Raw genomic sequence first — 57,671 nt, 5'->3', positions numbered from 1 at the left:
CCGTGGATAAGCGCCCAGTTAATGGGAGCCGCGCCGCGGTAATGCGGCAGCAAGGAGGCGTGGATGTTCAAAGAGCCAAGGGCTGGCATGTTCCAAACGGCCTTGGGCAACATCCTGAACGCCACAATCACCTGCAGGGTGGCATTGTAGCTTCTGAGTTCCTCCTGAAACGCCGGATCTTTGAGGTTGGTAGGTTGCAGAACGGGCAAATTGTGCTGCAAGGCCACCTCTTTTACTGGGGAGTGTACCAGTTTGAGGCCCCGGCCCGCGGGCTTGTCAGGAGCCGTAATCACGGCCACCACGTTCCAGTTGTTTTCTACTAAGGCTTGCAAGGCGGGCACCGCAAAGTCTGGGGTGCCCATAAAGATAATCCGGAGGTCTTCTTTCCGCATGGTTTATTCAAAGTCTGGGTAAAGCAGGTACTGCTTGCGCATTTTCTTGTAAGCCTCCAGGTCTGCTTTCCAGGAGGCGCGTATTTCTTTCTCGCTCAAGCCGGCCATGATCTGTTTCTGCAGTTCATCAGTGCCAGCCAGGCTCTTGAAGAAGTTGTTGAAGAACTTCTCTTTTTGACCTGATTTCTGGTAAAAGTCCAGTAAATAGCTCAGGGTAAAGTTCTCTTTCAGGTTCAGCTTGGTCAAGTCTTTCCCGTAGCACACCTGATTCTTGTACGGTGGATCCATGGACATGCCCGGAATAGGCACCGGCGTAAACGAAAACGTTTTGTCTGGATAATACGGAGCACCAATTACTTGGAACGGAGTATGGGTGCCGCGCCCCTGGCTTACCGTGGTTCCTTCAAATAGGCAAAGAAACGGATACAGTTTGATGGATTGGTCATTGGGCAGGTTGGGCGACGGTTTGATAGGCAAAGAGTAGAACATCTTGTGGTCATATCCTTTCACCGGTATGGTTTTCACTTGGGCCTGTACGCCATTATTTAACCATTTTTCGCCATTGATCATTAAAGCGTACTCCCCTAAAGTTAAGCCGTGCGAAATAGGAATGGTATTCATTCCCACAAATGATTTGAAGGGCGCCTTCAGCACTGGGCCATCAACCAGGTAACCAATGGGGTTGGGGCGGTCCAACAGCAGCATGGGTTTGTTTTGCTCAGCGCAGGCTTCCATCACGTAATGCATGGTGCTGCTGTAGGTGTAGAAACGAACCCCCACATCCTGAATGTCAAACAGCACCACATCTACGTTTTTCAACTGCTCCGGCGATGGTTTTTTGTTTTTGCCATACAATGAAAGTATGGGTAAACCGGTTCTGGAATCGGTGGAGTTGCTGATGTGGGCCCCGGCATCGGCATCACCCCTGAAGCCGTGTTCCGGAGCGAAAATCATGGTGATTTTTACTCCTCGGCTTAAAAGGGTGTCTACCAGGTGCGTTTTCCCGATGGTTGAGGTTTGGTTCACCACCATGCCCACGCGCTTGCCCTGCAGGTACGGTAAATATAACTCTGTCTGCTGTGCGCCCGTTAGGAGAGGGGCCTGCTGCTGCGTCTGCTGAGGAACCTTGGTGGGGGCGCTGGCACTGCTTACCGTGGGGCTTGCAGTTGGTACAGATCCTGTTTGTTTGCAACTGGCCAGCGAAGCGCAGAGCACCGCCGTACGGAGGAGGGTGAGGAGCATAGGTTTAGTTTAAGAACAGATAGCTATCTTTAAGCACAAAATAGACGAAGTGAATCTTTCCCGATACATTGCCAGTAGGTTGACTGGTGCCCGTTCAGACTCTTTTACCGCCTCGGTCACAAAAATAGCAAAGTTCAGCGTAGGGCTGGGCATTGCCATCATGATTGTGTCCTTTGCCATTCTGGAAGGTTTCCGGTACGAAATACAGGAAAAAATCTTCAGCTTTGGCGGGCACCTGCAAATTAGCAAATTTGACACCAACAATTCGTTTGAAGGCTACCCAATGGGTACCTCTACCGGCCTAGGAGATTACAAAAACATCCCCGGGGTAGCGCACCTGCAGCCTTTCGCCCGCAAGACCGCCATCATCAAAACCGAAGATGAAGTACTGGGCGTGGTTCTGAAAGGCGTGGACACCACCTATGATTTCAGGGGGATAAAAGCCAATCTGGTCTCCGGCTCCGTGATGGAGTTCACTGATACGGCCGCCTCCAACCAGATCATGATGAGCCAGCTCATGGCGGACAAGCTGCGCTTAAAGGTGGGGGAAAAGGTACTCTTTTATTTCATCCAGAACCCGCCCCGTATGCGCCGCTTTGAGGTGAAAGGCATTTTCAAAACCGGGCTGGAGGAGTTTGACAACGTGTATGTGCTGGGCGACCTGCAACAGATTCGGGACCTGAACCAGTGGCCTGATACCTTGGTGGGCGGCTACGAGATCCTGCTCAGCGATTTTACCCAGATAGACACCGTCACGAGCCAGGTCTTCGACAAGATGAATTATGACCTGCAACTGGAAAAGATCACCGATACCTACGCCCAGCTTTTCGATTGGCTGGAGTTGCTCAAGCGGAACGTCATCATCTTCTTGGTGCTGATTGTATTTGTGGCCACCTTTAACATGGTTTCCACGCTGTTTATCATGATTCTGGAGCGTACCAACATGATTGGCGCCCTTAAAGCCATGGGGGCCACCAACGCACAGATCCGGGGTATCTTCCTGCACCGAGGGCTCCGGCTTACCGTTGCCGGCTTGATTGGCGGAAACCTGCTGGCCTTGTTCTTTTGCGTTGTGCAGGATTACTTCCACCTTATTCCGCTGGACCCCGAGAACTACTACATGGATACCGTGCCCATCCATTGGGATTGGCGCATCTGGGTAGGGATCAATGGGATTACCTTTATTTTAACCATGCTGTCCATTCTCCTGCCAACCCTGCTCATTGCTAGAATCCACCCAGTGAAAGCCATCAAGTTTGATTAAAAACACAGAACCATGTTTCGTGCCTCTTTTTGTAAAAGACCACTAAAACAGGGTCCTCTGTTTTGCTTTATAATATAAGGAAGTCCTCAAAAAGAAAAAGGCCTCACTATTTCATCGCAATCTCTTCCCTTTCAAAGGCTTCTTTTATTTTTTCGTTTAAAGTTTCTGAGACTTGCTGGAAGCGATAATTTCCCCGTTGCATCCAAACTTTGAGGGAGAGGGTCATGGTTTGTCCGGCAAGCTTTTCAACCCCAACGCTAGGTTCTGGTTTCTGCAGAATCCTTTCATCCGTGGAGATTACCCGGAGGATCACGTCCCGCACCTTGGAAAGAGGAACCGCCGAGTCAATAGTATAGGAAATATCCAGCCGCCGGGTGTCCTCTACATCATAGTTCACCACCACCGCTGATGCCAAGGGACCGTTGGGTAGATAAATGGTCTTATGATCCTCGGTAGTAATAACGGTGTTGAAGATGTTGATAAGGGATACCGTTCCCTTTTGACCCTGCGCCTCAATGTAATCTCCTACCCTGAAGGGTTTGATGGCCAGAATCAGAACCCCACCCGCAAAGTTGGACAAACTTCCCTGCAGAGCCAAGCCCACTGCTAAGCCCGCTGATCCCAAAACAGCTATAAACGAGGTCACCTCTAAGCCCACTTGGGCGATCACCACCATGATGAGCATCACCAGCAGCACAATATTGAGGATATTCTTCAAAAACGGCCGTAAAGACGGATCCACGTTTTTGCGGGTCATCAGCCCGTAGGTGAAATTGGTGATGCGCTTGATAAGCCAAAGACCAATCAGTAAAATGAAGAGGGCAACCAAAAACTTAATGCCATAAAGCAGCGCGAAATCTTGAATCTTGACTAAGAGGCGTTCGGTGTCAAACATAAAGGAATGATTGGTGATTGAACTGAATTACTACCAGAGTTAACTTATGAAGAGCAACAACAGCTGTTTCTTGTAAAGGCCATGGGCCAAAGCAAGAAAGTAGAGAAATGCGATTGGTTTCTGTATTCTTTCTAAAATTTGAGCCCTTTTCGGCGACGCCAAATATGCGTGGATGGCTACCAGAAAAAGGAAGGTTGCAGGTGAAATCAACCTAAAATCAAACAGGTCAAAGTGCATAAAGAAACGCATAGTGACAATGCCAACCCAATAGCAGATACCAGTGAATGCAAATGCCAGTGGCAGACTGTCTTCCTTGGTGGGAGACATTAATTTTTTCAAGGCAACTACTTTCCTTATTTTGAATAAGACAAAGAGGGTAATTGCTGATTGAATCATTAAGAAAAGAAACGAGGCTTTATCGAGCTCATGAAAGTTGAATTTTCGAATTATCAGCAGTTCATTGAATTGGGTCTGCAGCAGGTTCTTTAAAAGGTATGAAAAAGTCTCCTCCGCAAAAGGTCTGTATTGCCCTGCATAGTAGCCTGAGTTCTGTTTTATGTACAGAAAATAGCTGCCTATAAAACTAATTACTCCAACCGCTATCAAAATCAGCATAGAAACTATTTTCCAGTTCCTCTTCCAAAGAAAGTATAGACCAAAAAAGGATAATACCCCCAATAAGAAGCCTCCAAAGTATCTGTACAAGAATGTGGTTACAATGGAAAAAAATAGATGAAATGCCCACTCAGGCCTTTCTTGGGGCTTTGTGAGAAAATGATGCAAAGCGATGCTATACCAGAGCATTAGCACCATAAAACCTCCTTCAGACCAAGTGTAAGAAAAGATGTTTAGTAGAGAGTTTGCGCAGAAAACCAGACCAATCCAAAATGCATTTTTAGGAAAGAGTTTATAGATCAGAACCAGGGCCAACCCTAGCCAAAACAGATTCACTAGCTTAGAACTTATCAGGAGAGAGAAGGGGCCTAGGTAAGTGAGAGTAGCAATTGCTAAAGAATGTCCCATGGGCCAAGACGTATAAAAGAAATCCCGACCTTTAAAAAGATATTCTAGTTTGCCACTTTCCAGCAAGGCTTGAGAAGCCTTAAGATAATGAATAGAATCTGGGGTAGTGAAGCCATCAGGTTCTAAGGCAACTCGAATTAAAATTACAGCTGAAATAGCCAAAAAGAGGAGCAACAGCTTTAGACTCTCACGCATACTGCCTTTTATTACTCTTAATATATATCAATTTGGAAACCCTTTTAAACTTGATCAGGGACTCCGTTTAAATGCTTTGACCTTAAAATCAGGTTTGGATCAAGGCAGATCTGCCGATAAAAATCCTCTTCAGTAGGAGCGCATACCCCTGGGAAATCCCCGCTTTTGCCTAGGAGGTCGGTCATGAGTTGGAAGTGCAGGTGCGGAGGCCAGTCGCCGTTTTCGGGGTAGGGACCCATGGTGGCTACCTGATCTCCCGCCGCAAGAGGCTTTCCTACGAACAGTCTGTCCAATGAGGTGCGGCTCAAGTGACCATACAAGGTGTAAAACGGAATACCTTCCAATTCATGCTGCAGAATGATAGTGGGTCCATAATCCCCAAAGTTGGCGTTGTCCTGAAAGCTGTGCACGGTGCCTGCTAGTGGCGTATACAAAGGAATACCTGCCGGAGCCCAGATGTCTACTCCTAAATGAACAGATCTAGGCTCAACGGCTCCCTCAAAATGCTCGCTGCGGCGATAAATAACCCGGTCTTCAAAATAACCACCTACACCTACAGTGGCGTTTTTCTGGCGCAGCATCTCCAGCACAAATTGCTCAAACGAGGCAGTGTCTCGCAAATCAGCCTGGAGCAAAGCCGCATTTGCTGAGGTGAAATCCAGCTTCACCACGTCATCTGCGTTTAAGCTATGGTCTAGTATGGGGGCAAAGGAAGAATAGGTAGAAAGGAGCGAAATCAGTTTGGAAGAGTTTTCCATAAAAAGCCTCTGAAACGTAAACTGGTGTAGAATTAATTGGGAAAGATAGGGGAAAAACAAACGTCCGACCGCTTTTTTTACCCTAAGTTCGGGAGGGTTACTGAAATGTTGTAACTTTCCTCCCTTATAAAAAGTTAGTCAACCCGAAACACCTACGTCTTTCGTATATAAACTATGAGCAACGCTTATTTCAACATGAAAGTGGTGGACATCACCCAAGAAACCTCAGATGCCATCACGCTTCATTTAGACCATCCAGATAAAAAAAGCATTCCCTACGTTCCGGGCCAGTTCCTGACCTTGATTCTGCCGGTAAACGGTCAGAAAGTGCGCAGGTCCTACTCGCTGTGCAGCATTCCGGAAGAGCCGTATTTCTCAGTGACCGTGAAGCGCGTAGAAGGTGGGCTGGTATCTAACTTTTTGGCAGAAAACGCGCAAGTAGGACAAACCATTGAAGTGATGGCCCCGCTAGGCAACTTCGTCCTGAAGCCTGAGCCTTCCCAGAAACGCCACATCTTCTTATTTGGCGGCGGTAGCGGTATCACTCCTCTCATGTCTATGCTCAAAAGCACGTTGAAATATGAACCACAGAGCCGGATCACTCTTATCTACGGTAACCGCAACGTGGATTCTGTTATCTTCAAAGACCAACTGGCCCAGTTAGAGCAGCAGCACCCAGATAAACTGAAAGTAGTTCACGTTTTCAACGAGGCCTTAGTAGATGCGACTGAAAAGCAGGAGCACATTGGCTTGCTGGACCGCTCCATGGTGCTGCGTCTGTTGCAAGACCTGAAAGTACCGGGTTACCAGCAGGAAAGCTACTACATGTGCGGACCAGAAGGCATGATGCACGAGGTGCGCGAAGCCCTCAATTTCATGGATGTGCCCGCCAACCAGATCTATAAGGAAAGTTTCACGGCACCCACTGGTCCAGAGGCCCATTCCGTGGATGTGATCGCCGCACCAGAGTCTGACGAGATCATCACTCGCACTGTAACCCTGATTTATGAAGGTCAGGAGTACCAGGTAGAAGTAAAACCTACCGATACCATTCTGGAAGCTGGCCTGAGAGCCGATATTGACTTACCTTACTCTTGTCAGGCCGGACTTTGCACGGCCTGCATGGGGAAATGTGTAAGCGGCCGAGTGCATTTAGATGAGCGTGAAGGCTTGTCTGATGCCGAAATCGCCCAAGGATACGTTTTGAATTGCGTTGGCCATCCGCTCACCGCCGATGTGGTGATTGAGATTGGTTAATTGTTTTTGACCTGTTTTATGGAAAATACCTCCCAAACGCTCGCGTTGCCAGAACGCAAAACCCGCCAGTACCTTCCCGCCGATTTTGAGGTAGGAGATTGGGAATCGCTGGAGTCATACTTTGAGGAACTGAAAACCCGTGAGATCAACTCGCAGGCAGACCTGGAGAAATGGATCGCTGACCGCAGCGAACTGGAGAGCGTGCTCTCTGAGAACCTTGCTTGGCGTTACATTAGAATGACCTGCAACACCCAAGACGAGGCCCTCACCCAGGCGTTTCAGTTCTTCGTGACCGAGATCGAGCCCAAAGCCTCTCCGTATGACGATGCCTTCAACCGTAAACTGGTGGAATCGCCGTACATAGACGGGCTTGATGAGCAGAAATTTCGCATTTATCTGCGGGGCGTGCGCCGGGCTATAGAGTTGTTCCGGGAGGAGAATATTCCGCTGCAAACAGAGATCAGCACCAAGCAGCAGCAATACGGCGCCATTGCCGGAGCCATGATGGTCACGCTGGATGGCGAAGAGATGACCCTGCAGCGCGCCGCAGACCGCCTCAAGCAAACGGACCGGGCCGTTCGCGAAGAAGCCTATCTGGCTATCCAGAACCGACGGTTGGAGGACAAAGAAAAGCTGGACGAGCTCTACACCGAGCTGATTCAATTGCGCCACCAGGTAGCCGTGAACGCCGGTTTTGAGAACTTCAGAGATTACATGTTCGCTGCCCTTGGCCGGTTTGACTATGGTCCTGAAGACACGTTCTCTTTCCACCAAGCCATTAAAGAAAAAGTAGTACCGGTTACTCGTCAGATTGACTTGGAGCACAAGGAGCTATTGGGGGTAGACGCTTTGAGACCTTGGGACATGGACGTAGACCCCAGTGGATTGCCTCCGTTGGAGCCTTTCCAGACTGGTGAGGAACTCCTCACCAAAACCATTGACTGCTTCTACCGCCTTGATTCTTTCTTAGGCGATTGCCTGGTGACCATGCGTGAAATGGGCCACTTGGACCTGGAATCCCGCAAGGGAAAAGCCCCGGGCGGGTATAATTACCCCTTGGATGAAATTGGCGTACCGTTCATCTTTATGAATGCGACCTCCTCGCTCCGCGATGTGGTGACCTTGCTGCACGAAGGAGGCCACGCCGTTCATTCTTTCTTGACCCGGGACTTACCCTTGAACGCGGCCAAACATCCGCCTTCCGAAGTGGCAGAGCTCGCTTCCATGTCTATGGAACTGCTGACCCTTGACCACTGGGATATTTTCTTCCCTAACCAAGAAGATCTGGTCCGTGCCAAACGCCAGCATCTGGAAGGCGTATTGGAAACATTCCCATGGGTAGCAACCATTGACAAATTCCAGCATTGGGTGTATGAGAACCCTACCCATACGGTAGAAGAGCGCCACCAAAACTGGGTGCGCATTTTTGAGGAGTTCAACCTGCAGGAAGTGGATTGGAACGGATTAGAGCACGTGAAGCCTTATATCTGGCAAAAGCAACTGCACCTCTACGAAGTACCCTTCTATTATGTAGAGTATGCCATGGCGCAGTTAGGGGCCGTTGCGGTTTGGAAACGGTATAAATCTGACCCCGAGGGTGCGCTTGATGGATACAAGAAAGCGCTTAGCCTGGGCTATACCGCTACCATCGGGGAGATTTACGAGGCCGCCGGTATACGGTTTGATTTCTCCAGTGACTACATCCAGACCCTGGTTGATTTTGTCAAAGACGAGCTTGCTCAGCTAGGATAAGGAAAGTTGGGGCGTTTTGCCTCTGAATTCTAAAAACCCGCCAAAAACAGAAAAGCCTCAGATGAACTCTGAGGCTTTTCTGTTTTTGCTATTCAGCTTGAATGCTGCTCTGATATTTGAAGGGAGCTTTGCTATTGCACTTCTTCCTCGTCTTCATTGGTGGGTTTGGCATCCTTGTCTACCCACTGGAAGAGCGGGGCAGGTTGCAAGGTGTCAAAGGGTTTGCCCAGTTTAGGCACTTGTTTTTTATAGCGCCTGAGAAGCGTGTTCAGTTCTTTGGCGGTTTGGTCATAACGGCCCCGGTAGAAAACAGTCTCCGTCTGGTGGGCCGTGATGGATTCGTTTAAGGAGTCAACTCGCGCTACGCCGGTAGGGCCATCAGCCGGAAGGAAAGCGCGCAAGGCATTCCACACCGAATCTTGGGCGGCATCATAGGCGTCAATCCGGTCAGAGTCGCGTACGCTGTTACGGTCATAGCGCAGGGTTTGCAGGCGTCGGATAGCCTGCTGCAACTCGGCGCGTTTCTGCGCCTCAATGGCTCCGGGGGGTATGGCGGCCAACATTTCTTCCATCTGCTGGGTTTTCACGCTGTCGCTCCACATCATCACGTTCCATTTTCCGGTAAGCGTGTCTGAAAGGACCGTTAATTCCTGCTTTAATTGCTCGTCTGAAATAGGGCGGGCAAGCGGCCCAGACCTTCCTGAATCTTTGGAGCAGCCGGCTAAACTCATGATCACCGCCACGGTTAGTCCAAAGAAGATATTTTTTCTCATGTTTCTACTGTAAATGAAGCCGCCCGATACCTGTTTCTTTTTTTGGCCGGGGCTTTGTCTTAAACCAGACACCCTGCAAACGTATCTGTTCCTCTTCCCGTTACAACGCAAACCCTTCAATAAGTTGCATCCTTCTAAAAGAAAAAGGAAACAGGAGCTTGAAAGGGCGCTTGCACAGAGGAACGCTGGAAAGCGGCTGAGATTTTGAGCAGCAGAAACCGTCAGAGTTAGAAGTTCTTAAGCCCGTTCAACAGCAGGTTGGAAAGGAACTCGGCGATCTCGTCGGGGCTCATCTTGCCTTCTGGTTTGTACCACATGTGCAGCCAGTTCAAGCTGGAAAGGAGCGTTAAAACCACAAATTTCTCGTCGTTCACTTTAAACTCGCCGCTGGCAATACCTTCGCGCACAATCTCCCGTAAACTTTCCTCATACCGGAAACGCATGTCATGGAATTTACTTAGTGAGGGTTCGCTCAAGTGGCGCCATTCGTTCAGGAATACTCCGGCGGCGGGTGGGTTTTTGGTCAGGACCCGCACGTGCGCCGCTACGGCTAAGCGTAGTTTCTCGCCTGCCGGTACATCCTGGTTTTTCACCTCGTCAAAGGCAGCATTGAACTCATCGGCCATCTTGAAACAGACGCGTTGCAGAATGTCTTCCTTTGATTTGATATGGGAGTAAAGGCTGCCCGCTTCAATTCCTAACTCTAAGGCAAGGTCACGCATGGTGGTGGCGGCAAAGCCTCTGGACTTGAAAAGGGAAGTGGCGACTTGGTCTATTTGTTCTTTACGCGACAATTGGGTGCTGGACATAGAGGTACTGTTTACAGTCAAAGCTACTAATGCGAACGCCCGTTAGCAAATTTAGTTTGTCACCTGGGCCGGAACATCCGGGCGATGAAAGGTGCGGGGGAAAAGCTATCTTTGCGTTTTAGGCAAGTTTTTCTAAAAATAAGACGAAAACGTATATCTCCTATAGATTTAGGAGAAAAACTACGATAAGTAGATAGATTATGTCAGAATATACCTCTTTAGATACCTTGGGCGAGTTTGGTTTGATTCGCCGTTTGCAGGAAAATATAGAAATCAACCAGGCCTCCACGGTGGTGGGCATTGGCGATGATGCCGCCGTGCTGGAACCTGGGCAGAAGCAGATTGTGATCACCTCAGACATGCTGGTGGAGAACGTGCACTTTGACCTTACGTTCTGCCCTTTAAAGCACTTAGGCTACAAGGCCGTGGCGGTGAACGTGTCAGACATCGCGGCCATGAACGCCATCCCTACCCAGATTGTGGTGAGCCTGGCCATTGGGGCCCGCTATACGGTGGAAGCCATTGAGGAACTGTACGCCGGAATGCGGTTAGCCTGCGAGAACTACAAGGTAGATCTGGTGGGCGGCGATACCACTGCCTCACGAGGTGGTTTGGTCATCAGCATCACCGCTCTGGGTGAGGTGGAGAAAGGAAAAGCCGTATTACGAAGCACCGCCCAGATCAATGACCTGGTTTGTGTGACCGGAGACCTGGGAGGTGCCTATTTAGGGTTACAGCTGTTGGAGCGCGAAAAGCAAGCGTTCCTGGCCGACCCGGAGACCCAACCTGAATTGGAAGGGAAAGATTACGTGATTGGCCGCCAGTTGCGCCCCGAGGCTCGCATGGATGTGATTCATGAACTGAAAGAGCTGGGCGTGCACCCTACGTCCATGATTGATATCTCAGACGGATTGGGTTCTGAGTTGCTGCACATCTGCTCGCAAAGCAGGGTAGGGGCCGCCATCTACCAGGATAAACTACCCGCCGACCACCAAACCTTGGAAACGGCCGAGGAATTCAAGCTGGACCCAGTGACCTGTATTTTGAACGGGGGCGAGGACTATGAATTGCTCTTTACCGTGAAGATGGGCGACTATGACAAAATCAGAAACCACCCAGATATCACCATCATCGGGAACATCACCGATGCCGGCGAAGGCGTGCGGTTGGTTACTCCAAGCGGTAACACCTTCCCGATAAAGGCGCAGGGCTGGAACCACTTTGGGTAAGCAGTGCCTTCTTAACCTAAAACAGAATCGCCCGGCAGACTTATCTGCCGGGCGATTCTGTTTTAGGGGTCTTTTTGTAAAAGATGGTTAGAAACGAAAAACGGAGTTTACAATTCTTCTTCCAGAAATGGCGCTACGGAGGTCTCCAGCATCTCTACCAGTTCAGCATCCATGTACGCGTAGTCATCTGGGATGTTCAACACCTAGATGTTCTTGCCTCTGGCCATGGCCCCGTATTTTGCGAGTAGTATTTGCTTGTGATTCTTCTCCATCACCAAAATCAGGTCGGCCCAATCCATCAGCTTTTCCGAGACCTTGATGCGGGAGCTCTCAGAAGTACCAGCTGACCTAAACGAATGTCCGGCAACGTGCTGGAAGACCTTCTCGGCGGTGGGGCTCCGCCATTGGTTTCGGCTGCAAATGAAAAGAACGTTCATGCGTTATTTCTGGTAGAAGCGCCTAGTCCTCAGGATAGGGCACGAACACGAAGCTCATGAACTCACGGTCTACCACAAAAAGGCAGCAATACTCATCGGCATCGCGGTAAGCTTGCTGGAAATCCTCAATTTTGTCTTCCAATACCAGTTTGCGGCCCACAAAGTCCTCTAAGTAAGACGCATTGATGTTCCATTCCAGGTTCCGTTCCTCGGCGGCAATGATCAGGCCTCCAATTTTGGTGACTTCCCTGGAGAATACAAAGATGGGGTACTTAGAGATCTCCCGCTTTCTAATCAGGTAAGAAGCCTCTTTTAACGTATCAGACACCTGCACAAAGTCTTTGGTGATGGTGCCCAAATATTTACCGTTCAGTTCTGGGTCGTTTTGCATGGTGTTACTACTGTGAAATGCTACTTGCGGGTTACTTTGTTTTGCTGTTTGCGGGCTTATTTACCAAAATCAGCCCGCAAACAGAACGTTTATCCTCTTAAAGTGAGGAGGGCTACGCTTTCTACATGGTAGGTCTGCGGGAACATGTCTACCGGCTGAATCTTAACTATATCGTATAGTTCAGAGAGCATCTCCAAGTCGCGGGCTTGGGTAGAAGGGTTACAGCTTACGTACACAATACGGCTGGCTTTCACCTCCAACAGTTTCTTGACCACGTCTGGGTGCATACCCGCGCGCGGTGGATCGGTAATGATCACCTCGGGGCGGCCATGACGGGCGAAAAGCTCATCGGTGAGCACGTCTTTCATGTCGCCAGCGTAGAAGTGCGTGTTGGTGATGTCGTTGATCTGTGAGTTGATCTTGGCGTCTTCAATGGCGCTGGCCACGTACTCAATACCCACCACCTGCGCGGCAGACCGGGCCACGAAGTTAGCAATGGTACCTGCCCCGGTGTACAGGTCATACACGGTCTCGGTTCCGTTCAGAAGGGCAAACTCCCGCGCTAATTTGTACAGGTTGTAGGCCTGCTCTGAGTTGGTCTGGTAAAAAGACTTGGGCCCTACCCTGAAACGAAGGCCCTCCATCTGCTCATGGATGTACGGCTCGCCGTGGTAGCACACTACCTCCAGGTCATGGAAGGTCTCGTTGCCTTTGCTGTTAACTACGTACTGCAGCGACGTAATCTGCGGAAATTCCCGCAACAGGAAATCCAACAGAGGCTGAAGCCACTCAGGACGGTCTTGGAAAACCTGCACAATCACCATCAGATCTCCGGTATTGGCGGTTCTGATGATGAGGTTGCGCAGAAATCCTTCCTGTTTTACTAGGTCAAAAAACGGTAGGTTCTGTTCCAGCGCGTACTGCTTCACCGCCAACCTGATCTCATTAGAGGGGGCAGGCTGCAGGTAACAGTGCCGCAGGTCCACAATCTTGTCGAAGCGCAACGGGATGTGGAAACCGAGGGCCCGTCTTTCCAGTTCCTCGCCGCTATCTATTTGCTCTTTGGTAAGCCAGGCGTTATCTGAGAACGTAAACTCCAGTTTATTTCGGTAGAAACTCACCCGGTCAGAGGGGAGGATAGGGAGCATTTCATGGCCTTTGATTTTGCCAATGCGCTCTATGTTGTCATTCACCTGCTTCTGCTTAAAGAACAGCTGGGTGTCATACGGGATATGCTGCCACTTGCAGCCACCGCAAACCCCAAAATGCTCACAGAACGGCTGGGTCCGGAGTTCTGAATAGGCATGGAAATGAACCGGTACGGCTTCCAGGAAATTCTTTTTCTCTTTGGTTACCCGCACATCCACTATGTCGCCGGGAGCCACGTCTGAGATAAAAACCACCAGGTTCTCATATCTGGCCAGGCACTTCCCCTCAGCGGCCATCTCTTCCACTTTCAGTTGCGGAAGGATGTTGTATTTGCTTTTTCTTTTCTTGTGTCTTCTCACGATGCCGCAAAATTACAAAGAAAACTCTGCATGCGTGCGCAATTAAAGGAAATGACGCTTTAAGGCTATTTTAGTGAACTTGGGCAGAAACCAACAAAAATGAGTTTCCAGAGACGATTGTAGTTTTAGGGCATTTTAAAAACCTGTCAGAATCCTCAAGCTTGAAAAAACGCCAATAGCTCGTTTAAGGCTTCTTACTGAAAAAAGAGCTCCAAAAGACGATGGCTTAAAGCCGGATTCCAACGTTTACGCCCGGCCACACGACTACCCTGGATTGCCGGGAGATGTTTTCGAAGATAGGCCACGGCTCTGGTTTCATGCCCGGGTCTTCCCCGGTTGCCAAAGGTTTTCTGTTGGAAACAAAGACGTTTAAAGTAGCCCCATAAAACAAAGATGCTTTCCCGAAGGAACTCTCCCTGGTGAGGCGAACCTGTTCTAACAGGTTGCTGGAGCCCGTAGTCCAGATTTTGTCTTCGCTAACCTGGTAAATGAGGACATCCAGGTGCATATTTTGACTGACCGGGAAGCCTAGTCCCAAGCCGTACCCCAGATGGTGGAAACCTTGGTGCTCTCCCCATCCTAAGGCGAAAATGGAGTACAGTTTCTGGGTTCCCATCTTCAGGGCGGCATTGGCGAAAAAAGTTTCCCCCGCCCAAATTTCGGCCCGGTAGTACCCTCCATGCCGTATGATGTTCACTACACCAAGGGTGGCCCCACTACTGGTATCGGCGATGTTGATGACCCCAATCTGTAGCCCTTTTGAATGCCTCGCCCGGTTAATGGTCCCAATCTGTAAACCTTGCAGTTCACCCTTGGCAGAGTTTACCACGCCCCCAATCTGCACCCCTTTGACATCACCCGCCACAGAGTTAATGATGCCTCCAATCTGCAGGCCTCTTAAACTGGCGTCGGCCGTAAGGATGGAATCTGGGTTTAACCGTTGTGGCATGGTCAGGTGCAGCGTTGGGGTTCCAACCCGGTTCACTAAACCTGCAATCTGCACCCCTTTGGAGAAATAGCGGTTTTGGTTCACCAAACCACTAATCTGGGCTCCGCTAACGCCTCCGTTTCTGTCGCCTAGCATCCCGAAGGAAAATGAGGTGTAGAATTTCTCGCTTTGCCGGCCGTTTGAACCTAACCCGGGAACTACCGAAAACTGAACGGGTCTATACTCCAGGGAAACGCCTGTAGTGTCCTGCGAAAAACAGTTTGCCGTAAAGGTGAAAACTGCCAGAATAAAAAGAAAAATTGTCTTCATGGTTAAGTACTTCTAACTAAGCCCAAATGGGTTATTAGGGATAAGGACGGTTTTCAGCGCTTCTACCCCTATCAGGTATGCGCATTTAGTTGAACCGGCTGTTCTGGTAAAACCAGAGAAGAAACCCCAAGAGGCAAAGTTGAACTCAGAAACTTAGTAGCTTTGCATAGGCAGCGGTGCTGTTAAAAGAAGAAGTAAATCATGAAAAATAAAGTGATCATTATCACCGGCGGATCTTCTGGCATTGGAAGAGCCTGTGCCCTGGCGTTTGGGAAAGCGGGCGGTAAGGTGGTGATTTCGGGCCGGAATAGCCAAAAGCTGGAGGAAGTAGGGCGTGAGTTGGCTGGTGCCGGCGTGGAGTATTTAGCCGTGCCGGGTGATGTAAGCGTGGAAGCAGATTGCCGCCGTCTTATTGATGAAACGGTAGCTCGGTTTGGGAAGATTGATGTGATGTTGAACAACGCTGGCATCAGTATGCGGGCGCTTTTTCAGGAAGTGGAGCTAGACGTGATCCGGCAACTGATGGACATCAACTTTTGGGGAACGGTGTACTGCACCAAATTTGCCTTGCCTTACCTGCTGCAAACCAAAGGATCAGTGATTGGGGTGTCTTCCATTGCCGGGTATCAAGGGCTGCCGGGCAGAACGGGGTACTCCGCCTCTAAGTTTGCGATGCAAGGTTTTTTGGGCGCTTTACGGACCGAGACGCTTCACCAAGGGCTGCATGTAATGGTCGCTTGCCCCGGGTTTACGGCCTCCAATATCCGCAATACGGCCTTGGCTGCGGATGGCAGTCAGCAAGGGGAGTCGCCGCGCGATGAGGGCAAGATGATGACGGCAGAGGAGGTGGCAGACCTTATTCTGGAGGGTACCCGTAAACGCCGCCGGGAGCTAGTCATGACAGGACAGGGAAAATTAACGGTGTTCCTGAGCAAATGGCTGCCGGGCCTAACAGATAAACTGGTCTTCAACCATATGAAGAAAGAGCCAGATTCTCCCTTTAAGTAGTCTCTGTTTCAGGGCAGTTTTAGGTAAAGCTGCCCTGAAACAGAGATATGGATTTTAGAACAACTTTTTGCCTCCCAAGGGTTGGGGCAAGAGCAATAAATTGTTTTTCCGGATGTAGGCGGTTTGGTCTTCCCATTCAATCCGGTACCAGATGTCCTGCTCTCCCAGAATATTCACTTTATGGCCTGTACTTACCGTGGCTACTAACCCAGACCCGGCCGAAGGGGCGGTCATGATGGGCACGTTACTGTTCCGGATGATGCCTTGCTGGTCTAGGCTCAAGAAGTTGGCAAAATAGAAGACAAACCCCAGGTACACCAGAAAAGCAGCTTTTGCCTCAGAACTGATTTGTTTCTTTTTAACCCAACTCACCACCATAAGGGTAATGGCGATTACCGCCCCTACCAACAGGATTTCTAATATTTGGGTATAGTATTTATAGAACTGGGTTTTGAAGAAGTTCCAGTCGGTGTACTCATACCCAGAGAGGTGTTGCTGTAAACCCACTTCTTCCATTTTCCTCAGCACTGATCTGCTGGGGTGCTTGCTGTAATACAACTGCAGATAATGCATCGATTGGGTGTATTGCTGCAAGCCTTCATGAATGTAGGCCATTTTCAGAAGCATCTGGGGCGAGTAAAGCCGCTGTTTGGAGAGCAATTGCTCGTAAATTTTTAATGCTTGGGTATACTTGTGCTGGGCAAACAAAGAATCTGCTTGTTGTAAGCCCGTGGTAGGCGATTGAGCCAGAATGGGTTGCGTCCAGAAGAAGCTTGCCACACAAAAAAGCAGATAGAATTTGTGGAAAATGTTTGGCATTTACAGAAAGTGATTATACTTTTGCATCGCAAATGAGGGTAACGCCCTCCGAAGCAAAGGTAGTAAAAAGATTCTGTAGCTCAGCTGGTAGAGCAATACACTTTTAATGTATGGGTCCTGGGTTCGAATCCCAGCGGGATCACTGGTTTATCCAAAGCCTTTCCGGCTAACATCCGGAAAGGCTTTTTTTACCACCTTCTTTTATTTGCCTGATTCTGTAGCTCAGCTGGTAGAGCAATACACTTTTAATGTATGGGTCCTGGGTTCGAATCCCAGCGGGATCACTGAAAGCCCCTCATCTTTTGATGAGGGGCTTTTTTGTTTCTGTTGGTTAAGGTCGTTAAAGGCTTTGAACAGCACCGGCCTAGACAAGAGGTTAGGGTTTTTTAGCCGGGTTTTACAGCATCTTTTCAGAAAAGCGCCCTTTTACAAATTCCCTCGGAAAACACATGCAATGTGAAAGTGGGCAGTAAATGCTTTGCTCTGTTCTCCCGTCTCACTTGGTTCCAGAGCTATCTATACTGTAGTAGATCCGCCTCTTATTAGTAAACCTGAAGCTTTGTTGCCATCCTTCAGTAATTGTAGAAAGGGTTGGTAAAGACGAAAAGTCTTGGGTTTAAGCTAAAGGAGAGGTGATTCAAAACTTTAGTAAATGATAGGTGAAACTTTTTATATACGTTTCGTTTATAATGGTCTGCTAAGGCAAGTTCCTCCCCCCGGGCTATGCTCCATGGAACATCCTTTTTGAGTTAGCAAGGCTGGTTGATGAAGGTGTTTAAGAGCTTAAGTGAGTATATAAGCCCTTGAATATCAGATTTAAATAATGAAGTAGGGTTTTGTTTAATTAAGCATCAATTAAAGGTGTTTTGCCGCTTATTCAATGATTAGTGATTTGATAATTTGAAAGCGGCATTGTATTAGTCAGGCACAATAATCTAAAGTAAATCTGCCGTATTTAGAAAATATAGTAATTTATAAGCTTTGGAGAGAGGTTTTCTTGAAAGTGGCTTTATATAACTTTTTTAAGTAAATATTAGCGTAATAGAGTAAAACTCATAACTTTTCAGTAATTTATTTCAAAAAAATGGGCCAAAAATTAACATAACTAATATTTTATTGTATATTTGACCAAGGGAATAAGTAAATAAATTATTTATGAAGTCTGCTCCAATCTCCGTTAATGAATCTCAGGGCATGAATGAGTGGCAGTCCTTGCAATTCCCAAGTTCTGCTGGTGATTCATATTATTCTAAACATTTGGAGGGAATTGATACTCTTTTGAGAATGCCTTCTTCCTCCTTGAAAATAGGCGGTGTAAGAAATTCTATTAAAACATTTTTTGCTGCGGCAAAGGAACAGATGATGGTATTGCTGTCCATTTCAACGGATAAGGTTTGGAAAAGAAAGATGTTAGGAGTGAATGAGTCTCTCAACCTAGGCACAACCTTTTACGATACATCAAATTCACACTCTGGTTTTTATATCTTCCGGGATAATTCTTTAAGAGGTAAAGCAAAGGAGAACGGATTTGGTGCGTATGGCGAAATAAACCTGTCTCCACAATATTGTTTTCAAGGAATGGAGTCAAACACAATTTTACCTGTTAAGTCTTTTTCTGAAAATCTTGCCAGGATTCCGGCATTTTCGAAGGAAAGCAAAGGGGCCCCGAAATTGCATCAGGCAGGAGTCTTGAGTGTAGAGGTTGGCTCCTTGTTAGAAGCCGGTTTTTGGGAGTATTCAGTGGAGACAGACACATTCTTCTGCACAGAGTACGTAAACGAGTTGTTGCATATTCCTTCATCCCTAACCCTGTCTGGTTTTGATTACTTCGGGTCCTTCCTTACAGAAGAAAGTAGAGACAGCCTGCTCCTGGCCTGGGAAGATTTGGTTCATAACGGGGTAGAGCTAAATTGCCTGGTTGAGGTGCCAAACGGAGATGAGTCCTCGTGGCTACGTGTCAAGGGTAAGACTGTGATCAAGAACCTGAAGATCGCTAAGATTGTCGGCACTATTCAGAATGTGACCGAGTATGTAGTGAAAGAAAGGACCTTGATTTCTGAGAAGATAGCTGCTGAGCATGCCGCCCAGTTAAAAGCAGAATTTGTCTCTTATATGAGCCATGAGATCAGGACCCCCTTGAACGCGATCATGGGACTCACTTATCTCCTGTTACAGGAGGACGGATTGAAAGATGAGTACAAAGAGAATTTAAACTCTATTCACTTTTCTTCTCAAAGCCTTCTTGCTTTAATCAACAACACGCTTGACTACTCCAAGATTGAAGCTGGGAAGGTTGAACTGGAAAAAGTAAACTTCCACCTAAAGGATTTGTTGAAAAACACCCATCAGGCGCTTTGCTTACGGTCAATGGAAAAGAAGATTAACTTTGATCTTTCTATTGACCCGCTGACGCCCTCAGAAGTAGCTGGTGACCCTGTCAGGTTAATGCAGATCTTGAATAATCTCTTAAGCAACGCCATCAAGTTCACGGAGCATGGTTCTGTGAAGCTAGGGGTGGAAGTGGTGTACCAAAACAACCAGGAATGGGTGCTTGATTTTTCAGTCTCTGATACCGGTATTGGAATTCCAGCAGAAAAGCAAAGCTCTATCTTTGAAAGCTTTACGCAGGTAAACGCTTCTACCCACAGACAATATGGGGGAACAGGACTTGGTTTGTCCATTACCAAAAACCTGGTGGAGCTTCATAAAGGAAGCATTCAGGTGAAAAGTAAGTTAGGAGAAGGGTCTGTTTTCAATGTGCGGTTAAGATTTGTGAAGCCTCAGGCCTCTTTGGTAACGCTTCCAAAGACAGGTGGCAGTAAGATCCCTTTCACCAAATTAAGAGGCGTGCGGATTTTGGTGGTAGATGACAACGTCATGAACAAGACCGTTGCCACAAAGCTGCTCACCAACTGGCATGCGGAAGTAGATTCTGCTGAAGATGGCTTAGCAGCCTTGGCAAAGATCAGTTCTACTTCGTATGATCTTGTTTTGATGGACCTTTACATGCCTAACCTTGATGGTTTCCAAACGGTTTCCAGATTGCGGCAGGCAGGATGTCAGGTGCCGGTTATTGCTTTAACGGCTAATGCAAGCGAAGAAGAACGCAAAAGAATTGTAGAGGCTGGCGTGAATGACTACCTGACAAAACCTTTTGTCCCTCATGACCTATTCAACAAATTGGTGCAACACATAGACTCCCATAGTATTCAGTACTGCTAAGGAACATTTAGGGCCGGTGGGGTATTGCCTTCCCGGTACCTTAAACTAAAGGTTACTTAGAAAGTTTCTGTCACACATCCTTCTGTTTATTTGAAACAGCCAAAGGTTGCTTCTTGACCTCCAATCCACGTTTCCCAAGCCTTAAACCAACCAAAATCCATCAGTTAAGCTTTTGTGAGCTAATGATCTTACCGATCGATCCACGGAAAGAGTACGCGCTTCTTTCGTATGGATTAGTCATGATAGGTTAAAGCTTGGGAAAGGACTATCCGTACCATTCTAGATACAAAGAAATAGGGTGATAAGATGCAGGAATAATTAAGTATTGTCCAAATTCTTTATTAAATTGGCCATAGAAGATAATTAATTGTTCTTATCAAATATTTTACTCTGGTCCGCATGTCTAGCCTGCAAAATGACGCGTCTGCTAAAATCTTTGTACTGGAAGATGATCTTTGGTACTCTCAGTTCCTGAGCTATCATCTTTCCACTAACCCAGATCATCAGGTTGAAGTATTTAACTCTGTTAGTGAATTCTTGAGCCGTTTAACAGAGGCTCCTACCATTATTACCCTAGATTATCACCTGCCTTCTATCACCGGAGAAGAGGTTTTGCAGAAGGTTCTGGAAAAGAGCCCCAATTCGTACATTATCATTATTTCGGGCCAGGAAGACATCAGAAAGGCAGTGAGCCTGATGAAAATGGGGGCTTACGATTACATTGTCAAAAATGAGGAGACAAAGGACAGGCTTTGGAGTATTGTTGAAAAGATCAAACATAACAGAACTCTTAAACAGGAGTTGGAGGTGCTTCGCAAAGAAGTAAAACAGAAGTACTCCTTAGGTAGTGATCTGGTGGGGTCCTCTGAGCCCATCAAAAAAGTGTACCAATTGGTAGAGAAAGCTGCCGCCAACAATATCAATGTAACAGTAACGGGCGAAACCGGAACTGGAAAAGAGTTGATTGCCAAAGCTATTCATCAAAACTCCAGAAGGGCTAAAATGCCGTTTGTAGCGGTAAATATTGCGGCCTTGCCATCTGAGTTGTTAGAAAGTGAATTGTTCGGCCATGAGAAAGGGGCTTTCACCGGTGCTACTTCCCGCAGGGTGGGGAAGTTTGAAGAGGCCAATGGAGGCACGCTCTTCTTGGATGAGATAGGGGAGATGAGTTTCAACCTGCAAGCCAAGCTTCTACGTGTTTTGCAGGAGCGGGAAGTCACCCCTGTAGGATCAAACAAGAGCATCCCGGTAGAGGTGCGCATCATCACTGCAACTCACCGTAACCTGATTGATGAAGTAAAGAAGGGCAATTTTAGAGAAGACTTATTTTATAGATTACTCGGAATACAGATTCATCTTCCACCCTTAAGAGAGAGGGGACATGATATATTACTGATCGCACACAAGGTATTGAAGGATTTCTGTAAGCAAAACGACTTGGAAGAGAAGGCGTTTACCTCTGAGGCTCAGAAGAAGCTGTTGAGTCACCTTTATCCTGGTAACGTGCGGGAATTGAAGGCGGTAGTGGAATTGGCTGCGGTGCTCTCCGACTCTAAGATGGTTTCCGATAGTGATATCCAGTTACAAAAGGCAGTATCTACCAGTTCAGTAGAGGAAAAAACTTTGGATGAGTACATTCATGAAACGGTTCAGAAGTTTCTGGATAAGTACAACTACAATGTGGTGTATGTGGCAGATAAACTGAAGGTTGGGAAATCTACCATTTACAGGATGATTCAAAAAGGAGATGTCCTTATCCCAGAACAGAAAAAGTATTAGCCTTGTAAATTGTGGATCAACGTTTTGAGTCTAAAAGGTAAAGGTTTGCAGGATTCCTTTGGTAGCTATGAAAGGCTTGTTCCTTCAAGCCTAATGCTTTAAGATCAGGTACAGCAGAATAGTGAAGATTAATAAAATTAAAAATAAAGGAAGGAGGCTTTTGTAAGTAAAAGCCGCAAGGCGGGATGGAGCAATTTGTAGTTGAAAAGTTATGCAGTTTATTAGTCAGATTTTCAAAGAAAGCCCCAATCCCACATATATAAAAGATTCTAAAGGGAAAATCATCTGGGCAAATGCGGCGTATGCTTCATTGCATAGACTGAGTTTATCTCAGATTCTTGAGAAAGGAGCCCCAGACTTCGACTTTTCCTTTGAACGAGACATGGAGGTGCTTGATTCAGACGAAGAAGGTAAAATTGAGGAGTTCTACAAACTGGAAGATGGGAGAGGGGTTTGGTTTCTCACGTCTAAAAAGGCTGTTTTAGGAGAGAATGGAGAACGGGTTCTGTTTTCTACTTCGGCAGAAATCACTTATTTAAAAGAAACCATCCAACTGGCTGAAGATTCGTTTTCGGCCAAAGAGAAGTTTCTTGCGGATGTTAGCCGAGAGCTTGAAGCCCCCATCAGTGCCATTATTAGCCTTATCAGGTTGCTTAAACAAACCTTTATAAGCAAAGACCAAAAGAGATACCTCAACTCCGTATTATCTATTTCTGATTACATTCTGGAAATACCTAAGGATTTGCTGGAATATGCCAGGGTTGAGGCTGGCGCCCTAGATCTTGCTACCGAAGTAGTAGATGTCGTAGCTTTTATCAAAGATGTGGTACAAACGCTTCATCCAAAAGCCGCTGCCCACGATGTAACCCTCTTATTGAACGAACCCTCCACAAGCCTTCCCTTAATAGAGATCAATCCTGTTTATCTGAACCTGGTTCTAACCAAAGTAATTAGATGTGCCATTAGGTTCACAAAGAGCAGAGAGGTAAGGCTGTCCTATTCTCAGCAAGAACGATTAGAGGATATGCTGTTCCTGCAATTCTCTCTCAGCAATCTTGGGCTAGATCAAAACTCAGAATTCTTAACCAAATTCTTCAGCTCTGAAAAGGACCTTAAGTCAAATGAGAGGTACAAAAGAAATGGCGTTGATTTAGGGGTTTATACTTGTAAAAAACTCATAGAGCTCCAGGGTGGGAAAGTTTGGTTAAACGAAAACGCCGAGCAAGGAGCTAGCATTGAGTTTATTCTTCCTTTCCCAATCAGTCAAAACCAGCGGGTAGAAACTAAGCAGGTTTTTGAACCAAGCAAAAGCCCACACGATGCAACCTCCATTCAGTTGAGGTTACTTTTAGTGGATGACAACGAGAGTAGCCAGGCGTTGGTTAAACACCAGGTGCAAAACTGGGATACCATGATTGATATAGCCAGTAATGGAAAAGAGGGAATAGAGTTAGCCTCAAAATCAAGCTATGACCTTATCTTAATGGACTTGGAAATGCCAGACGTGGATGGGTTTGAAGCTGCCTCTGTGATCAGAAGCTCAGGAGGACCTAATCAACTTACGCCCATCGTTGCATTCACAACTGATGCAGAATTACTTGAAAGTGTTCAATACAAAAATTCTGGCTTCACTGATTACCTGAGAAAACCTTACCACGCCTTTGACCTATACTTGTGTATTTCAAGAAACACAGGGCTCAACAGTAGGGAACAAGCAAGGCATAGCAGAACTTCAAATGACCAAGAACTACCATTATATGACTTCTCAGGGCTAGGAAGCATGGCAGAGGATGCAGTCTTTATCAAGAAGATGCAGAAGCTATTCATTGACATTGTTCCAGGTCAACTATCTAAATTATCAACCGCAATCCAGCAGGAAGATTGGGATACCGTAGCATTGATTGCGCATAGCCTTAAATCAACCTATGGAAACATTAAAGTTCACCGGGCGGCTGAAGCAATGAAAAAAATTGAGGAAGTATCTAACTCTAAGACAAACCTGTCTGAGCTAAGCAAACTAATGAATGTTGTGCGGGATACAACCCAAAAAGTAATTGATGTTTTTAATACAGAGCTTAATGTTACTTGACGCTGATTTCGATGGTGCTAAATGATATAAGATTTATTTTTTAATTAGATATTTTAGAATGTCATAAAGTTTATAGGTAATAAACAATTATATAGCAAGTCTTTAGATTAAGTAGAAAACAATTCAGGAGTAAGGTCGTCGCAGAGGTACAGTTTTGAACTACAAAGCGTTCATTGGTTTATTCTCGCGTTTTATGCCTGATTTACTTAAAGTCGTATTGATCTGGAGCGTAGATCAAAATTATTAGTTCACATCTATAGGATATCTCATCCTCTTATTACGCCCAAATTCAATCTGTTTTCTAGAATTACTTCGCTATAAAAGTTCAAAATGTTGTACACCAAAATTTAAATAGTTCACTATCATATAATTAAAATCGTTTTAAATCACGCACAAGGCTTGAGATAACTTACCTCAAATAGATTAAATCAATAGGTTATTACACTTCTAAATGCAACAGCTCTGGGGTTGTAGTCTCAAGTAAGTATCCCCCTCATCTTAATAAACATAATATAATAAAAGCCATAAATAATAATAAATATCCCATAATGGAAACTGGTTTCCCATTTTGGGACAATGAAAGGTCCTGAACAGCATCAATTATACTCTACTACTAAAATTTAAGACAAAAATTATATTGGCACGGTAATTTCATAGATGTTATAAAAAAAATAAAAGATGAAACAGTGTATATTAATTGTGGACGATGAGCCTACCATAGGATTGATACTGGAGCATTACTTCTCCAAAGACTATCATGTGGTAGTAAAATCGAATGGAAAGGAAGCCATGGCTTGGTTAGAGGATGGCAATCATATTGATGCAATTGTAGCTGATTTTGAAATGCCTTTTATGAATGGTTTGGAGTTTATTATGCAACTAAGAGCCAGTACTTTATTTAAGGATATACCTCTGATAATGCTTTCTGGCAAAGAAGAGTCCAGAAATAAAATTCTTTGTTTGAAAAGTGGCGCCGATGATTATATGATTAAGCCATTTAATCCTGAAGAACTGGAGATTAGAATAAAGAATGTGCTTAAAAGAGTAAAAATTTCATAATACATACGAGTATGAGGGTTGTATTTCTATCACCAGACATTCAGGAGGCTTTAGGATTTAAATCTGAGTTTGGCCAAAGCATAGAGATCGAGCATTTTGACAACCCAAAATTCTTTTTGAATTCTTTAGAAGCAGGTGTTCGGTATGATGTAATTATAAATGCATCGGCCCCAGGTTCTCCATTAGGCATCAATCTGCTAAGAACAATAAAAGAGAAATTTGAAGGGACAATCCCAGTGATTTGGTTGGCAAGTAGCCCGGTTCCTTCAACGCTACAAAAGATGTTAATGGCTGCGGGTGTTTCTGATATCTTCTATAAGCAGCCAGACAAAGAAAAGCTAAGCACGCGGTTAGATTACTTGGCAAAAGCAAAAAAGATGGAGGTGCATTCAAAAATTGAAAATGCCTACGCATACAGATACCCTTTAGGGAAAAGAGTATTTGATATAGTGGTTGCATCCACCGCCCTTCTTTGCCTTTCTCCAATCCTGTTGATTATAACACTTTTGATAAAACTAGAATCTAAAGGACCTGCTTTCTATTACTCTTACAGGGTAGGTACAGGGTATAAGATCTTCAAGTTCTGGAAGTTCAGGTCAATGCGGCAAGATGCAGATCAACTGTTAGATTCTATAAAAGCCTTCAACCAATACAAACCTAAAGCAAAGGAACAAAAAGAAGAGGAGTACTCCTTATGTGCCTCCTGCTTAGAAATAAGCGCTGAGTGTTCAAATAAACTGATTAACGAACACGGAAAGATAATATGTGAACACCAATACATAGAATCAAAGAAAAACAAGACGGGTCCGGCCTTCATCAAAATCGTGAATGATCCCAGGGTAACCCGTCTGGGGATGTTTCTCCGCAATACTAGCATTGATGAGCTTCCTCAATTATACAATGTCTTAAAAGGAGATATGTCCATTGTGGGGAATAGGCCCCTCCCCATCTACGAAGCCGAAAAGATCACCACAGATGAATACGCGGCACGGTTTATTGCCCCGGCTGGTATCACAGGGCTCTGGCAGGTAAGTAAACGAGGCAAAGGAAATATGTCTGAGGCTGAACGGAAGGCACTGGACATTGAATACGCCAAAAAGTTCTCCCTCAAAAAGGACCTATACATCCTTCTCAAAACGGTTCCCGCCATGTTTCAAAAAGAAAATGTTTAATAAATACACTATATGAAAAAACTTTCGCTTGCACTCTTGATGGCCCTTTATGGTTTGGTGGCCTCTGCCCAAACTGCCGCCCCTGCCAAGGGAGCAGACTGGGAGAAGAAACTCTTCTTATCTGATTACGCTCTTCCCATTCTGATTGAAGCAGCCATCGCCAATTCAGGGGAGTTAGAGAATGCAGAAGCCACCAAATTGTCATCTATTGAACAAAGAAAAATTGTCAAGAAAAACTTCTACAGTGGCTTTTCCATCAACTCTTCATATACCTACGGTAGCATGGGTAACTACAGCACCAATGGTGAACCAATTAATTCCTTCAATGCATTTGACGCTCCTTTAAGGGCACGTTACAATGTAGGCGTTTCAATGTCTTTGCCATTAGGCCAGTTGCTTAGCCGGCATAATCTAGTAAAGAACCAAGATCTGGCCATTGCTCAGGCTGAAAGCAGTAGAAAATTAACGGAGAAAGCAGTACGGATTCGGGTAATCACTTTGTACCAAAGCCTTGTCCTGGCAAAGTCTCAGTTAGAGCTTCAGCAGCAAGCTTATCAATCAGCAGTGGTAAGCCATGAGTTAGCTAAAAAGCAGTTCAAAAGCGGTGAGATTCAGATTGATGCCATGTCAAATGTGCAACAAGCTTACAGCAACACTGCTACTGCTTTACAAACAGCTAAGGTTAACTATGAGACCCAGCTCTTAATGATGGAAGAAACAATTGGAACTAGAATAATCGACTTAATACAAAGCAAATGAAACTAATAGAAATCTTTAGATTAATAAACCGGAACTGGTTCCTGCTGGTGGCAATCACCACCGTAACGGCAGCCTCTATTTTCTTCTTCACGAAAGACCAAGTAGATGAATATAAGTCAGGAACTACCATATACACCGGTATTGCCTCAGGGTATAACATCAGTGATGTAACGAAGACCAGTACCCAGTACAAAGTAGCAAAAGATGGTTTCGCTAACCTTATCTCCATCCTGGACTCTAGAGATCTAAGAGATGAATTAGGTTTCCGTTTGCTTGCCTCGCATTTGATGATGAAGAAACATGATCCAAATGTGATTGGGGAAGAAGCTTACAACCAACTGCAGGAAATGGTACCTGCTTCTTTGAAAAGAAGATTGGTTGGTGCCACTGTGGAGGAAACCTCAAGAAACCTCTCAGCCTACTTCAACGCCACGCCTAGCAACCCAATCCGAGATGTAATCTACACAAGTGAATTGGGCTATTCTGGGGACGCGTTTACCTCATTGGAGTCTAAGCGGATGGGGGACAGTGATCTTTTGCAAGTCACTTACAGCTTCAGAGATCCTGCTCAGTGTAAAAACACTTTGGAGATTCTAACGCAGCTTCTCTTTGAAAAGCATAGAACCTTGTTTACCGCGCAAGCAGAGTCTGTTGTGAATCACTTTGCCCAAACTTCCCAAAAAGCTCAGGACAGGCTGAAAAATGCAGAAGAAAACTTACTGCGTTTCCAAGAGGCTAACGGTATTATTGACTACAACACCCAGGTTGGAAGCACAACTACCGAAAAGAACTCTCTATTGACCAAAGCGAATGACTTGGAGATAGAGTACGCAGGTGCCTTGTCTACTTTGAGATCACTGGAGCAAAGCCTGAAAAACAGAGGTATTCCAAACCTGTACAGCCAGGAAGTACTCCAGTTGAAAAACAAGCTCTCTAAAGTAACTACCGAAATTGTAGAACTTGAATTGTTGAACAAAGGAGCTGCAGGCAATGCCCAGGCAGGCAGATTAAATAGTCTGCAGAAAGAGGCTGATGATTTGACTAAGAAAATGATGGGCTCAGTAGACAAGCACTACAACAACACCCACACTGTTCAGGGGCTGCCAACTACGCCTTTGTTGAATGACTGGGTAAGAGCCACCTTCTTAATTGAGGAGCTGAAAAGCAAGCGTAATTTGGTTGACAAGCAGAGATCAAATTACAACCAGGAGTACACTAAGCTGATGCCACTTGGGGACGAAAATAGAAAACTGACCCGTGAAGTGACCATGGCTGAGCAGGAGTACCTGGCGCAGTTGGATGGACTGAACCAAAGCAAGCTTAACCTGCAGAATATCGAGATGGCTTCTCAGTTGAAGGTGATTGACCCGCCTTACATGCCAAGCAGCCCAACAAAGCTAACTCGTGTCCTGCTGATCCTCTTCGGTTCTATTGGTGTGTTCTTGATCACTTTAGGAGTTCTGTTAGCCCGCGAGTTACTGGATGAGTCTTTACGGAAACCATCAGTGGCGGTGAAGAAAATGCAATACCCCATCTTTGGTGTGCTACCTGCCTCTGAGAGCTCCAGCACGAAACAGTTGCAGCTTGCGCAAAATGCAGAAGATCAACTTGCCCGCCAGCTTATTCTTAAAATGAAGCAAAAAGAATCTCCTTATCCTTTTGTGGTAGGCGTGTTGAGCAGCAAATCTGGTGAAGGCAAAACAGCTCTTTGCAAAGCACTGGCAAACAACCTGATCTCCATGGGCATAGAAACCCAAGTGCTTCTGCCTGAAACCCATAAAGGGATGCTTGGTTCTGATGGACACAGCACCTTCTACTCTCCGCTTCAAGGGGTTCTGTCAGATGCCAACATCGCAGATGTAGCCGGCCTTGATTACCTTAACAATGCAGTTGTCTTGGTAGAGTTCCCAGCGCTTCTGGAAGATACCTACCCAGTGTCATTGTTCAAGCATCTTGACCTGGTACTGTTAACGGTAAAATCAAACCGAGTATGGCAGCAGTCAGACAAGACCATGTTTGAGAACATCCAGAAAGTTACCAACGCACCAATTGAGACGGTCTTGAGTTCTGTGCACCCAGACGATGCCAAGGAGATGGTGGTGGTAAGACCTAAGCAAGTGCTTCAGGACCAGAAGGTACTTCCGGCTCCTAAAGGATTACCAGCTTTGGAGACGGTTTAGTAAAAGTATTGTATACCATATTTAATAATTGATTTTATCATAGGATCCTTCTCTCATTCCCGATGACAAGCGATAGGGGTGAGAGGAGGATCTAAAAAACCTAACCGGTTCATGATGAAAATCAGGGCAAAATCAAACTTCCATGAGGCAACTTGAAATCTCTTCAGATAAAAAGGCATTCAGTCTACTAATACCCTTGATCGCTCTGACGGCTGTCGGGATTGGGTGGTTAACCGCTCAATTGGGGTTTCTAGTACCTGGATTGATGCTGGCCATCCTTTTGGTTCTTCCTTTCCTCTATTCTGTCTTTAAACAGCCCAAAGTTGGGTTTGCCGCTTTCATCATCTACTGCTTCATCTTCAACCTGCTAGCCAGGGAGATTGGTAACTTCCCCTTCATTTATGTGGTGGAAGGCTTGCTGAGTTTGACTTGGTTAGGGATCGTCTTTCACACCACCAAGCAATACGACTGGACTAATCTGAACAAAGAGATCTGCGTTTTGGGGTTCCTTTGGACAATGATCTATGTTTTGGAGTTATTTAACCCGGCAGGATCAAACTACATGGGCTGGATGCTAGACTTCAGGTATCCATTGCTGTGGATGCTTTCCGTTCCGCTCAGCCTGATGCTCTTCAACACCAGAAAAGACCTTAACTTCTTCCTGATTCTAATCATTGCCATGTCTTTGCTTGCCACTCTTAATGGAGTAAAGCAAGTTAAGTTCGGGCTATCCCAGGCCGAGCAGACCTGGTTGACCACCTCAGGGTATGTAACCCACTTGATCTTCGGGGAATTACGGGCCTTCTCGTTCTATACAGATGCCAGCCAGTTTGGGGCATCACAAGCACACTTATTCATTGTAGCCCTGGTGTTAGCCTTCGGTCCATTCAAGATCTGGAAAAGAGTCCTTTGTGGATTAGCCGCCATGGCTTTTCTATATGGAGAATCTATTTCTGGTACCAGGGGGGCATTGTTCACTATCTTCATCGGGTTAGGAGTAATTGTCTTTATCACTAAAAACTTTAAGGTAGCATCCATAGCCCTCGTGATTTTGGTGACAGGCTTCTGCTTCCTCAAATACACCTCTATCGGACAGGGCAACTTTGAGATAAGAAGGATGCGCTCTGCTCTTAGACCGCACGATGCCTCCTTTAACGCCCGCCTTGACAACCAGGTTAAAATTGAAAGATTCTTAAGTGACAATCCCTTTGGTGGAGGGGTAGGGGCGATCGGGTTTACCGGACGTAACTATAACAAAGGAACGTATCTCGCCTCTATTCCGCCAGACAGTTACTGGGTAAAGATCTGGGCTGAGTTTGGTACCCCAGGTTTCATCATCTGGATAAGTCTGATGATGTACATCATAGGCAAAAGTTGCGGGATTGTCTGGAGTACCAAGGATAAAGGATTGAAATTTAAGCTGATGGCACTTACGGCAGGCTTTACCGGGATCATCATCAGTAGTTACAGTAACGAGATCATGAACATGATGCCTTCTTCCATGATCATCTACATTTCCTGGGCTTTCGTTTTCTTAGGCCCTAAGCTTGACAGAGAAACACAGCCCTCGGAAACACAGTCTCTAGAAGCTCATGCCTAAGCCTTTAGTCTCCATTATCTCGGTTAATTACAACCAGGCGGCAGTCACCTGTGAAATGGTGGCCTCGCTCAAGCGAGTGACTTATCCGAATATCGAGATCATTGTGGTGGACAATGCCTCACCCACCGATGATCCAACCATCATCAAAGAGCTGTACCCAGAAGTGAAACTGATTAAATCTACTGTTAACTTGGGGTTTGCGGGTGGAAACAATTTGGGAATAGCCCAGGCAACCGGTGAGTATATTTTATTCTTGAACAATGATACCGAAGTGCAGCCGGGTTTTCTGGAACCGATGGTGGAGCTCTTCCAAAATGATCAAAGGGCAGGGATAGCCTCCCCCAAGATTATTTATTTTGAGACGGGCGGCATGATTCAGTATGCCGGGTCTAAAGGGATCAACCCCTGGACGGGCCGTAGCATCACCATAGGGCAATTTGAACAAGACAAGGGACAGCATAATGTTTCAAGGGCTACTGTTTTAGCTGACGGAGCCGCCATGATGGTGCCCATGCGGGTCATCGAGAAGGTGGGTCTCATGCCTGAGCTGTATTTCCTGTACTATGAAGAGCTGGACTGGTGCGAGATCATCAAAAGGGCGGGTTATACCTGCCACTATGTGGCACCTTCGGTAGTGTACCACAAAGAATCGATCTCTGTTGGAAAGGCATCTGTTCTCAAGACCTATTACATGAACCGGAACCGGTTGCTTTTCATCAGAAGGAACATAAGCGGCGGGCCGTTCTGGACCAGCCTGATCATCTTTCTTTTGGCAGCCATTCCCAAGAAAATGCTGGAGTTCAGTATCAGGCTGGAAGGAAAACACCTGAAAGCCATTATACGGGGTTTGTGGTGGCATTTGACTGCCAGAAACGTGCATGCTAGCAGCCTGCAAAACATTCACCAGCGGTCTAGCCAGGAGTTAGTACTCCCCTAGAATTTCGCTGGAAAAATATCTGGAGACAGGGCAGCATAAATTGATTTTGTGGTTTCCCCCTCTCCTAAGGAAAAGTTCAACTAGTTGGATTTACCCTGATTTTGTAAAAACGAGCTTTAAACTCTTCAATGTCATTACTAGGAACCATATCCGATTTCGTCCTTTACGGCATAGGAATCTATCTCCTGTTGAATTGCTGTTATTTGCTGTTTTTCTCTGTGGCAGGTCATCTGAAGATTAAACCCCTGCAGGAGCGGCTTAAAAAAGATAGGCGGTTTTGTGTGCTGATCCCCGCTTACCGCGAAAACGAAGTTGTGCTGGAATCCAGTAAAGCTGCCTTGCGCCACGCTTATTCCGGTGAGTTTGATGTCTATGTGATTGCCGACGGATTGGAACCTGACACTATTGTTGAGTTAGAGGCTAATGGCGTGGGCGTTATTGAGGTGTTTTTTGAAAAGAGCACCAAAGGCAAAGCCCTGTCAGCCGCCCTTGATGCCTTACCGCAAGACAAATATGATATAGTAGCCATTCTGGATGTTGACAATATTATGGGCGCTCATTTCTTGCAGGAAGTGAACAAGGCATTCGGAGCCGGCTACAAAGTGGTACAGGCACACAGAACGGCCAAGAATATGGAAACTTCCTTTGCTTTTCTGGATGCCTGCAATGAAGAAATCAACAACCATATTTACCGGAAGGGGCACTATGCGATTGGCATGTCTTCGGCCTTGATCGGTTCTGGAATGGCCTTTGATTTCAAGTACCTGAAAAAGCTGTTAGAAGGCATTGGGGAAACGGTGGGCGAGGATAAAGAACTGGACTTCAGGATCGTGAAAGATCAGGAACGGATTTGCTACCTTGACCAGGTGTACGTCTATGATGAGAAGATAGAGAACGCTAAGGTTTTTACCCAACAAAGAACCCGGTGGATAGCCGCTCAAATTGAGTTCCTGAAAAAGTATGCGCTGGAGGGAGTGGTACAATTATTCAAAAACGGAAACTGCGAATTCTTCAACAAAGTGGTACAAGCTTTTTTGGTTCCCAGAATATTACTGATCGGCGTTTTAGGCTTCTTTTTTCTAACCTCTCTGTTTTTGCCAGTTGGTCCTTCTCCTGCATTTTGGATGGTCTTGCTACTCATGTTAAGTGCGGCCTTATTTACCGCCTTGCCCGGACGGTTCTACCGGGATAAAAGATTATCGAAAGCGATTATCAACCTGCCTTACGCGCTGTTTTGCATGGTGAAAGCTCTTTTCCAAATAAAGAAAACCAAGACTTCTTTCTTGACCACCCCCCACAAAGTAAAACCTGTTTCAACTGAAGTTTAACCATCAATCCTTACCCATATGCCTTTTGAGATTTTTACCTTCCCGGCCATAGTTTTCCTGTTAATTGGTTTCTTTAGTGGGCTTAATGCTTATAGAAAGAACCAGTAGTTCAAGCTAAAACGTACCCCTTATGCAAGTTTTAGAAGGAGTTGTTTGGTTTGCCATTGCCATTGTGTTCTATACCTATTTCGGGTATGCAATGGTGGCTTGGGTTTGGGCCAAAATAGTAAAGGCGAGCAGAAAGGAAGCACCCTTGAGGCACTTTGAGCCAGAAGTAACCTTAGTAGTGCCTGCCTACAATGAAGCTTCAATCCTGGAAAGCAAGATCGAGAATAGCCTTTCTTTGGAGTATCCAGAAGAAAAACTCAAGATAGTCTTTATCACCGACGGATCTACCGACAATTCCGCGGATGTATTGGCTAGTTATCCGGAGATCCTTCATCTCCATTCGCCTGTTCGGGGCGGTAAGGCCATGGCGGAAAACCGTGCCATGCAACACGTCCAGACGCCGTTTGTCATTTTCACGGACTGCAATTCATTTCTGAACAAAGAGGCGGTACGGGAAATGGTGAAGCATTACCAGAACCCAAAAGTTGGGGCTGTATCTGGGGAGAAAAAAGTTTTGGCATTGGAATCAGCACCTGGTGCGGGCGAGGGAATGTACTGGAAATACGAGTCATTCCTGAAGCGCTGCGATTCCCAGATTTACAGCCTGATGGGTGCCGCTGGTGAACTTGTTTCCTTTAGAACTGCTTTGTATGAGCCTTTGGAAAAAGATACTATCTTAGATGACTTTGTGCAGTCTTTACGGATTGTAGAAAAGGGGTTCAAAGTGGTTTACGAGCCCTTGGCCTATGCTTCGGAAACACCCTCTACTTCCATCGCTGAGGAAATGAAGCGCAAGGTCCGGATTTGTGCGGGTGGTTGGCAATCAATGCTACGGTTAGGTTCGCTCTTGAACCCGTTCAAGCAGCCAGTCGTCACTTTCCTGTACCTATCACACAGGGTGTTGCGCTGGAGCCTTGCTCCCCTGATGCTGGCGTTGTTGATTCCGCTCAGCGCTGCCCTAGCCTGGCAGGGAGATGATTTCGGAAAACTCCTTTTTGCTGCCCAGGTACTTTTCTATGCAGCCTCCTGGATGGGTTGGCGGGCAGAACTGAAAGGGAAGAAGATAAAGGTGTTGCTGCTTCCGCTCTACTTTTCCATGATGAATGTGGCTGTTTTCCTAGGGTTTATGCGGTTTATTAGAAATGCCCAGCCAGCAGCCTGGGAGAAAGCCGATAGGGCCGTAAGCCCGGCCTTGGTGGTGCCGCATGAAGTAGAAGTAAATTAAGCATTGGTGCCGCAGTAGAATTGATTTTTTCATCAACCTTAAACTAGAAATACCTTGACTCTGGTTCAGAAAATAAAGACAGACGCCCGGTTGAAATCATTAGCGCTTTATCTGCTTATGCCCCGGAACCAGGCAAAGCCACGCTGGTGGGTGCGGCACTTCATGAATCCCTTTTACCACAAGAAAGGAGTTGATGCTGTTTTTAGAAATAACTCAAGGTTAGATGTTTTGCCTTTCAATGCATTTTCTGTGGGCAAAAACTCTGTTATAGAAGATTACGCAGTCATCAACAACGGAATGGGCCCGGTACACATTGGATCCGATACGTTTGTGGGGCTGTTTGATGTGATAATTGGACCGGTAAGTATTGGTAACCACGTGATCATTGCACAGCATGTGGTGATATCAGGCTTAAACCATGGATACGAGAAGGTGGGGGTGCCGATCAAAGATCAGCCCTGTACAACTGGTGAGATAGTGATTGAGGATGAATGTTGGATAGGAGCAAACGCAGTAATTACGGCTGGAGTACGCATTGGGAAACACTCTGTGGTAGCGGCCGGAAGTATAGTGACCAAGAACGTGCCTCCATATTCTGTTGTTGGAGGTAATCCCGCAAAAATACTCAAACACTATAACCCTGAATCGGCACGATGGGAGAAAGCCTGAACACTACGGAAACCTGCACTTATTCAAAAGAATGGATAGAACTCGAATTCCTGGATGTAGCTACCATGGATAACCCAGACCATTATTTTCATGACGTTACCTTGTTGATAACTCACTTTAACAGAAGCAAATCATTAGAGCGCCTTCTTAAGTCATTCTATGAATTGCATTGTGTTTTTGAAGATATAGTGGTGTCAGATGACGGGAGCAAACCTGAGCATCTGATGGCTTTAAAGCGACTCCAGAAAAGGTATAATTTCAGGCTGATTACCTCGCCGGTAAACAAAGGGTTGGGGCATAACATGAACAAAGGCCAGAGTGCCGTGAAAACGGCTTATACTTTGTATGTGCAGGAAGACTTTGTGCCTAAACCCGCTTTTACTGAAAACTTTACCAATGGACTGAAGATTTTACAGGACCAAAAGGATGTGGATCTGGTGCGGTTTTACGCCTATTTTAAATATCCCTACCTAAAAACTTTTGGAAAGGGATTCTCTGAGATGATCTTCAAGGGGCAGCCCTGGTTTTCTGATCATTTGAAGTTTTACCAATACAGTGACCACCCCCACCTGAGACGCAGCAATTTCTTTGAAAAGTTTGGGAAGTATGTGGAAGGTAAAAAAGGGGATATCACAGAGTTCAAAATGTGCCTGTCTTTCATAAAAAACAAAGGCAAAGGGGTATATTTTGAAGACTACACGGCGCTATTCGATCAAAAGAATACTCCGGCAGAGCCAAGCACCATGGCTCGTTCTAGTTGGACGCAACAACAAGTACCAGTTGTGCTTTTTCTACGGTGGTGGTATCTGAAATGCAGGATTTTGAAAAATGATTTAGCGTTGGCGCTCACCCAAAAATGTTGGAATAACAAACAATGAGAACCCAGGAATTGGGTCTAGCAGCGTGGGGAGCTATTTTCGAGTATCATAATAATATAATAATACAAGTAAATAGTTAAACTAATTGTAGTAATGGTTTAAATAGTCTATATTTGTTATTCATTAACATAGAAATTATTTAAACTTTTAATGATATAGTCCGTTTGTGAATCATCAAAAGTAAGGACCGCATGAGAGTTACAACAAATCCTGACTGGATCAACCACCTGAAGTTTGACTACGAGAATTTTGAGCACATCCCAGCCCAGGTGTTTGATAGAATCAACGCAGATTTAGATAAGGTTCAAAGTAAAAGACCTTTGGTCAGTATCTTGATATCTGCCTGGAATGAAGAGGTAAACATTCTTAGATGCGTGGCGAGCCTTTCCAGAATGAAAACCAAAATTCCTTTTGAGATCATTGTCATCAACAACAACTCAAAGGACAGGACCCAGGACACCGTTGACAAACTGCACGTGAAATCTTTGTTTGAGGCCAAGCAAGGATGTGGACCAGCACGTCAAACAGGGCAAAAAAATGCGGAGGGCGAGTACATTCTTCTGGCCGATGCGGACTGTTACTATCCTACCTGCTGGGTAGATGACATGATGAAAGTTCTGATGAAACCCGGGGTAGTTTGCGTGTACGGACGCTATTCCTTCATCAGCGAACCCGGTTTCCCGAGATGGAAATTATACATCTTAGAGTCTTTGAAAGACGTGATTTCTGAGATACGACACCTTAAACGTCCCTATTACAATGCTTATGGCCTGAGCATGGGGTATGTGAAAGAGTATGGATTGAAGGTTGGTTTTATAGAAACCAACTTCTGGGGCGATGATGGTCAATTGTGCCTTGGGTTGATGAAATACGGCAAAATCAAACAGGTAAGATCTAACAGAGCCCGTGCCTGGACAAGCCCTCGCACCTTACAACGGAGCGGGAATTTTTCCCAAGCCCTTAATGCCAGAATCATAAAGGAAGTGAAGCGCTTCAAAAATCACTTCAATACCAAAATGCCTAAAAATATAAGTATGACCAATAAATAGTCATATAGGCTGTTTTAGGGGTGTTTTCTGAAAATCATTACAAATAAGGTATTTAAAAATCCTTGTAATTTCTTCAATAAATGGGAAGTGAAATGTATACCTTCAAAGAAGTAACTTTATTAATTACCCATTATAATAGAAGTACTTCTTTAGAGCGACTATTAAGAAGCTTTAGGAACTATGGATGTGCCTTCGGAGAGATTGTGGTGTCTGACGATGCCAGCAAACCCGAGCACATGAAGAAGCTGCAAGAGTTGCAGGAGGAATACCAGTTCAACTTAGTAACCACCCCCGTAAACAGAGGATTAGGGAATAATATCAACAAAGGGCAGGACGCGGTTCGCACTCCTTACACCCTTTATATCCAGGAGGATTTTGAGCCTCAGGATGGTTTTCTCAGAAAACTCAAGGAAAGCCTGGAGATAATGGAGGAGCATAAGGATTTAGATATTATCCGCTACTATTCCTACCTCCTTTATCCATATTTGAGGCCTTTCGGGAAAGGCTTTTCCGAAATGTACATTTACCCGTTTGCCCCCCATTATAAGAAGGTATATTTCTACAGCGACCATCCGCATTTAAGAAGAAGTAACTTCCTGGAGAAGTTTGGCCGGTACAAAGAGGAAGGAAGCAGTGATAATTGTGAATACACTATGTGCGTGTCTTTTATCCGGAAGAAAGGAAAAGGACTGTTTTACAATGACTACCAATCTTTGTTTACCCAAAACAATACAGAGCAGGAGCCAAGCTCATTTGTGAGAAGCAGTTGGACTAACAGTAACCACCCGGTCATCTCCCTGATAAGAGATATTTACAGGCAAGTGAAGTATAATTTTGACATACATCTGGCAAGATAACTCACTTGAGACCCCACAGAACCAAAGATTTTTTATACCTGATTTCTTAGTCCTATTGCCATGAACTTCGTTTTTGTCAGCCTGCAGAGAATAAACACAGATCGGGAATCAACCTCCACTTGTCTGGCGAAGGAATTGGCTAAGAACCATAAGGTACTTTATGTGAATTCCCCTATTGACAGACGCACGGCGTTGGCTTCACATAACGATGAGTTTGTACAGGCCCATATTGAGGCTATTAAATCTAAAAAGAAGACCCTACAGGCCTTGGGACCAAACCTTTGGGCTTTGAACCCCAGAAGGGTTATTGAATCTATCAACTGGGTCCCTTTTACCCCTATTTTCTCTCTTTTAAATAGAGTTAATAACCAGCGGTTAGGCAAGGATATCCAAGAAGCTTTGGATGAATTGGGCTTTGAGGATTTCGTGTTGGTGAATGACAAAGACATTTTCCGGAGCTATTATCTCAAAGAGATCCTAAAGCCCACAAAGTATGTCTACCTGGACCGGGATTATACACTGGGCTTAGATTACTGGAGAAAGCATGGGGCAAGCCTAGAACCAAAACTCATGCAGAAATCAGATGCGGTAGTTTGTAATTCCTATGATTTTACGAAAAGGGCCAAAAAATACAATAACAACAGTTTCTACATAGGAAACGGGTTTGATGCCAGCCAATACGTGTCTAAAGTGGTAAGAACCATTCCGCAAGACTTGGCCAGCATTCCCGGCCCCATTATTGGGTATGTCGGGGCCTTGATCACCTTACGGTTAGATTTAAGCCTAATGGTGGAAATGGCCAAGGCCAGACCAAGCTGGAGCTTTGTTTTTATCGGGAAAGAGGATGAGGAATTCAAGGCAAGCGAGCTCCATCAGCTACCTAACGTGCATTTCCTGGGGATGAAACATACCAAAGAGGTGCCGGCTTACATTGAAGGATTTGATGTTTGTATCAACCCTCAAATCCTGAACGAGATTACCAATAGCAATTTCCCGCTCAAGGTAGTGGAGTACCTGGCCATGGGTAAACCCGTAGTGGCTACTTCTACCAACACCATGCGGGAGGTATTTGAAGAACATACCTATCTGGCTACTGGAATCAAAGACTACCTTAGTCAAATTGAAAAGGCTCTAAGTGAGAACAATATACCTGACCAGGAAAAAAGGAAAGCGTTTGCTGAACAATTCACCTGGTCAAATGTCGTCTCTGTCTTTTTGAACTCCATTTATCCTGAAAAGGAAAGCGTTACTCAGTAATCACACTTATTATCAAGTGTATGAGCATATGTGTAAGTTAAAGTTCTCTTTATGAGCAGTTCTGTCCCCATCTCAATTGTTGTTGTTTCTGATGACCACTACGTTATTCTACTGGCAGCGCTTATCAAATCAATTGAAATCAACCATACGTCTAAGGAGAAATTAAATTTTTATGTTGTAGAAGATCGGATAAAAGATAAAACAAAGCAGAAATTAACCTCTTCCATAAACCCCGAGATTACAACCCTTCACTGGATTAAAATGGAGGATGCGGTTCCTTCAGGAATAGAATTACCCTTAGATAAAAGCTCATGGCCTTTGAATATTTACATGAGGCTCTTTATCGCTTATTTTCTTCCAAAGGAGATAGAAAAGGTGATTTACCTGGACGTGGACATGATTGTGCAGAGAGACATCAGTTCTTTGTGGAACATCGATCTTGAAGACAAAGTCATTGCCGCGGTAACAGATTCACGGGTTAAAACCATTGACTGCGGATGGGGAGGAGTAGTCAATTACAAAGAACTAGGCCTGAACGGGGAATCAAAATACTTTAACACAGGCCTATTAATGATTGATATCAAAAAGTGGAAAGCGGCAAACATCACCAGCAAGGTGCTAGATTGCATAAAGGAAAACAAAGAGTTCGCTAACTTCCCAGATCAATACGGCTTAAATGTTTCTTTGGCAGATAACTGGTTTGAGCTGGACGTGTTGTGGAATTATTTTGCCGAAGGGGATCACGAAGATCCTAATATCATCCACTTCATGTCTACCAAGCCCATTTACAAATCCTACAATTACAACCAGCAATACTTAGAGGTATTCTATGACTACCTAAACCTAACTCCCTGGAAAGGGGAAAGCCAGATAAGTGCTTCCAGAATCTACTTTGCCAAAGCCAGAAACAAGGTTCGCAAAATGATCAAGAAGGTCTTTTATCAGGTGGTGATTTTAGGAGGGGTAAGCGTTTTTGAAGGTTTGTTTTGAAGAAGGCTTTATGGCGCTTTTTGCCTGCTTTTAGAAAATCACTGAAGAAGCGATAAAGTCTAGTTTTATATTATCTTTATTCAATAAAGAACAGCTTTAGTTGTTCTTTATTCCTCACAATAGATAAGTCCTCACAATAGATAAGCGTTTATGTTTCTGTCTGAAAAAATAAAAAAGAAGTTCTCTTTTAATAGACCCGTAGATGATGTTCCGTCAGAAGAGCTGAATTATAACCATGTGCAGCTGTATTACTGGAAACCATTGAACGGCACCCAGAACTTTGGAGACCATCTTTCAAAGGTGGTGGTTTCAAAGATATTGGCAGACAGAAACCATCTATTAGAGGAAGAAACCGCTACCTCACGCACTTTAGTAGGCATCGGGTCTGTGCTCCATTTCGCCAATGATAATGATGTTATCTGGGGATCGGGGGTAAACGGGAAAGTAGACGTAAACGAACATACCTTTACCAAGTTGGATGTGCGAGCGGTTAGAGGTCCGTTAACCAGAGAGTTCCTCCAGAACCGGGGCATTGCTGTTCCCGAAGTATACGGAGACCCGGCCTTACTGCTTCCCCATATCTTTCCCGGCAGATTCAAGAAAGACCCGCAGAAACGGTATGTGGTAGTTCCCAATTTGCATGACCTGAAAACCGTCCAATCACTTAAACTGGAGAATGTTATTTCTCCTATCTGGGGCTGGAATAGATGTGTGGAGGAAATCCTGAAGGCGGAGTTTGTCATTGCCAGTTCTTTGCACGGCCTGATCATAGCCGAGGCTTTTGGAATCCCTGCCTGCTACATCCGGTTCACCGAGACCGAGAACCTTTTCAAGTACAATGACTACTTGAAGGGAACGGGGAGAGGTGACATAACCTTTGCGTCCTCCGTGGCGGAGGCATTGGAAATGGGAGGGATGGCACCCATTCAGTTTGATGCCCAGAAGTTGTTGAATGCCTTTCCAATTGACCTTTGGGAGAAAAATACCTCCAAGTAATGAGTAGTTCTGGTAAAACATTTTTCAAAGGTACAGTTTGGGCTATTATAGATAACCTTTTCCGGCAGGTCATCACGCTGTCAGTGTTTGTGGTGTTGGCCCGTATTCTTGAGCCTGAGATCTTTGGCTTACTTTCCTTCTCGTTCGTTTTTGTAAACATCTTCATTGCTGTTATCAATGATGGCATTGTTACCCCGCTTGTCAGGAAAGAGAACCCTACAGATGAGGATTATAACACCGGTTTTTGGATGTGCCTGGGCTGCTCAGTGCCAGCTTTTCTGTTCCTTTTCTTTACGGCTCCTTTCTTTGAATCCCTGACATCCTCTGAAGGGTTGGCCTTGGTGATGCGGGCTACCAGTTTTATTATCCTGACCACGGGGCTGTCAAGCGTGCATGAGATGTGGCTCCGCCGCCGGATGGACTTTAAAACCATTGCTCTTCGGTCTATTATATCGGTCAGTTTGGGTGGGGCTATTGGTGTTTATCTAGCGTTAGAAGGCTATGGCGTTTACAGTGTCCTGGCCCAGCAGTTAACCACCGCGGTAAGCCAATTGATGCTGCTTTGGTTTACCACAACCTGGAGACCTGGTTTAAAAGTTTCTAAAGACTCTTACAAGGAAATTGTGAGCTTTGGGAAGTACATTGCGTTAACCAATCTGAGCAATGCGGCCAACCAGAATAGTGATGTCTTCTTCGTGACGTACTACCTGGGACCGGTGGCAACGGGTATCTACACAACCGGCAAGCGGATCTCCAGCACCCTGAACACCGTGATTTCTACCGCTTTACTGCGTGTTTCTCTACCGGCTTTTTCCAAACTCCAGAACGATGAAGCAGGCCTGTCTAAGATATACCTGCAGTCTACCTCCCTTACCGCTATGGTTACCGCCCCAGTCTTTGCCGGTATCACGGTGCTTGCCAAAGACATCACCCTGCTGCTTTTGGGTGAGAAGTGGTTAATGTCTGTGCCCATTATGCAGGTGGTCACGTTAGTGGGGTTCTTGACGTCCATTGGGTATTATAACCAAAGTATCATGGTGGCTAAAAACAAGCCCCAGTGGCAAGCAAGGTTAACCCTGCTGTATGCGGTTTCTAATGTGATCGCCTTTGTTCTGTTTACCCGGTTTGGGTTGCTGGCCACAGCTTTGGCTTTTGCGGGTCGGGCATTTTTGCTTTATCCTGTCTCTGTGTGGTGTGCCTTGACGCTGACCGGTGTTCACTGGAGCAAATATGTGAAATCAATCCTGCCAGCACTGTTATCTGCCGCCCTCATGGCCTTGGCTTTAGTTCAGGCCGCCACCTTTCTGGATGGCACTTTGGTGATCGTAAGAATAGGTATCCTTATTCTTTTGGGAGCCTTTATCTATTGCTCTTTGATGTATATTTTCATTCCGAATTCTTACCGGAAATACATGATGGAAAAGGTACAGTCAAAGGTTTTTAAACAGCAAAAAGTATACAACTGATGAAAGGCTTTGGTATACTGGCTTGTCCTGCGTTTTCAACCAGAGCGGGAAACCCCTACAACTATATCTTGTATAGCAACATACAGGAGCAAGGGTATCCCATTTATGAGTTTGATTTCTCTATAAGGAGTAGCATCAGGTATATTTTTTCGTTCAAATACAAGATATTCCATATCCATTGGCCTACCAACATCATCTTTGGGGATAGCTTGTTTAAGGCCAACCTTAGGCTTTCTATCTTTTTCCTCTTTATAACCCTGATTCAGCTACTAAACAAAAAAGTAGTCTGGACCGTGCATAACCTAGAAGACCACGAGGGGAAATTTCCTTCGCTGCAAAAGAAGCTGAATGATTTTATGTACCGGAAGGTAGATGGGTTCATCAGTCTGAACCGGTCCGGTTTAGAGCTTATAAACAAGAAAACGAACAATAACCGTAAGAAGAAGTTTGCCCACATTCATCATCCTCATTACAAGAATTATTACCAGAACGAGATTGATAGAATCAGGGCCCGGCAAGAGTTAGGAGTACCTACCGATAAATTCATTTTTCTCTTCTTGGGGCAGATTAGGGCTTATAAGAATGTAACCGGCCTGATCAAAGCTTATAAAGATTTGAAAAGCCCGAGCACCCTATTACTTATTGCAGGAAGCGTGCATGAGGACATAAAAGCTGAATTGGAAGAGCATCTGGACCAGTCTGAAAACATTGTCTTTGTTAATTCCTTTGTGAAAGACGAGAACCTTCAGGTGTTCTTCAACAGTGCTGATGTAGTGGTTAACCCTTACAATAAGATTTTCAATTCGGGGTCTGCTTTGCTGAACCTTAGCTTCAACAAACCAACCTTGGCCCCTGATTTATGGGCCTTAACGGAGTTAAAGCAGATGGTGGGTTCCCGGTGGATCAAAACCTATCAAGGTCAGATTTCAGCGGAAGTATTGGAAAGAAGTATGACCGAAATCTTAGAGGAATCAGAAGAGGTGGCCGAGGATTATCCTGACATTTCTTGCCTCGACCCTAAAACCGTGGCATTGGAGACCATAGCTTTCTATAAATCTTTATTAACCTAAGGAAGTGCTATCATTCAACGTCTTAAATAAGAGCCCCAATGCCTCTGGAGAGTGCTGGTTGAAGGCCATGAGTAAGGCATGTGTCATGCCTGTTTATTGCTAAAACTGTAAAGAAGTAGTTATGAAGAACGTGGTTTTATTATGCTATGGCAAAGAGGTTGAATTCAAAAGAACCCTCTTCTCAGTTTTAAGTTTTCTGAGCTGGTATGACAACAGCAATGAGGATGTCAGGATTGTGATCTACACAGACAATCCAGATTACTTCAAAAGCTACCTCGTAGGCTTCAACATTGCCTATGTTTTTGTTCCCCAATCTGAAATTGAGGAAAGCACCAGAAAATCTGGGTTGATTTACCGGTTCAAGATTTCAGTGATAGATAAAACCTTCAAGCAGTTTCCTAATGATGACGTCTTGTACATTGATACAGATACCTTCTTCATTTCCAATCCTTACAGTTTACTGAATGCGATTGTGCCGGGGCAGAGCTTTATGCATTTGCGCGAGTACACTTTTGAAGAAATGATCTCGGTGTACAAATGGCTGAATACTTCCACTCTGGATGCCCAAGAGTTTCCAAGATCCTTCGTGAAGCTAATTGAAAGCAAGACGTTCAAGGTAGGAGGGCAGGAGCGACAGTTTTCCCGCCTGCAGCATGTCTGGAATGCCGGGGTGATAGGGGTGGCCAAAAACATGAAAGACCTGATGGCAGATGTGTTTGCGCTTTCTGATGAGTTCTACCTGAAAACCAAGTGGCGGATAAGTGAGCAGCTGGCTTTTACGGTAGTGTTAGACGCCGTGACCAAGATAAAGCCCTCGGATGAATATATTAACCATTACTGGCACTACAAAGACAGAGTAGACCCACGGCTAAATGAGCTTTTTATGCCTGACTTCAAGAAACTGTCCAAAAGCAGGAAGTTACAGGCCGTAAAGAACCTGACTCTGAAGTTAGACAAGCTCATTTACCATGAGCAAATGATGACCAACACAAAAAACTACATCCGGGAGAAAGACTATAAAAATGGTTTCAAGTACGCCCTCAAAGCCTTGGCGGGAGTTCCCCTGAACGATGACTTAGTCAAAATCATCAAATACAGATTCTCAAAAGTGGCTTCCTGATTATAGGCCAGTAGAAGGTTTGCCGGTCAAAAGACACGTGCAAGCCTCACTGAGGGCAGAAGACCACTGACGCCCCGAATTAGTGCCATACTTATACCTTTAACAATTTTTTTTGGATGCACCTTTTTTATCAACTCAAGTCAGGGATTGTTTTCAAGTTTCTGTTGAAGATACTGCTTGTGCTATTTGTGTTGAATTTGCTGGTGCTCTCCCTGGAATTCTACTTCGAGAACTATACCACTTCTAAAATCACCTCAAGGTACACGTTCCAAAACTATGTTACCGGCATGTTTTACTTTGACGGTGAAAAGAACGTTCCTACTTATTTCTCTACCTTAAACCTCCTGTTTAGCGCGGTCCTGCTTTTCACGATTTCCAAGTACGTGAAGACCAGCAGCAGCCCCGTTTACTATAAAAAGTGGTACCTGTTGGGCTGCCTTTTCATCTGGTTAGCCATAGATGAACTGTTTGCTTTACATGAAGTTTCCGCAAAGCCCATGCGAACCCTTCTTCAACAAGTACTGCAAAGGGAGAACTTGGGGCTCCTGCATTTTGCGTGGTTTATTCCCTATGGTTTGGTGTTGTTAGGCATAGGCGCCTACTTTATAAAATTTGCCTTTTCCTTGCCTAAAAAAACCTTGATTAACTTCTTAGTGGCAGGATGCATCTTTCTCATGGGAACCATTGGAATGGAAATGGCCAGTGGCTTTGTGGTCAATAACAACTTACTATCTATTTATAAGTTGGTCACCACGTTAGAAGAGACCCTTGAAATGGTTGGCGTGATCCTGTTTATCAAAGCTCTGATCCAGTACCTGGAGTCACAGCAAGATCTGACCAAGATAGTGCTGGATGTTGCCATTGATCAATCCGCAGCAAAAGAAACCTTACAGAACAGTGCGCAAAATCCAGTCAAAGTTACAGGTCCTGAAGAAGTTATAGAAACAAAGTTTTAAGAAGAATCCCTTATTCTACGCTTTTGGGCTTCCTAGCCTAAAAAGCATTTTTTAATGAACGTCAACTTAATATGATCTCATTTATTCAAAAGAGCGAACGACAGGAGAAACTATTTCAATTGGTAAAGTTTGTCTTGGTGGGTGGTTTCTGCGCCCTTTTTGACATGCTCCTCTTTGTCTTGTTGTTTGAGCATTATCATTTAGATTACCTGGGCGCCAACTTCGGTTCTACCATCTTGGCCATCCTGTTAAATTATCTTATCTCCAAGGTCTGGGTTTTTAAAACAGGAAAGTATTCCTCCAGAGTAGAGTTTATCGCTTTCATGTTCTTCTCTTTAGCGGGTTTACTGATCAACCAAGTCCTAGTGTGGCTATTTGTAGAAGAGGTGTTGCTGGAGCCTAAGGCCGGAAAGTTTTTGGCAATTGTGCTGGTTGCAGTTTTTAACTTTGTGACAAAAAAGCTTTTCGTTTTTAAAGGCTGATTTAGTTTAGAACCAATGAGCTTTAATCTTTAAGGATGAAAAGTAGTCTTCGTTTGGAAGAAGAGAAAGTGCTAATTGTTTTAAGCGTGTTTTTGCAATTTAAGCCACAAAGCAGATGGGCCTTCTTGGTAAGGGAAGGCCCATCTGCTTTGTCTGTGTTAAGTGAGGAGAATGAAAATGGAATGTGGGCGAGAGGCAAAGCTAGCTTAGGCTCACACCGTCTCCTTTACTTGGAGACTTGTTGGTGATTTAACTGCATCTGCCGCTGTATGTTGAAGAGCGCCAGCTTTTGTCAAGTCCATGGTGCTTCCATTCCCTCTTGTACCTGAACGTAAGTCAAAATTGAAGGTAACCATGTCTTTCTGCGTGGCTAGATGAACTAGTAAGGCTTTGATGAAGTAGATGATCCCTAGCATCTCGAAGGCTTCTTCCAGGTTGGTGGTAACCTTGTAAGGATAGCTGGTCTTCCCGTAGATCCCCATTAGGTATTCGCCAATCATTTCTATACCTACTGCTCCAAATACCACCATTACGCCGGCAACTATAAATCTAGAAATGGTAGTCTTGGGTAAAGCAAAGAACCACTTAACAAAGTAAAAGAAAGAGAAAATCACCACTAAGAAATAGGGAATAAAACCTGTGAACCTGATAAAGGAAGACTCCTCTCCATTGTTCAGGTACTTGATCAAGGCAACAAAAGGAAGGCCCATGGCCTCATGGAGCATCAACAGCTCATCGAAGGCTAAGAACATGAAGAGGGCTCCCAATAGGTACCATCTTTTATAGAATCTCGGTGCATCAGAAGCCTTCACTACTTTCCCGATGAAGATCAGGAGCCCGGAACTGATGACAAGGTTCAGGAAGGAAAAGTAGGTAGGAATGTTCTTTTCCCCGTTGCAGTCAAACATGCCTACAACATAAGTCTTGAATGTGTAGCTGGAGGGGATGGAAGAGTTTACCGCTACATTTTTGAAATAGTAATCCAGAGAAACAGCAATCAGGCTTAAAGTAATAACCAGCAGGAATCCTTTCACAAGGAAGGCAAAAACTTTTGAGGGGTTTACAACTAAGGTGGTTTCCATTATAAGGGTTTGTTTGGAGGTGGTTTGGAGCTGTTTCTGTAAATAAGGCCTGAAAACGATTTTGTAAGAAGTTCAAAGGCACATGTTGAGGTGTTAGAAGGCCCTCTTAATGGAGGCAACCCTGAACATCGTGTTTATAGAAGTTCCTGAAGAGCATTAGTTTTTCCAGAACAGGATTCCCCTTTTTCATCAGATCGTCCTGGGCAGAGGCTTTGCTACGGTCAAAAGAGGTTTTAACCCCATTCCTTTCATAGGTAACCTGTTGTACCTTGTTTTTTCTTACATACTTCTTGAATTGGAAGTACACCAGCTGCCTTTCTTCCAGCGCTAGTTTTTGGAAGAAAGGGTCAGGCGAAGAGATAATTTCCACAACATCTTTCTGAAATCCAAACACTTGCGTGGTGACAGGAACAAGGAAATGGTTTGTCTTTCCGCCCTCGGTCCGTAGGTTGGAGAACATGGCGTAAGAAGACTCCGTTTTCAGCCCCAAATAAGGACACAAACCGTTCAGGAAAACGATGATAGGGAAAAGAAGCAGGGAATAATGCGCTACCGAGAAGGCTTTGCTTGGGGAGTTTTGCTGCCTCTTGTTCATGGCCAAGGCAAAGAGGACGATGAAAGAAACACTAAAGGCCGTCCAGACGATATGCCGGAAATAGTCTGTAAAAACTTTGTTGTAGTAATAGATAGACAGGATGACCAGAAGGAACGAAGCGGAAACAATGGCAAAATTGATCGCATTGTACTTCAGTAACCTGCGTTTCAAGAGGTTTTTACGCTTTGAAAAGCTTCGGTAAAGGTCTTGCAATTTGGCGGTAAAGCTGGTGCTGGTAAATAGGAAATACAGCGCGAAAACCGTGGCAGAGAAGTCATAGAAGCCGTTCAAAGGATTGTAGGCCAATATGCAATGGAAAATGAGCCCTAGCAAGATTCCCCAGTTCCTGGTCTTCCTGTTGACAATGAGAACCGGGATCAATGCCTCAATCAGAATAGTTAGGTAGATACTCAGTGTGGTCAAATCTTTGCCGCTGGGCAGAAAATCATAGTAGTTGTTCTGCAGAACGAGGAACCTAACCGCACAACTAGCCTCCGGATCAAAAAAGCCTGAATTTAATTTATGGAAAACGGCGAAGAAATAGAGCGCAATCAACTCAAGGTTCACCAAGGGTGAAAAAGTGTTGAGAAACTCCACCTTGTCAATTGAAAAGGTTTTCCGCTTTACAATAAGAAAGATATAGGCTTGGATGATGGTCAGGTTGATGAGAGCGGCCAACACCCAATGGTTAGGTGTATCAGGCATGTCTGTATAGGCCTGGTACATCTGGACTAAGTTGAATAATAGAAGCCTTAAGATGGAGGAAGGCCTGGCCATCAGGGCTATGGCCGAGATGGTAAGCGCAAAGAAGGTTAAATCCACAGAAAATGAATTGTGGTTAGCCATATGAAAAATGGAGGCTATGGCCCACAAGACACAGAATATTTTGTATTTAAGAAATGAAAGCTGGTATTCTGTAGACGAATTGTTTCCAGCAAATGAATTGTAGACCGCACTACTCTGAGTAGCGACCCGGGCTTTAAATGAAACGACGGAGGTGCCCATAGTAAGGGGGGGCTTAAAAGGATTGGATAAGGGGATAGGTTTTGTGGAGGAGGTAATTGCATCAGGTCACTGGAAATTCTTTTCCTCCAATGACCTGATGTTATTATGGCTAAATATGCTTAGAAATTAGTGGGAGCACTCTTGGACTCCGCTTTTGTTGAAGTACCGGTAGAACATGAGCTTTTCCAGTACATACCAATCTTTGACAAACAGAGGCTCGCTGGCAGTGGCTTTGCTTAAGACAAAGGTCTGCAACACCCCATTTCTCTTGTAAGTGACAAACTCAGGCCGCTCTGTTCTGACAAATCGTTTGAACTGGAAGTAAGTCATCAGTTTACCGCTTTTGGCCACATTTTGCAGGTGATACTCAGTTGATGAAACTATCTCCACAATATCTTTCTGGTAATCGAAGATTTGGGTGCTGGCCGGAACAATGAAGTGATTGGAGATTCCCGCCTCTGTTCTAAGGTTAGAGAACATGGCATAAGATGACTCTGTTTTCAATCCCAGGTACGGGCACAATCCATTCAAGAACACCAGAATAGGAAATAGTAAAAGAGAGTAATGGGCGTAAGAGAAGGGATTAGTTTCCTTTGTTTTCTCTTTGGTATTCATGGATAACATGAAGAGAATGATAAAACCCAACCCATAGGACGTCCAGACAATGTGACGGAAATAATCCTGGAATACTTTGTTGTAGTAATAGATCAGGAAAAGACCAAATAAAAGGGAAACCCCAAAGAGCACGAAGTTGACAATGTTGAACCGGAGCAGCTTCTTCTTGAGCACCGCCTTACGCTGAAGGAATTTCTGGTACAGGCTGTAAATCTTGTTACTGAAACTGGTGCTGGTAAACAAGAAGTACAGGGCAAACACCATGGACGAGAAGTCATAGAACCCGTTGATAGGGTTATAGGCGATAATAAAGTGGAACACTAATCCGACCAAGATTCCCCAGTAGCGGGTTTTGCGCAGGCAGATCAGGATGGGAATGAGGGCTTCAATGATCAACGTCGCATAGATGTTGAGGGCTAGCAAGGCTTTATCGGAAGGCAGAATGTTGTAGTAGTTATTCTGCACCATAATAAACCTTACCGCGCAGCTTGCTTCGGTATCAAAAAAGCCAGCGTTTAGTTTGTGGAAGACAGCATAGAAATAAAGAACGATCAACTCAATCTTCACCAACGGGGCAAAGGTGTTCAGGAATTCTACTTTGTCTATGTAAAAGCTTCTTCTCTTGATGATAAGGTAGATAAAGGCATGTAAAATAGTAATGTTCACAAATGCGGTCACTATCCAGTGATTACTGATGCCCGGCAAATCCAAGGTTGCCTGAAACATCTGCATGGAAATGAAAATCAGCAGCCGAACGATGGAAGAAGGTTTGGCTATGAGAGCAATGGCCGCACTGGTGAGCAAGAAGAAAGTCAGGTTTAAGGTAAACCCGTTATAGTTTGCCATGTGGAAAATAGAGGCAATAGCCCACACACAGCAGAATATCTTGTATTTCAAAAGCGATGATCTATACTTCTCAGGAGAAGCATATTCATTCAGAAAGCTGTAGTAATTTATATTTTGTGCAGTAAACGCCTGTTTAAAGGAAAGGGAAGGAATACTCATGTCTGCCTATGTTGTGAGTTTATAAACCGGTATTTAATATTTGATACATCAAGTGAAGTAGCTCATGCCCTCTAGTGGCGCCCTGCTTCTTCTGGACAGGCTTATCATTCTGCTTCAAGCCGTTCTCCCTGTTTTATAAAGTAACTGATGCCTTAAAATCTAAACTGTTGCCGGCGGGTAATAGAAAGAAGAGAAAGGATTATAGCACGGCATTTTATAGGCTTTGTTCAGGGCAACGTACTTCACCGGCTTGCTTTCGTCCATCCGGTTCATGAAGAAGTCGGTAGACACAATGTAGGTTTGTACCAGCTTTGACAGCAGCCGTGATTCATTGGCGGTGATGCCCAGGTAATAGCAAGACTTGAGGTTCACCTGTGTTTTAAGGCTTCCATTGATGTAATGGCCCTTAAAGTAGTCGTCTACAAACTGCTCTACCCCTTTTTGGTCTAACTTAAGGTAACTCAGTTCCCGGTTAATGATTCCTATAGCGGCATCTTTGATAGAAGTAGACATGAAACCCAAACTGGGGAGGGTGACCATGGCTGCTCCGGCCAAGCCTGTTAATTTTAAAAAGGATCTTCTCTTCATACGGCTCCGTTTATTTCGTTCTGTCCTGCCAATGCTTTCCAGCCCCGGCTTCTGTTTCTTTCCTTTGTGATCAATGATGTTTAAAAGCTTTTGTCTGCCGCATGAAGCGACAAAGCCGATAAGGTAAGCGTGGGGTTGGCGGGCGTGAAGGTGGTGAAGCTACCGCTCCCTAACACAAACAAATTGCGGTACTGATGATGGAGCAGGTGTTTGTCTACGACTCCCTCTGAGGCAGTAAGGCTCATTCTGGTTGTTCCTAGGATATGAGCTTCTGACTCAATAATATCAGAGTACTCAATCTTCTCCACGGGAAGGCAACCTAAGACCCCAGGCAATTTGGCTTTCATCTGCTCAATCCCGCGCATGGCGTAGCCAGACGGACCTTTGTAATTCACCGCTGGCCGGGTTTTGTCTGCCGTGGTGGAGATGAAGTTGTGAGCCTCGGGCAAGTCTTCAAAGATCATCCTGAAATTTATCAGGTGTCTCCACTTGCCGCGCTCCAGTCTGATGTAAGGCGCGTTGTTAGACTCCATCAAGCAGGCGGCGGAATCTTTCCGATGGGCACCGTCATACAACATGTAGCCGTTGGCATTCACCCAGGTGCTTCCTCCCACATTCTCCAGGTTGTCCAGGTAAACGGAGGCCTCTAAGGCCACCTGTTCGCCTAATCCTTTTCCGGTGAATGGGTTGGTGTCCCCGGAGTTCAGGAGAATGTTGGAGTTGAAGATGGCATTGGTGCCCAAAGCGAAAATCTCGCCTGCCACCTGGTATTCTTTGCCGTCTTTCAGGTAATTGGCTTTTCTGGCCCTATTCTGTTCAAGGTCTAAGCTGAATACCTGAGCTCCGTAGACGGTTTCAACACGGGGGTCTTCATAGACCCCCATGTTGGAATTTTCAATCGTGAACTTAGCGTTTACCGGGCACACGTGACAAACAGCACTTGCGCAGCAGGAGCCCCGGCCGTTTACCGGTACGCTTGCCCGAGCGGTAGGCTGATTAATGTACAACTCTCCGTACTCTTTGTGTAGAATCTTATCTACCGAGGTGAAAATATGGGGTGGGAGCGGGTACCGGGTTTTCTTAGGAAAAGGCGTGATTTCCGGCCCAGAGATAGACATCAGTTCCTCCACTTGTGAGTAGTAAGGATCTAGGTCATCATACTGGAGCGGCCAGTCATTCGCTACTCCGTAAAGCGTCTTCATTTTAAAATCAGAAGGCAGAAACCGGGGGGTACAGCCATACCAGCAGTTAGAGCTGCCCCCAAAGCCTTGCGTGAACATCCATCTTTTCTCAGGATTCTTGTTGTCATAAGTCTCCTGGGCTTCTGGATTTAGCTTGGCAAACGGTGTTTTCTCACCCTTTCTTTCCTTCACTCGCTCCGCATGCGGAAAAAGGTGCCCTTTCTCCAATACCAGAACTTTGGCTTGTGCCGGGGCTTTACTCAGGTACTTGTGCAGAAAAAACGTTGATGCGAAACCAGTGCCTATTATCACCAGATCGTAAGACGCGTATTTCATGTAGTTTTTAGAATTTAATGCGAAATCAGTTTCTACTGCTAGGGAGTAGGAAGAAGGGCGTTTACGACTTAGAAAGACTGCTTCAGGAACCAGTTCAGGGCCGGGATGTCAAAGTAAACCAATCCCATAAGCAGCAAGGTGAATACCACCACGTACAGCATAAAGGAGGTCTCCTTGTGCAGTTTCTCAGGGCCTTGCACCACTGAGTCTTTGCGCAAGCCAATCTGTAAATACCAGGCAAATAGCAGGGCAAAGAAGGGGAAGCTGATCAAGAGCTCAATCTTGTTTTTGATCAGGAAGATACCCAGGAAGAAGGCCGAAGTGATGGCATAAAAGAACATGGAAATAAGCAGGCTGTTCTCTGTGTACTTCTTGAAAGACTTACGGTATAACCCGGCTAGTTCTGGGTTGTTGATGTAGCGGTACTCAGCAAAGCGTTTAGTAGCCATCAGGAAAGCGCCTCCCATCCAATAGGCTAAAATGATACTGCTTGGAGGTATAAATGCCCAAATTGGGTTCAATACGGATTCTGGCAAAAGCGCGGTTGGCACGAAAATGAACCACCCAAGGGCTAGTCTGATAGGGTTGTTCACTGACTCAGAAAGTACGTCTAAATAAACGCGTTCCTTGGTTCTGAATGGTCTCACATTGTACATGATGCCCATAAAGAGCAGGAAGGCTTCCAAGGCCAGGAATGGCATGGAGATGAAGTAGGAGAGACCCAGACCCAAAGCAACAAGTGCGAAGTACTCTGTATAGACATAAACGGGGCTTAGCACCGTCACCACCGCAGATCTTTTCTTTTTCTCTGGATGGTAGCGGTCAAACTCAGCGTCCAGATATTCATTGATGGTGTAGTTGGCAGAGGCAATCAAACAGGTGCTCACAATACCAATGACAATCCTGAGCAGGAGATCCCAGTCCAGGGCTGTGTCATACACCATGAAGGCGAAGAGCATGCCTGGTAGCATAAAGATGTTTTTAAACCAATGATCAGGCCGGGCAATGGCGACATACTCTTTAAAGCCGGCTGGCCGTAGAACCACTTCTGGGTTTGAGGATTCGGGGAAAGTAATTGTTTGGGTCATAGGTGGATAGAAATGTTTTATGTTTTAGCTTAATTCTGTTGTGCTTTGGGTGAATAGTTATAAAATCAAGTAGAATAAGTTCTTTGGAAGGGTGTTATTGTAAGATTTACTATTATAAAACCGTGCCAAGATTTAATTGTAGTTAAATTATAATTCTGTAAACACATTATCCTTTTTCTGATAAAAAATTTAAATATTTTAAAATAGAAGGATATGTAAGGATAAGGGTTCTTTCTTAGAAGTTTTCCCAAAATGAGATTACTTGTCCCAAAGTGAAAGTAAATGGTGGGTTCGTAGGCTCTATGGGGAAACTTCTGGGAAGTTGCATGGAAGTAAACCTCAAAAACTGCCAAGAGGAGAATAGACGAACCGCAAAAGTATAGGTGCTAAGCAGGTATGATTTAAGCGCAAAAACCTCAAACTAGGCTTAAAAAGCCTTTGCCATAAAAGGATGCCATTTAGCCGAAAACTGCGCTTAAAAATGTAAGGGTGCGGTTTTGCTGTCTAACCACCCCTTATTGTATTGTTAAGGTCTTTAAACCAGCTCTTTTGCTTTGATTTGTGTGAATTGTTTGGAGAGGACATCATAGAAATCAAACTCCTCAAAGGGCTTTTTCTCTACTATGATATAAGGCATACCCGCCTTAATAGCGCATTCTCCGTCTAGTTCCTGGCGGTCCCCAATAAATAGGCACTCTTTGGGTTCTAACCCTAGTTGTTGGGCAACATACAGCAAGCCTTGGGGGTTAGGTTTTAACTGATCTATCACTTTATCGGTGGAAGAAACCACTATGTCGGCGGACAGATTCATTGCCTTTAGCTTTTCAACCGCTTCATAATCAGAGTAGATGCCAATCTTGATGTTGTTTTTCCTAAGTGATTTAAAGAAATTTTCCACCCCAGGATAGACACAGCCTGCCAGGTATTTATTAGGAAATTGAAACATCCAATATTGGATCACTTTTCTTATTTTGGGAATAGGGAAGTTGCCTTTGGCGGCGCACCATTCATATTGCGCGTGCTCTAAATTGCCAAAAGCACCGGCTTTCTTTTCTCTTTCGGCCCTGAAATGATGGAGGATCAGAAGGTCTTTTGCTCTCCAAGGTCTTAACACATAATGTCTTACCAAGGCGTAAAGCATCTTTTTGCGCAGTTTAGATTGGGTGTAGAGGGTTCCATCCACATCAAAAATTACGGCCTTAATATCTGTAAAGTCCACTGTAGAATCTGCTTGCATTCTGGTATTTAGATTTAGGGTATGAGTTGTTTTTATGTTGCTTTTCAAAAATCGGGCACAAAATAGAAGGTGCGTTATCCGGTGCACTTAAAGATTCCGCTGATTCTTCTTTATTCTATTAGATCTCCCTTTGCTACAGCAATGCCCTTGTTGTAAAGGCTCCTTCCTAATGTGTTCCACTGCTTGACATCATCGCAAGGCTTTTTCTATAACAGAGATTGCCGTTCCTAGAATCACTTAGAAATTTGACAGCAGTTAGTAAATCCTTTTTCAAAGAATGCTTCCCTTTTTAATGTTACCATTAGATCAAATTTCATGAAAGACCTAAGTAAAAGCCATATTTGCTCTATATTGTAAACCAATAAAGAATAAATAAGAAAAAATTGGTATTGTTATTGAGTGGTTTATAGGTGAGTAGTACTTAACCTGTACAAACTTATACGAAAGAACGGGAAAAGGATTTGGCAACAAAGGTTGTTGTTGTAAGATTTTCTTCCCAATTAAAATTTCACCTTAGTTTGAAGAATCAGCTTGTAAACACTTATCACGAAGGATCTCCCCTTGTACGCCTTGCCTTATGTCAGTACAGTTTCTAAAAAAACCGACCCTAACCAGTAACGATACAGCAGCCCTTGTCTCTAGTAGCAAAGACAAAAGTGGGTGGCGGGTGATGATATGGGTTTTGTTAGGGGTAGGCGTGGGCTTACGGGTATTTCATTTTCTGGACAACAGGTCGTTGTGGTTAGATGAGATCTACCTGGCGTCTAGCTTGGTAAACATGAGCTTAAAGGAATTGATTTTCTCCGACCTGGAGTACCAGCAGAAAGCGCCCATGGGATTTCTGATCTTATGCAAGGTGGCGGTGCTGTTTTTTGGAAAGAGTGAATTGGCGCTTCGGCTGGTACCACTCCTGTGTGGGCTTCTGTCTTTGTTTCTCTTCCGGAACGTCTGCAGGCATTTCCTGAAGTTACCCGGTGTTGCCGTCGCGATGGGGATCATGGCGTTGGCTCCTGCTTTGGTTTACCACACCGTGGAGATAAAGCAGTACAGCGCCGAGTTGCTGGCCACCGTTGTCTGTCTGTATCTGTACACCCGTTTTTATAAGGTCAAAGACCTGTTTTCCCTGGCTTTATGGGGCCTGTGGGGAGCGCTCATCATCTGGTTTTCCTTTTCTTCTATCTTCGTGCTAGCCGGCATGGCGATGGCGGTCTTTTTCTGGCACCTTTTTAAAAAGGAATGGAAAACCTTGTTCCGGCTAAGCTTGCCTTTTGGCCTCTGGCTGGTAAGTTTTGCGATCAACTACTTCCTGTTCACCTATAAACATGCTGATTCTGCCTGGTTGATTCAGTATTTCAAAGTTAGGAGTGGATTTATGCCTTTTCCACCTTCTTCTTTCTGGGATCTTTTATGGCCCATCCGGAAAGGCGGAAACCGGCTCATCCGCTTTCCGTTGGGGCTCCTGTGGGAGGTAGATGGGGTGCAAAACGGGTGGTTGCTGTTTATATTGAAAAAGCCTTACGTGGCTTTGGCGAGTATCGGGGTAGGGTTGGTTTCCTTTTTCAGAAAAGACCTGAAGTTTATATTAGTGCTAATCCTGCCGTACCTATTGGCAGCGGGGGCATCGGCCTTTGAGTTATATCCATTGTATGAACGGCTGACCGTTTTTCTGGCTCCTCTGTTTATCCTGATCATTGCCTTGGGGTGCGAGAAATTAGCGAAGGCAGGGCAGAGGCTAGGCAAAAGAGGTGCCTTTGTTTTCCCTATTCTGTTATTGGCGGCACCTTTCTGGTCCTCCGCGAAACAGCTGGTAGACCCAAGCTTATTTGGGAGCTTTAAAAAGGCTTATTACAGAGAGGCATTGCTTCTCATAGACCAGCAATTTGAAGCCGGAGACCAGGTATACGTTTATTGGAACATGTCCACGCCTTACCGGTTCTATAAACAGACCTACGGGCTCACCTACCAGGCAAAAGAAGGAAGTGACCTGAGAGCAGTTTCAAGCAGCTCAACCGATTACTTTAACCGGCTGAACCCTGAACTACAATCACTTAAAGAAGCCAAAAGGGTTTGGCTGATTTTCAGTAAAAACAGGGGTGTAAAGATTGGGGAGTTTGACAGCAAACCTGAGTGGTACTTTAAAGAAGTAATAGGCGGGAAGAAGCTGCAGGACAGGTTCTCCCAACTAGGAGAAGAAGTCTACTCCTACGAAACCCCTGAACTTAAAGTGTGCCTGTATGAAGTACGCTCTGAATAGCCTTTTAGACCTGTTTAACCAAAATCAGCCTTAAAACAGCTTGGTGACACAAGTAAGTTTTACTGGTAATGCATCCATTTTATCCCGACCTAAATTCCTGACCACTAACCCTGATTAAAGCTCTTTTTTTTAAAACAACAAGTAAATACACCCAAAGAACCTAACTAACTGCCGTATGCCCCTGCCGCTACCCGCTGCCCCGTTTCTGATAAGCGAAGACCTGGACCCGTCCTCGGCGCCTGCGCGCGTGCCCTCCCCGCCCGGGCGGCTCTGGGCGGCGCTCACGGCGCTGGCGCTGGGGGCGGGGGCGCTGCTCAGGCTCTTCCACTACGCCGACAACCGGGCGCTGTGGCGCGACGAGCTCTACCTGGCCGTGAGCCTGGTGCGCATGGGCTTCGGGGAGCTGGCCGCCGGGCCGCTGGCCTAT

Annotated in this window: 49 protein-coding genes and 2 tRNA genes (1 of these 51 running past the window's edge); 32 read left to right on the top strand and 19 right to left on the bottom strand. The window is 45.2% G+C overall.

All coding sequences use genetic code 11. The annotated features are described in order from the left end of the window. Both fmt and ACW9SV_RS21545 read right to left on the bottom strand, forming a co-directional pair. On the bottom strand, positions 1-392 hold the start of the coding sequence (gene fmt / locus ACW9SV_RS21550) for a methionyl-tRNA formyltransferase (RefSeq protein WP_479558852.1). The gene continues 550 nt to the left of window position 1, outside the view; the window shows 392 of its 942 coding nt (coding positions 1-392); its start codon is at positions 390-392; its stop codon lies off the left edge, out of view. Between the two features lie 3 nt (positions 393-395). After that, positions 396-1,634 carry an exo-beta-N-acetylmuramidase NamZ family protein gene (locus ACW9SV_RS21545; protein WP_479558851.1) on the bottom strand — a complete coding sequence of 413 codons (1,239 nt, stop codon included), beginning with the start codon at positions 1,632-1,634 and terminating at the stop codon, positions 396-398. A 49-nt stretch (positions 1,635-1,683) separates the two neighbouring features. On the opposite strand from ACW9SV_RS21545, the gene ACW9SV_RS21540 reads away from it, so the two are divergent. Further along, positions 1,684-2,898 carry an ABC transporter permease gene (locus ACW9SV_RS21540; RefSeq protein WP_479558850.1) on the top strand — a complete coding sequence of 405 codons (1,215 nt, stop codon included), beginning with the start codon at positions 1,684-1,686 and terminating at the stop codon, positions 2,896-2,898. Between the two features lie 106 nt (positions 2,899-3,004). Here the strand turns inward: ACW9SV_RS21540 and ACW9SV_RS21535 are convergent, their stop codons facing one another. The 3 genes from ACW9SV_RS21535 to ACW9SV_RS21525 are packed head-to-tail and all read right to left on the bottom strand — an operon-like array spanning position 3,005 to position 5,769. Next, a complete protein-coding gene (locus ACW9SV_RS21535) occupies positions 3,005-3,793 on the bottom strand; it encodes a mechanosensitive ion channel family protein (RefSeq protein ID WP_479558849.1) in 789 nt (262 codons plus the stop codon). Positions 3,794-3,832: 39 nt separating this feature from the next. Continuing rightward, positions 3,833-5,011, bottom strand: coding sequence for a hypothetical protein (locus ACW9SV_RS21530; protein ID WP_479558848.1), 1,179 nt, complete (start codon positions 5,009-5,011; stop codon positions 3,833-3,835). Positions 5,012-5,055: 44 nt separating this feature from the next. After that, positions 5,056-5,769, bottom strand: coding sequence for a peptidoglycan DD-metalloendopeptidase family protein (locus tag ACW9SV_RS21525; RefSeq protein WP_479558847.1), 714 nt, complete (start codon positions 5,767-5,769; stop codon positions 5,056-5,058). A gap of 174 nt (positions 5,770-5,943) precedes the next feature. Here ACW9SV_RS21525 and ACW9SV_RS21520 point away from each other — a divergent pair, with 174 nt between their 5' ends. Both ACW9SV_RS21520 and ACW9SV_RS21515 read left to right on the top strand, forming a co-directional pair. Beyond that, a complete protein-coding gene (locus ACW9SV_RS21520) occupies positions 5,944-7,026 on the top strand; it encodes a 2Fe-2S iron-sulfur cluster-binding protein (RefSeq protein ID WP_479558846.1) in 1,083 nt (360 codons plus the stop codon). Between the two features lie 18 nt (positions 7,027-7,044). Then, positions 7,045-8,778, top strand: coding sequence for a M3 family oligoendopeptidase (locus ACW9SV_RS21515; RefSeq protein ID WP_479558845.1), 1,734 nt, complete (start codon positions 7,045-7,047; stop codon positions 8,776-8,778). Positions 8,779-8,909: 131 nt separating this feature from the next. Here ACW9SV_RS21515 and ACW9SV_RS21510 read toward each other — a convergent pair whose 3' ends face one another. Continuing rightward, positions 8,910-9,551 carry a hypothetical protein gene (locus tag ACW9SV_RS21510; protein WP_479558844.1) on the bottom strand — a complete coding sequence of 214 codons (642 nt, stop codon included), beginning with the start codon at positions 9,549-9,551 and terminating at the stop codon, positions 8,910-8,912. Positions 9,552-9,778: 227 nt separating this feature from the next. Further along, complete coding sequence (locus tag ACW9SV_RS21505) at positions 9,779-10,360, bottom strand: TetR/AcrR family transcriptional regulator (RefSeq protein ID WP_479558843.1); 582 nt, start codon at positions 10,358-10,360, stop codon at positions 9,779-9,781. Positions 10,361-10,560: 200 nt separating this feature from the next. Here ACW9SV_RS21505 and thiL point away from each other — a divergent pair, with 200 nt between their 5' ends. After that, a complete protein-coding gene (gene thiL, locus ACW9SV_RS21500) occupies positions 10,561-11,589 on the top strand; it encodes a thiamine-phosphate kinase (protein WP_479558842.1) in 1,029 nt (342 codons plus the stop codon). Between the two features lie 203 nt (positions 11,590-11,792). On the opposite strand, the gene ACW9SV_RS21495 is transcribed toward thiL, so the two are convergent. From ACW9SV_RS21495 to ACW9SV_RS21480, 4 genes are all read right to left on the bottom strand, one after another. After that, entirely contained in the window at positions 11,793-12,026 is a 234-nt protein-coding gene (locus ACW9SV_RS21495) for an arsenate reductase/protein-tyrosine-phosphatase family protein (protein ID WP_479558841.1), read from the bottom strand. A gap of 22 nt (positions 12,027-12,048) precedes the next feature. After that, the gene (locus ACW9SV_RS21490; protein WP_479558840.1) at positions 12,049-12,417 is read right to left on the bottom strand and encodes a hypothetical protein; all 369 of its coding nucleotides are present in this window, start codon (positions 12,415-12,417) and stop codon (positions 12,049-12,051) included. 89 nt (positions 12,418-12,506) lie between these two features. Beyond that, complete coding sequence (gene rlmD, locus ACW9SV_RS21485; RefSeq protein ID WP_479558839.1) at positions 12,507-13,925, bottom strand: 23S rRNA (uracil(1939)-C(5))-methyltransferase RlmD; 1,419 nt, start codon at positions 13,923-13,925, stop codon at positions 12,507-12,509. Between the two features lie 226 nt (positions 13,926-14,151). Then, positions 14,152-15,183 (bottom strand): LA_2272 family surface repeat-containing protein, encoded by a 1,032-nt coding sequence (locus tag ACW9SV_RS21480; RefSeq protein ID WP_479558838.1) that lies wholly within the window; start codon positions 15,181-15,183, stop codon positions 14,152-14,154. Between the two features lie 201 nt (positions 15,184-15,384). Here ACW9SV_RS21480 and ACW9SV_RS21475 point away from each other — a divergent pair, with 201 nt between their 5' ends. Next, positions 15,385-16,191, top strand: a complete 807-nt coding sequence (locus ACW9SV_RS21475) for an SDR family oxidoreductase (RefSeq protein ID WP_479558837.1) — start codon at positions 15,385-15,387, stop codon at positions 16,189-16,191. 54 nt (positions 16,192-16,245) lie between these two features. On the opposite strand, the gene ACW9SV_RS21470 is transcribed toward ACW9SV_RS21475, so the two are convergent. Then, a complete protein-coding gene (locus tag ACW9SV_RS21470; protein ID WP_479558836.1) occupies positions 16,246-17,010 on the bottom strand; it encodes an SH3 domain-containing protein in 765 nt (254 codons plus the stop codon). Between the two features lie 69 nt (positions 17,011-17,079). On the opposite strand from ACW9SV_RS21470, the gene ACW9SV_RS21465 reads away from it, so the two are divergent. The 25 genes from ACW9SV_RS21465 (at position 17,080) to ACW9SV_RS21345 (ending at position 46,258) form a co-directional block, all read left to right on the top strand. Next, positions 17,080-17,152 (top strand) — tRNA-Lys (locus ACW9SV_RS21465). Between the two features lie 69 nt (positions 17,153-17,221). Then, a tRNA-Lys gene (locus ACW9SV_RS21460) sits at positions 17,222-17,294 on the top strand. 1,405 nt (positions 17,295-18,699) lie between these two features. After that, on the top strand, positions 18,700-20,232 hold the full coding sequence (locus tag ACW9SV_RS21455) for an ATP-binding protein (protein WP_479558835.1): 1,533 nt from the start codon (positions 18,700-18,702) through the stop codon (positions 20,230-20,232). A 399-nt stretch (positions 20,233-20,631) separates the two neighbouring features. Continuing rightward, entirely contained in the window at positions 20,632-22,011 is a 1,380-nt protein-coding gene (locus tag ACW9SV_RS21450; RefSeq protein ID WP_479558834.1) for a sigma-54-dependent transcriptional regulator, read from the top strand. 211 nt (positions 22,012-22,222) lie between these two features. Next, positions 22,223-24,100 carry an ATP-binding response regulator gene (locus ACW9SV_RS21445; RefSeq protein ID WP_479558833.1) on the top strand — a complete coding sequence of 626 codons (1,878 nt, stop codon included), beginning with the start codon at positions 22,223-22,225 and terminating at the stop codon, positions 24,098-24,100. 678 nt (positions 24,101-24,778) lie between these two features. Then, entirely contained in the window at positions 24,779-25,159 is a 381-nt protein-coding gene (locus tag ACW9SV_RS21440) for a response regulator transcription factor (protein ID WP_479558832.1), read from the top strand. Positions 25,160-25,170: 11 nt separating this feature from the next. Then, positions 25,171-26,331 (top strand): sugar transferase, encoded by a 1,161-nt coding sequence (locus tag ACW9SV_RS21435; RefSeq protein WP_479558831.1) that lies wholly within the window; start codon positions 25,171-25,173, stop codon positions 26,329-26,331. 12 nt (positions 26,332-26,343) lie between these two features. Continuing rightward, positions 26,344-27,090, top strand: a complete 747-nt coding sequence (locus ACW9SV_RS21430; protein WP_479558830.1) for a TolC family protein — start codon at positions 26,344-26,346, stop codon at positions 27,088-27,090. Then, positions 27,087-29,270 (top strand): GumC family protein, encoded by a 2,184-nt coding sequence (locus tag ACW9SV_RS21425; RefSeq protein ID WP_479558829.1) that lies wholly within the window; start codon positions 27,087-27,089, stop codon positions 29,268-29,270. The genes ACW9SV_RS21430 and ACW9SV_RS21425 overlap by 4 nt, the downstream gene beginning before the upstream one ends. 142 nt (positions 29,271-29,412) lie before the next feature. Continuing rightward, positions 29,413-30,870 carry an O-antigen ligase family protein gene (locus tag ACW9SV_RS21420; protein ID WP_479558828.1) on the top strand — a complete coding sequence of 486 codons (1,458 nt, stop codon included), beginning with the start codon at positions 29,413-29,415 and terminating at the stop codon, positions 30,868-30,870. After that, the gene (locus ACW9SV_RS21415; RefSeq protein ID WP_479558827.1) at positions 30,863-31,807 is read left to right on the top strand and encodes a glycosyltransferase family 2 protein; all 945 of its coding nucleotides are present in this window, start codon (positions 30,863-30,865) and stop codon (positions 31,805-31,807) included. The genes ACW9SV_RS21420 and ACW9SV_RS21415 overlap by 8 nt, the downstream gene beginning before the upstream one ends. Before the next feature lie 281 nt (positions 31,808-32,088). Further along, on the top strand, positions 32,089-33,135 hold the full coding sequence (locus ACW9SV_RS21410; RefSeq protein WP_479558826.1) for a glycosyltransferase family 2 protein: 1,047 nt from the start codon (positions 32,089-32,091) through the stop codon (positions 33,133-33,135). Between the two features lie 130 nt (positions 33,136-33,265). Continuing rightward, positions 33,266-34,468, top strand: a complete 1,203-nt coding sequence (locus ACW9SV_RS21405) for a glycosyltransferase family 2 protein (protein ID WP_479558825.1) — start codon at positions 33,266-33,268, stop codon at positions 34,466-34,468. Between the two features lie 162 nt (positions 34,469-34,630). Then, a complete protein-coding gene (locus tag ACW9SV_RS21400; protein WP_479558824.1) occupies positions 34,631-35,137 on the top strand; it encodes an acyltransferase in 507 nt (168 codons plus the stop codon). Further along, a complete protein-coding gene (locus ACW9SV_RS21395) occupies positions 35,122-36,015 on the top strand; it encodes a glycosyltransferase (RefSeq protein ID WP_479558823.1) in 894 nt (297 codons plus the stop codon). Before ACW9SV_RS21400 ends, ACW9SV_RS21395 begins: the two co-directional genes overlap by 16 nt. Before the next feature lie 191 nt (positions 36,016-36,206). Next, the gene (locus ACW9SV_RS21390) at positions 36,207-37,064 is read left to right on the top strand and encodes a glycosyltransferase family 2 protein (protein ID WP_479558822.1); all 858 of its coding nucleotides are present in this window, start codon (positions 36,207-36,209) and stop codon (positions 37,062-37,064) included. Positions 37,065-37,156: 92 nt separating this feature from the next. After that, positions 37,157-37,921 carry a glycosyltransferase gene (locus ACW9SV_RS21385; protein WP_479558821.1) on the top strand — a complete coding sequence of 255 codons (765 nt, stop codon included), beginning with the start codon at positions 37,157-37,159 and terminating at the stop codon, positions 37,919-37,921. A 60-nt stretch (positions 37,922-37,981) separates the two neighbouring features. Then, entirely contained in the window at positions 37,982-39,178 is a 1,197-nt protein-coding gene (locus ACW9SV_RS21380) for a glycosyltransferase (protein ID WP_479558820.1), read from the top strand. Positions 39,179-39,229: 51 nt separating this feature from the next. Next, positions 39,230-40,168 carry a glycosyltransferase family 8 protein gene (locus ACW9SV_RS21375; RefSeq protein ID WP_479558819.1) on the top strand — a complete coding sequence of 313 codons (939 nt, stop codon included), beginning with the start codon at positions 39,230-39,232 and terminating at the stop codon, positions 40,166-40,168. A 150-nt stretch (positions 40,169-40,318) separates the two neighbouring features. After that, entirely contained in the window at positions 40,319-41,164 is an 846-nt protein-coding gene (locus ACW9SV_RS21370) for a polysaccharide pyruvyl transferase family protein (RefSeq protein ID WP_479558818.1), read from the top strand. Further along, positions 41,164-42,630 (top strand): lipopolysaccharide biosynthesis protein, encoded by a 1,467-nt coding sequence (locus ACW9SV_RS21365; protein ID WP_479558817.1) that lies wholly within the window; start codon positions 41,164-41,166, stop codon positions 42,628-42,630. Before ACW9SV_RS21370 ends, ACW9SV_RS21365 begins: the two co-directional genes overlap by 1 nt. Before the next feature lie 68 nt (positions 42,631-42,698). Further along, a complete protein-coding gene (locus tag ACW9SV_RS21360; RefSeq protein ID WP_479558816.1) occupies positions 42,699-43,700 on the top strand; it encodes a glycosyltransferase in 1,002 nt (333 codons plus the stop codon). A 121-nt stretch (positions 43,701-43,821) separates the two neighbouring features. Continuing rightward, the gene (locus ACW9SV_RS21355; protein WP_479558815.1) at positions 43,822-44,820 is read left to right on the top strand and encodes a hypothetical protein; all 999 of its coding nucleotides are present in this window, start codon (positions 43,822-43,824) and stop codon (positions 44,818-44,820) included. A 497-nt stretch (positions 44,821-45,317) separates the two neighbouring features. Then, a complete protein-coding gene (locus ACW9SV_RS21350; RefSeq protein WP_479558814.1) occupies positions 45,318-45,776 on the top strand; it encodes a hypothetical protein in 459 nt (152 codons plus the stop codon). A 71-nt stretch (positions 45,777-45,847) separates the two neighbouring features. Then, a complete protein-coding gene (locus ACW9SV_RS21345) occupies positions 45,848-46,258 on the top strand; it encodes a GtrA family protein (RefSeq protein ID WP_479558813.1) in 411 nt (136 codons plus the stop codon). A gap of 212 nt (positions 46,259-46,470) precedes the next feature. On the opposite strand, the gene ACW9SV_RS21340 is transcribed toward ACW9SV_RS21345, so the two are convergent. The 7 genes from ACW9SV_RS21340 to ACW9SV_RS21310 all read right to left on the bottom strand — a co-directional run bounded on the left by ACW9SV_RS21340 (position 46,471) and on the right by ACW9SV_RS21310 (position 54,990). Continuing rightward, complete coding sequence (locus tag ACW9SV_RS21340; RefSeq protein ID WP_479558812.1) at positions 46,471-47,340, bottom strand: hypothetical protein; 870 nt, start codon at positions 47,338-47,340, stop codon at positions 46,471-46,473. A gap of 106 nt (positions 47,341-47,446) precedes the next feature. Further along, entirely contained in the window at positions 47,447-48,757 is a 1,311-nt protein-coding gene (locus tag ACW9SV_RS21335; RefSeq protein WP_479558961.1) for a hypothetical protein, read from the bottom strand. A 309-nt stretch (positions 48,758-49,066) separates the two neighbouring features. Beyond that, the gene (locus ACW9SV_RS21330; RefSeq protein WP_479558811.1) at positions 49,067-50,560 is read right to left on the bottom strand and encodes a hypothetical protein; all 1,494 of its coding nucleotides are present in this window, start codon (positions 50,558-50,560) and stop codon (positions 49,067-49,069) included. 159 nt (positions 50,561-50,719) lie between these two features. After that, positions 50,720-51,148 (bottom strand): twin-arginine translocation signal domain-containing protein, encoded by a 429-nt coding sequence (locus ACW9SV_RS21325; RefSeq protein WP_479558810.1) that lies wholly within the window; start codon positions 51,146-51,148, stop codon positions 50,720-50,722. A gap of 80 nt (positions 51,149-51,228) precedes the next feature. Further along, complete coding sequence (locus ACW9SV_RS21320; protein WP_479558809.1) at positions 51,229-52,665, bottom strand: GMC oxidoreductase; 1,437 nt, start codon at positions 52,663-52,665, stop codon at positions 51,229-51,231. Positions 52,666-52,733: 68 nt separating this feature from the next. Continuing rightward, the gene (locus ACW9SV_RS21315; RefSeq protein WP_479558808.1) at positions 52,734-53,753 is read right to left on the bottom strand and encodes a UbiA prenyltransferase family protein; all 1,020 of its coding nucleotides are present in this window, start codon (positions 53,751-53,753) and stop codon (positions 52,734-52,736) included. Between the two features lie 535 nt (positions 53,754-54,288). Beyond that, positions 54,289-54,990, bottom strand: coding sequence for an HAD family hydrolase (locus ACW9SV_RS21310; protein ID WP_479558807.1), 702 nt, complete (start codon positions 54,988-54,990; stop codon positions 54,289-54,291). Positions 54,991-55,567: 577 nt separating this feature from the next. Between ACW9SV_RS21310 and ACW9SV_RS21305 the strand changes: the two genes are divergently transcribed. Together ACW9SV_RS21305 and ACW9SV_RS21300 are read left to right on the top strand one after the other, a co-directional pair. Then, a complete protein-coding gene (locus ACW9SV_RS21305) occupies positions 55,568-57,244 on the top strand; it encodes a hypothetical protein (RefSeq protein ID WP_479558806.1) in 1,677 nt (558 codons plus the stop codon). Positions 57,245-57,419: 175 nt separating this feature from the next. Next, a partial coding sequence (locus tag ACW9SV_RS21300; RefSeq protein ID WP_479558805.1) for a hypothetical protein occupies positions 57,420-57,671 on the top strand: 252 nt, incomplete at its 3' end.

It is taken from the genome of Rufibacter sp. JT20002 (assembly GCF_056491185.1).
The sequence above is the reverse complement of the archived record's forward strand: the minus strand, read 5'-3'. Positions and strand labels throughout refer to the sequence as shown.

What these genes read in the sequence shown, in the direction of transcription:
- ACW9SV_RS21545 (WP_479558851.1), bottom strand. Translation starts at nt 1,634, where the DNA reads ATGCTCCTCACCCTCCTCCGTACGGCGGTGCTCTGCGCTTCGCTGGCC.
- ACW9SV_RS21535 (WP_479558849.1), bottom strand. Translation starts at nt 3,793, where the DNA reads ATGTTTGACACCGAACGCCTCTTAGTCAAGATTCAAGATTTCGCGCTG.
- ACW9SV_RS21530 (WP_479558848.1), bottom strand. Translation starts at nt 5,011, where the DNA reads ATGCGTGAGAGTCTAAAGCTGTTGCTCCTCTTTTTGGCTATTTCAGCT.
- ACW9SV_RS21525 (WP_479558847.1), bottom strand. Translation starts at nt 5,769, where the DNA reads ATGGAAAACTCTTCCAAACTGATTTCGCTCCTTTCTACCTATTCTTCC.
- ACW9SV_RS21520 (WP_479558846.1), top strand. Translation starts at nt 5,944, where the DNA reads ATGAGCAACGCTTATTTCAACATGAAAGTGGTGGACATCACCCAAGAA.
- ACW9SV_RS21515 (WP_479558845.1), top strand. Translation starts at nt 7,045, where the DNA reads ATGGAAAATACCTCCCAAACGCTCGCGTTGCCAGAACGCAAAACCCGC.
- ACW9SV_RS21510 (WP_479558844.1), bottom strand. Translation starts at nt 9,551, where the DNA reads ATGAGAAAAAATATCTTCTTTGGACTAACCGTGGCGGTGATCATGAGT.
- ACW9SV_RS21505 (WP_479558843.1), bottom strand. Translation starts at nt 10,360, where the DNA reads ATGTCCAGCACCCAATTGTCGCGTAAAGAACAAATAGACCAAGTCGCC.
- thiL (WP_479558842.1), top strand. Translation starts at nt 10,561, where the DNA reads ATGTCAGAATATACCTCTTTAGATACCTTGGGCGAGTTTGGTTTGATT.
- ACW9SV_RS21495 (WP_479558841.1), bottom strand. Translation starts at nt 12,026, where the DNA reads ATGAACGTTCTTTTCATTTGCAGCCGAAACCAATGGCGGAGCCCCACC.
- ACW9SV_RS21490 (WP_479558840.1), bottom strand. Translation starts at nt 12,417, where the DNA reads ATGCAAAACGACCCAGAACTGAACGGTAAATATTTGGGCACCATCACC.
- ACW9SV_RS21480 (WP_479558838.1), bottom strand. Translation starts at nt 15,183, where the DNA reads ATGAAGACAATTTTTCTTTTTATTCTGGCAGTTTTCACCTTTACGGCA.
- ACW9SV_RS21475 (WP_479558837.1), top strand. Translation starts at nt 15,385, where the DNA reads ATGAAAAATAAAGTGATCATTATCACCGGCGGATCTTCTGGCATTGGA.
- ACW9SV_RS21470 (WP_479558836.1), bottom strand. Translation starts at nt 17,010, where the DNA reads ATGCCAAACATTTTCCACAAATTCTATCTGCTTTTTTGTGTGGCAAGC.
- ACW9SV_RS21450 (WP_479558834.1), top strand. Translation starts at nt 20,632, where the DNA reads ATGTCTAGCCTGCAAAATGACGCGTCTGCTAAAATCTTTGTACTGGAA.
- ACW9SV_RS21445 (WP_479558833.1), top strand. Translation starts at nt 22,223, where the DNA reads ATGCAGTTTATTAGTCAGATTTTCAAAGAAAGCCCCAATCCCACATAT.
- ACW9SV_RS21440 (WP_479558832.1), top strand. Translation starts at nt 24,779, where the DNA reads ATGAAACAGTGTATATTAATTGTGGACGATGAGCCTACCATAGGATTG.
- ACW9SV_RS21435 (WP_479558831.1), top strand. Translation starts at nt 25,171, where the DNA reads ATGAGGGTTGTATTTCTATCACCAGACATTCAGGAGGCTTTAGGATTT.
- ACW9SV_RS21430 (WP_479558830.1), top strand. Translation starts at nt 26,344, where the DNA reads ATGAAAAAACTTTCGCTTGCACTCTTGATGGCCCTTTATGGTTTGGTG.
- ACW9SV_RS21425 (WP_479558829.1), top strand. Translation starts at nt 27,087, where the DNA reads ATGAAACTAATAGAAATCTTTAGATTAATAAACCGGAACTGGTTCCTG.
- ACW9SV_RS21420 (WP_479558828.1), top strand. Translation starts at nt 29,413, where the DNA reads ATGAGGCAACTTGAAATCTCTTCAGATAAAAAGGCATTCAGTCTACTA.
- ACW9SV_RS21415 (WP_479558827.1), top strand. Translation starts at nt 30,863, where the DNA reads ATGCCTAAGCCTTTAGTCTCCATTATCTCGGTTAATTACAACCAGGCG.
- ACW9SV_RS21405 (WP_479558825.1), top strand. Translation starts at nt 33,266, where the DNA reads ATGCAAGTTTTAGAAGGAGTTGTTTGGTTTGCCATTGCCATTGTGTTC.
- ACW9SV_RS21400 (WP_479558824.1), top strand. Translation starts at nt 34,631, where the DNA reads ATGAATCCCTTTTACCACAAGAAAGGAGTTGATGCTGTTTTTAGAAAT.
- ACW9SV_RS21395 (WP_479558823.1), top strand. Translation starts at nt 35,122, where the DNA reads ATGGGAGAAAGCCTGAACACTACGGAAACCTGCACTTATTCAAAAGAA.
- ACW9SV_RS21390 (WP_479558822.1), top strand. Translation starts at nt 36,207, where the DNA reads ATGAGAGTTACAACAAATCCTGACTGGATCAACCACCTGAAGTTTGAC.
- ACW9SV_RS21385 (WP_479558821.1), top strand. Translation starts at nt 37,157, where the DNA reads ATGTATACCTTCAAAGAAGTAACTTTATTAATTACCCATTATAATAGA.
- ACW9SV_RS21380 (WP_479558820.1), top strand. Translation starts at nt 37,982, where the DNA reads ATGAACTTCGTTTTTGTCAGCCTGCAGAGAATAAACACAGATCGGGAA.
- ACW9SV_RS21375 (WP_479558819.1), top strand. Translation starts at nt 39,230, where the DNA reads ATGAGCAGTTCTGTCCCCATCTCAATTGTTGTTGTTTCTGATGACCAC.
- ACW9SV_RS21370 (WP_479558818.1), top strand. Translation starts at nt 40,319, where the DNA reads ATGTTTCTGTCTGAAAAAATAAAAAAGAAGTTCTCTTTTAATAGACCC.
- ACW9SV_RS21365 (WP_479558817.1), top strand. Translation starts at nt 41,164, where the DNA reads ATGAGTAGTTCTGGTAAAACATTTTTCAAAGGTACAGTTTGGGCTATT.
- ACW9SV_RS21355 (WP_479558815.1), top strand. Translation starts at nt 43,822, where the DNA reads ATGAAGAACGTGGTTTTATTATGCTATGGCAAAGAGGTTGAATTCAAA.
- ACW9SV_RS21350 (WP_479558814.1), top strand. Translation starts at nt 45,318, where the DNA reads ATGCGAACCCTTCTTCAACAAGTACTGCAAAGGGAGAACTTGGGGCTC.
- ACW9SV_RS21345 (WP_479558813.1), top strand. Translation starts at nt 45,848, where the DNA reads ATGATCTCATTTATTCAAAAGAGCGAACGACAGGAGAAACTATTTCAA.
- ACW9SV_RS21340 (WP_479558812.1), bottom strand. Translation starts at nt 47,340, where the DNA reads ATGGAAACCACCTTAGTTGTAAACCCCTCAAAAGTTTTTGCCTTCCTT.
- ACW9SV_RS21330 (WP_479558811.1), bottom strand. Translation starts at nt 50,560, where the DNA reads ATGAGTATTCCTTCCCTTTCCTTTAAACAGGCGTTTACTGCACAAAAT.
- ACW9SV_RS21325 (WP_479558810.1), bottom strand. Translation starts at nt 51,148, where the DNA reads ATGAAGAGAAGATCCTTTTTAAAATTAACAGGCTTGGCCGGAGCAGCC.
- ACW9SV_RS21320 (WP_479558809.1), bottom strand. Translation starts at nt 52,665, where the DNA reads ATGAAATACGCGTCTTACGATCTGGTGATAATAGGCACTGGTTTCGCA.
- ACW9SV_RS21315 (WP_479558808.1), bottom strand. Translation starts at nt 53,753, where the DNA reads ATGACCCAAACAATTACTTTCCCCGAATCCTCAAACCCAGAAGTGGTT.
- ACW9SV_RS21310 (WP_479558807.1), bottom strand. Translation starts at nt 54,990, where the DNA reads ATGCAAGCAGATTCTACAGTGGACTTTACAGATATTAAGGCCGTAATT.
- ACW9SV_RS21305 (WP_479558806.1), top strand. Translation starts at nt 55,568, where the DNA reads ATGTCAGTACAGTTTCTAAAAAAACCGACCCTAACCAGTAACGATACA.